The sequence below is a fragment of the Acidaminococcus nyctereutis genome, assembly GCF_052216985.1.
GTDB lineage: Bacteria > Bacillota > Negativicutes > Acidaminococcales > Acidaminococcaceae > Acidaminococcus > Acidaminococcus fermentans_A.
Map to the genome: position 1 here is coordinate 1 of NZ_JBQOUY010000018.1, position 50,620 is coordinate 50,620.

The window sequence follows — 50,620 nt, forward strand, 5'->3', positions numbered from 1 at the left end:
ATTCTCCTTTCAGTTCTTCGTGGTGGTTGAGGTGAAATGTAGCTTAGATATGTCTTTATTTTATCGTAAGACAAGGGGTCTTGTGAACAGGAGTGTCCACAAGACCCCAACATTTATTATAGAACCAAAAAAATCCCTCCGTCTCCAAAGAGACGAAAGGAACTTTCGCGGTACCACTCTTGTTCACGCAGCCTGAGCTGCATGCTCTTTTGCAGATACGGGCCAGCGGCCGATATCCTCCTGTCTGCTAACGGTCAGGCTTCCGGCGTACCCTACTTCCCTCTCACAGGCTTTCAGGCAGCTGCTCTGAGACCAGTTCGGCTTCATCCTCCCTGTGTCCTCACACCGGCCGGACACTCTCTGAAGGGATTCCGCAGCTTACTCCTTCTCTTCGTGGCATTTCTTGTATGGGATTGATGGGCTTAAGGATAGCACGATGTCCTCAGGATTGCAACCCTTCTTTTTTATTTTTTTCTTTTCCCCACTAAAATTATGATTTTTTGTTTACAATGGCACATTTTTTCTCTAGTACGAGGAAACAGTCCCTTCTTTTTGGGATTGCACACAGGATGATCCAAGGGAGTCCTGTTTTTCTATTTTCCAGACATCATTCCATTCACAAAAGACAAAATCCGAGGACTTTTTGGTTAAAGTATCCCTGAAATGGACTTATTCTCTGTTAATTCGGGAACCTTTCTTTAGCAGGCTAACACTTTGAAAAAATAATGTATGAAGTATACAAAAAATCGTTGACAAGAACGTGAACAAGTGGTAAATTACGTAACTATCAACAAGCATCCGATTTGATGACGGCACTTGCAAACAAAAGTGTCGATTTTTTTCGAAGGAGTGATGATGATGAACGGATTAACGCTTGTGTGTCTTGCCATTGTAATCTTCGTCTGTGCGTACATGTTTTATGGGCGCTGGCTGGTCAAGACCTGGGGAATTGAACCGGATGCGAAGACTCCTGCCTACCGCTTCCGGGATGACAAGGACTTTGCTCCCGCTTCCCGTTTCACGGTATTTGCCCATCAGTTTTCTTCTATTACCGGTGCCGGCCCTGTAACCGGTCCGATTATCGCCGCCATGTTCGGGTGGGTTCCTGCATTCTTATGGATTATTGTAGGCGGCGTATTCTTCGGGGCTGTACAGGATTTCACTGCCCTCTATGCTTCCGTGAAGAACGACGGCAAAGGCATGGGTGCCCTGATTGAAAAATATGTGGGCCATACCGGCTGCAAGATGTTCCTGATGTTCGGCTGGCTCTTCTCTCTGCTGGTCATCGCTGCTTTCTCCGACATTATGGCCAGTACCTTCAACGGTTTCTCCAAGACCGGCGAAATGATGGGGCCCAACGCCTCTGCCGCTTCCATTTCTATGATCTACATCGCGGTAGCTGTAGTCTTCGGGATCGTGACCCGGCGGTTCAACATCACCGGCGCCAAAGAACTGATCCTGGGCATCATCTGCATGATCGCCATGGTCAGCCTGGGGATTGCCCATCCCATCTACGCTTCCCGTACCACCTGGCTGTATGTGACCTATGCGTACTGCTTCGCTGCTTCCATCATGCCCATGTGGCTGCTGATCCAGCCTCGTGACTATCTGTCCGTATTCCTGCTGCTGGGGATGATCCTGGCCGGGGTCGTAGGGATCATCGTGGGGAATCCTTCCATCAACATGCCCGCCTTCACCTCCTTTGATGTGGCCGGCAAGCCTCTGTTCCCCATCCTGTTCGTAACCATCGCCTGCGGGGCTGTATCCGGGTTCCATTCCCTGGTTTCTTCCGGTACTTCCTCCAAGACCATTTCTAACGAAAAAGACATGCTGCCCGTGGGCTACGGCTCCATGCTGATCGAATCCACCCTGGGTGTGGTTTCCCTGGTCATCGCCTGCTCCGTGGCCGTCAACGGCCAGCTGCCCAAAGCCACTCCGTTTGCTATTTTCGGCAGCGCTATCGGCGGATACTTCACCATGTTCGGTATCCCCAAGTATTACAGCACCTGCATCGTGACCATGTGCGTATCCGCTCTGGCCATGACCACCATCGATGCCGTGACCCGTATCGGCCGGATGATGCTCCAGGAAATCCTGGCTCCGGAAGAAGGAAAAGAACAAGGTGCTGCTGCTAAATTCCTGAGCAACACTTATGTGGCCACCATCGTGACCCTGATCCCCAGCTACCTGCTGTGCCTGGGCGGTTACATGAACATCTGGCCGCTGTTCGGCGCTGCCAACCAGCTGCTGAGCGCCCTGTGCCTGGTTGCCCTGGCTGTGTTCCTGAAGATGACCGGCCGGAAGAGCTGGATGCTCTACGTGCCCATGACCTTCATGTTCTTCGTGACCATGAGTGCCCTGTGCCTGTCCATCTATGGCATCTACAAGAAAGCCATGGCTGGTGTCTTCTTCCCCATGGTAGAAGGACTCCAGCTGGTTGTGGCCCTGTGCCTGATGTACCTGGCCATCAACGTGGTCCGTCACTGCACCAAAGAACTATTCAGCGGCAAAGTAGAAGTCGCTGACAAATAACACAAAGACTGCCCCCGCGGGCAGTCTTTTTTCATCACTCCAAAAGGGGGTGTTGCACATGCAAGCAACAGCCTTTTTATCTCCCCATCATCCGCAGGAACTCGGCTTCGTCCAGGATGGTCACGCCCAGGCTCTGGGCCTTGGTGTACTTGCTCCCGGGGTCGGCGCCGGCCACTACGTAGTCGGTCTTTTTACTGACGCTGCTGGTGACTTTAGCCCCTACATCCTGGGCCATGGTCTGGGCCGTAGCCCGGTCCAAAGTAGGCAGGGTGCCGGTGAACACCATGGTCTTCCCATAGAAAGGATGATTCTCATCCTGGGCCTGTCCAGCCGTCATCTCCATATTGAGCCCTAGTTCCTTCAGCCGTTCCACATAGGCCTGGTTCATAGGCTCTCCGAACCAGGTCACCACGCTTTCCGCAATCACCGGCCCGATATCCGGGATCTGGGCCAATTCTTCCTGATCGGCCGCCATGAGCTTGTCCATGGTACCGTATTTCAGCGCCAAAGTCCGGGCCACTTTGGCCCCTACATGGCGGATCCCCAAGGCAAAGAGCAGCTTATCCAGGCTCTGGCTCTTGCTGCCCTCAATGGCATTGATCAGGTTGTCCGCACTTTTTGGGCCCATCCTGTCCAGCTGCTGGACCTGCTCCCGGGTCAAAAGGTACAGATCTCCCGGATCCTTCACCAGCCCTGCCGCCGTCAGCTGGGCCAGCACGCTGGGTCCGCAGCCGTCGATGTTCATGGCATCCCGGCTGGTGAAATGGATCAGCCCTTCCCGTCCCAGGGCCGGGCAGTGGGGATTGGTGCAGCGCCAGGCCGCCTCCCCTTCCTTCCGTTCCACCTTCCAGCCGCACTCCGGACATGTTTCCGGCATGTGGAACACCTTTTCTTCTCCGGTCCGTTTTTCCGGCACCACCCGGAGCACTTCCGGGATGATTTCCGCAGCTTTGTTGATGATCACATGATCCCCGATCCGGATATCCTTCTCCCGGATGAAGTCCTCATTGTGGAGAGTGGCCCGGCTGATAGTGCTTCCGGAAAGACGTACCGGCTGGAGCACCGCCGTGGGGGTCAGCACCCCGGTCCGCCCCACCTGGATTACGATGTCTTCCAGGAGTGTCTCCGCCTGTTCTGGAGGGAATTTATAAGCCATGGCCCAGCGAGGATCCTTGCCGGTGGCCCCTAAGATATCCTGCTGCCACACGTCGTTCACCTTCACCACCACGCCGTCCGTATCGTAGCCCAAAAGAGCCCGGCGTTCCCCGTGCTTCTTGATCAGTTCATTGGCCTCCTGGATGGTATCCACCAGGGCCCGGCCTTCCGTCGTGGTGAAGCCGTACTGCTGGAGCATATCCATGGAAGCATTGTGGGTGGGCAGGTTCCCGGCCCCCACCCCGATGCCGTAGGCAAAGAAAGCCAGGGACCGTTTGGCCGTCACCCGAGGATCCAGCTGCCGCAGAGAGCCCGCCGCTGCATTCCGGCAGTTGGCGAATTCCTGTTCTCCAGCTTCCTGCCGTTCCTCATTGAGCTTCACAAAGGCCTGCCGAGGCATATATACTTCCCCCCGCACATCCAAAAGCTCCGGGATCTCCATGCCGGGAATGGGCTTCAGCACTTTGGGGATATTGGCGATGGTCCGGACGTTTTCCGTGACATTTTCTCCCACCACCCCATCACCTCGGGTAGCCGCCCGGACGAACCGGCCGTTCTCATAGATGATGCTGCAGGCCAGTCCATCGATCTTGGGCTCCACCACATACTGGACTTTGGTGCCCGCCGGCAGCCCTTCATGGACCCGCCGGTCGAATTCTTCCATCTCTTCCGGAGAAAAGGCGTTGGCCAGGCTCAAAAGAGGCGTCATATGCTTCACTTCCGTAAAGCCCGGCTTAGCATAGCCCCCCACATGCTGGCTGGGAGAATCCGGTGTCACCAGTTCCGGATACTGGGCTTCCAGCTCCTTCAGCTCCCGCATCATGGCATCGTATTCCGCATCGGTGATCAGGGGATTGTCCTGGACATAATACAGATAGGAATTTTTCTTCATGACGGCCCGCAGCTCATCGATCCGGGCTGCCGCCGCCTCTTTCGTCATTTCACTCATGGCCTTACCCCCTCAGATTTTCTGCAGGATCTTATACTTGGTGGCCAGCTGCTTGATGCCGCTGCCCGGGAAAGCCACCGTCACCAACTGCCCCTCACTGCCGTCAGGACGGGCCTCGATGATGGTCCCTACTCCGAATTTCTTGTGCCGGCATTTGTCACCGGGATGGAATTCCGGCACACTGTCCCCTGCCGGCACAAACCGGCTTTGGGGAGATGGAGTATCCAAGATGCTGCCCCCCCGCTTCCGGGCAATGTTCCGCAGGCTGGCATGGGGTGCAGCCGCCGGGTTCTGGCCTCGGTATCCCCCATAGCCCCCATAGGTGCTTCGGCGCACCGCCACATTTTCGATCAAGTTCCGGGGAATCTCTTCCAAGAACCGGGAAGGCGGATACATGACCACATGGCCGTAGACCATCCGATTCCGGCAGCTGGTCAGGTACAGCCGTTTCTTGGCCCGGGTGATCCCCACGTAGCACAGCCGCCGCTCCTCTTCCAGCTTGTCCTCGTCCTCCAGGCTCCGCTGGCTGGGGAACAGCCCGTCCTCCATGCCTCCGATGAACACCACCGGGAATTCCAGTCCCTTGGCAGAATGGAGAGTCATGAGGGTGACGGAATCCTGGGTCAGCTTGGCGTCATCGATGTCCGCTACCAGGGCAACATGGTTCAGGAAATCTTCCAGGGTCTTGTTGTTCTCCTCTCCCGGGTCCTTGGCAAATTCATCGGCGATCCGGAGGAATTCGTTCAGGTTGTCCAGACGGCTCTTGGATTGGTCCGAACCTTCCAGCCGCAGGGCTTCCAGATAGCCGGTCTTTTCCAGCACCTGTTCCATCAGGTCCTTCACCGGCAGGGTGTCCTTCACCCGAGCCAGTTCTTCCATCATCTGGCTGAAGGCCTGGATCTTCCCCAGGGAACGGCCCAGCACTTCCTGGGCCTGGACGGTCCGGAGCACTTCCGGCAAGGGCATGCCGCTTTCTTCCAGGAGCCCCCTCACCTTGGCCACAGTAGCTGCCCCGATGCCCCGCTTGGGTTCGTTGATGATCCGTTCCAGCCCCTGGATATCCCGTTCATTGGCCAGGAACCGGAGGTAGCTCAGGGTATCCTTCACTTCTTTCCGATCATAGAATTTCAAGCTCCCCACCATCACATAAGGGATGCCGTTGTTGATCAGGTTCTCTTCGAACATCCGGCTCTGGGCATTGGTCCGGTACAGGATGGCCATATCCCCCAGCTTCGTGCCTTCCTGCTGGAGCTTCCGGATCTGTCCCACCACGAATTCTGCTTCTTCCCGGTCATCCCGGGCCTGATAATAAGCAATGGGCTGGCCGTTGCCGTTCTCCGTCCACAGGTTCTTGGGCCGGCGGGCCGCATTGTGCTTGATCACCTCATTGGCCGCATCCAAGATTACCTGGGTGGACCGGTAGTTTTGTTCCAGTTTGTAGATCCGGGCTTGGGGATAGTCCTTTTCGAAATCCAGGATATTGCTGATATCCGCACCCCGCCAGCCGTAGATGCTCTGGTCGATATCCCCCACGGCACACAGGTTGTTTTCCGGCGCAGAAAGGAGCTTGGCCAGGAGATACTGGACATGGTTGGTGTCCTGGTATTCGTCGATGAGTACGTAATGGAATTTGTTCTGGTACTTCGCCCGCACTTCCGGCACCGTCTGGAGCAGCTTCACCGTCAGCAGCAGCAGATCGTCGAAATCCACCGCATTGCTCTGGACCAAGTGTTTCTGGTATTCCCCATAGATCTCCGCCACCTTCCGGGCATGGAAATCATCCGCCTGCCGGGCAAATTCCGCCGCATCCACCTGGGCATTCTTGGCATTGGAGATGGTGGTCATGAGACCGGGCAGAGGATAGAATTTCTCATCCAGGTTCAGTTTCTTCAGGGCTTCCTTCAGCACATTTTTGCAGTCGGACGGGTCGTAGATGGAAAAAGCCGTGGTATACCCGGGCAGATGGCCGATTTCCCGGCGCAGCAACTGGTTGCAGAACCCATGGAAAGTGTACAGCCACACATCTTTGGCAGAGGGTCCCACCAGGGCATCTACCCGCTGGCGCATTTCCTTGGCCGCTTTGTTGGTGAAGGTGATGGCCAGGATGTTCCAGGGTTTCACCCCTTTTTCCAGAAGATAGGCGATCTTGGTGGTCAGTGCCTTGGTCTTGCCACTGCCGGCCCCAGCCAAAATTAAAATAGGCCCGGCAATCTGACGGACTGCCTCAGCCTGCTGTTCGTTCAATGAAGCTAAAAGGTCTCTCATTTTTTCCTCGATTCTTTCGTTTTCTTCCCTAATATTCTAACAGATTCAGCCTTTTTTTGCTATAATAGAAGAATCCTTTAAAAGACTGAAAGGAAGGAAGTTATCATGGAACAATTCTGCGAACGGGTTTTCCACCTAAAGGAAAACCACACCACCATGCGGACGGAAATCATCGCCGGGATCACCACCTTCATGACCATGGCCTACATCCTGATCGTGAATCCCTCCATCCTTAGCGCCACCGGGATGGATAAAGGGGCCCTGCTCACCGTCACCGCCATTGCTTCTGCCCTGGGCACCTTCTTCATGGCCGCTTTTGCCAACTATCCCTTCGCTCTGGCGCCGGGCATGGGACTCAACGCCTACTTTGCCTACACCGTGTGCCTCCAGATGGGGAATTCCTGGGAAATGGCCCTGTCCGCCGTCTTCCTCGAAGGGATCGTCTTCATCATCCTGTCCCTGACCTCCATCCGGGAAGCCATCTTCAACGCCATTCCCATGACCCTGAAGCAGGCGATCTCTGTAGGGATCGGACTCTTCATCGCGTTCATCGGCCTGCTGAACGCCCGGATCATCGTTGCCAACCCGGCTACGAAGGTGTCCCTGTATTCCTTCACCAAGGCCATGGCCGACGGTACCTTCCACAGCGTGGGGATCACCGTGCTCATCGCCATGCTGGGGATCCTGTTCACGTCCTTCCTGATCATCAAAAATGTCCGGGGAAATATCCTTTTCGGCATCCTGGGTACCTGGATCCTGGGCATGATCTGTGAAGCCACTGGCCTGTACGTGCCCAATCCGGAACTGGGGACCTTCAGCGTATTCCCCAACCTGTCCGGCGGCCTGGCTTCCTTTGCCCCCATCAGCCCGGTTCCCCTATTCCTGAAGCTGGACTTCTCCCATGTGCTGAGCCTGAACTTCTTCGCCGTCATCTTCGCCTTCCTGTTCGTGGATACCTTTGATACCCTGGGCACCCTCATCGGGGTCGCCGCCAAAAGCGACATGCTGGATGAAGAAGGCCACCTGCCCCATATCAAAGGAGCTCTGATGGCCGATGCCTGCGCCACCTGCACCGGGGCCCTCCTGGGGACCAGCACCGTCACCACCTTCGTAGAAAGCGCCGCCGGTGTCTCAGAAGGAGGCCGCACCGGGCTCACTGCCATCACTGTAGCCGTGCTGTTCCTGCTCTCGCTGTTCTTCTCCCCCTTCTTCATGGCCATCCCCGCTTTTGCCACGGCTCCGGCCCTGGTCATCGTAGGATTCCTGATGTTCTCCGCCGTGACCAAGATCAACATGAGCGACCTGAGTGAAGCCATCCCGGCTTACATCGCCATCATCGCCATGCCCTTCGCCTACAGCATCTCTGAAGGGATCTCTTTCGGTGTCATCACCTACGTGATCCTCAACGTCCTCACCGGACACAAAAACAAGATCAGCGGCCTGATGTACGTCCTGGCCGTGCTGTTCGTACTGAAATATGTGCTATTGTAAAAAAAAGACCGCTCCGGCGGTCTTTTTTTTTGCCCTGGTCACTGGCTAGTGGAAAACGTCAGGCCAGACCTTGATAAGGAGTCAGACCAGCCCTTCGGGCCTGTACCGTATCTATTTCCCCTTATGATCCAAGCAAAACGCAGTAACAAGAACCCCCCTCTAACGGGTTACATCTTTCCAGCCCCTCAAAAAATATATGATTGCCCAAATTTTTCCCAGCTATCTGGTTATGGATCTTCATCAGCAATTCTTCATTTGTAAAGTATTTTCCATTATCAGCAGAAAGAAGCGCGGCAATATCGGTCTGGAACAATCCATCTATTCTGCATTCCTCATCTAACGTCGAAGCATCCGTAACATACTCATTGGCAAGCAGCACTTCTTTTCCAGGAATGAAAGCTTCAAAAATAATATATATTTTCTCCGCCTCGACAGCCATTTCCCCAGGATGCCAATTCTTTTGATTATCCTCTATGTATTCCACCACGTCATGAGAAAAAGTATTTGCCGAAACATATAGTATTTCATTGAACATCCAATACACATTCTTCAATAATTCCTTTGGTATCTTCTCAGGCGATACAACCAAATACTGGATCTTATCATCCTGTAAAAGCTCTATTCCCTGTTTCACATCCGCAAAGGTAATCCCCCGTGTCATTTTCAAATCTGTTTCCATGCGCCATTGATGAGACAGCTTCCCCGCGGCCCTTCTGACCAAGTGCTTTCTGCATCCGGCAAAAACTGCGATCATAGGAATCGACACCGCTGCGATTAGAGGAAGAAGAGCAGGCAGGCTGACTATGATAGCTCCTATGCGCTTAGCCCGTATTCCGCTATGTTCAAAGTTGCTGTTCACCAGATCAGTTATGCGGTTGAAACCGGGTATAATTTCCGGATACTGGGATGCCGCCCATATGAGGAAGCCTACAACGACTATCTCTATAGCGCCCCATAAAATTACCATCTGCACCGCTGCCTGATGACAGACTGTTTTCTTCTCGTCCATGGACAGCTCATCCATTTCAGAAATTCCTTGACTCCATTTTTTCACTCGTTCTTCTTCTGTCATAGCAACCTCCGATAATGTAGACCTCTATATCTCCTTCTGATGATTCTGCCCAGAAGAACATTCACTAGAGAATTCCATGATTGCTTCACTCAATAATATTTTTCTCTATATTTTTACCACTAAGAGTTGTTTTCTGTATCCATCCTAAGCCATTCTCATTCAGTCGTTTAAATCAGAAACAGTGGGAGAATATGGATATGCCCATCCATAAAGTCCCACTATTTTTATTACATAAGCAATGGTATATCTACAAATTTTTTATTTAGAAATAAATTTATACACTTTAAGTAGAGTCCATTAGAGATACAATTGAATAGCGAATTGGGGCAACGAAATCAAGCATTGCCCCAATTTCATAACTTATCCTACATGCCTTTATGATTTCTGGATATGGGATCCATACACATCCCGGAAATCACCTCTGTTTTTATCGTCCTTATCATTGATACGGACACGTTCTACCTTATGACGGTCATTATCCTTACCAGAAATACGATCCACACGGAACCGATCAATATTTTGAACTTTGACCAGTTCAGGGCCAAATTCATCCACCGACCGGGCCATATTTCCATCAGAAGGTGCCCCATTCTGTAAAGCTCGGTAGATAATCGCAGCATACTCATAGCGAGTCATAGAACGGTCTCCCTTAAATTCTCCATCCGGATATCCCTCCAAGTAGCCTTTTTCGGCCAATGTTTTCACATATTGGTAAGCCCAATGGTTCTCTGGTACGTCAGGGAAGTTCATGCTGTGAGCAGACGCAGGGATTGCCTTAGCAGGTTGGCCTGATTCATAAGCAGCTAATTTTTTCGTGAGTGTTTCGATTTGGTTTTTCATGGCCAACATGTCCTTGGCCATGGACACTCTGGAGCGAGAGATATGGTTTTTTTGTCCAAATTTCCAACTGACTCCTACATTCACCATATTTTCGCCTCCGCTAAAGGAACCACCCACACTGAACATCGTATCTTCATTAGGACGATAATATGCTCCGATAGCGACTGCATGAGCATCTTTATAATTTCCATACCCTGCAGCAAAATCCCATTTGTCATCTGGATCGAAATCCAGTGGGTGCAACCCTGCCAGAGCTGCCGCACCTGCCCCAACACGATTCACCCGATCTCCCAACCGACTGATCCGGTTTTCCGCACGGTACAGCTGGCTTCCATTTACAGCATCCGTACTGGTCGATGAAATATCTCCAGGAGCTACATTGGTGATCTTATTCCCACCATTATTCAGCCCATCTTTATTGAGCGTAACATCCTGACCTGAGGAACCATTTTGGATGGTCATGCCTCCCGTGGTTATGGTGGTGTCTCCAACGTTGACAGTGCTGGCATTTACCGTCGTGATATTCCCAGTGTCTGCTGTAACAGTCTTCGTAGTAACCGAATCCAGTCCTTTCAAATCTTTTGAAAGCCGCACTTTCAGGTTATCACTGCCATCAGATACCACTCCGATATTGTCTTCCGTTGACAGTTTAGAAGAATCCGTAATGCCCCCAACTACATTCACTTGCCCATTGAGTTTTTTACTGATTACATTCCCTACGTCGCCGCCATATTTCATTCCGTCGTTCATAGTGGCGACCGTCTGGGTATTCCCATTGTGATCTTCATAGACGATCCGATCAATACCATCTGAGCCATTATAGCCATCCGTGCCGTCTACTCCATTCACACCTTTTACAACATGGATGTCCGCAGAAGCACCATCCTTGCCATTGATGCCAATATGACCATCGGTACCATTGGTTCCGTCTTTGCCTATAGAAGAAATGGTAACCCCATCTTTGCCATCGGCACCTTTCACACCGATAGCCCCATTGATGCCATCAGCGCCATCTTTGCCCTGGCCGCCCACGGTAACCGTATCTGCTTTCAGATTCTTGTCCAATCCAATGACCAAATCTCCATTTGCATCCACTACAGTCTTGATGTTGGAGGCATCATATTCTGCGTCCGCTTTCGTACCATTCCCTTTGATGGTCATGGTGCTGTTCAGTTTTTTGGCCACAGATCCTGTATTCCCCGCAAACTTCAGTCCATCATCTAATGTGGCAACTTCATGGGTGACATGCCCATCATCTTCGTAAACAATACGGGTCATACCATTGGCACCATTGGAACCATCCACGCCGTCCTGACCCTTCGCAGATTTCATGGTAAGCCCATCTTTCCCGTCTTTTCCATTCATTCCGATAGAGCCATCTTTCCCATTGATGGTAACAGCTGAGCCATCTTTGCCTGCCACACCGATGGACCCGTCTATTCCATTTTCGCCTTTTTCACCCAGATTCAGATTGTCATTGACATTGACCTTGTAGGGATCTTCCGTTGTGCCGGTGCCGGTAACTGTCGTATTTTTTCCGTCTACCAGTTTGGTGGCATTCTTGGCAATTTCATCTTTCAGCTGGCTGACATTCACTGCATCCGTCCCAGCAGTGCCAGCAGCCACATTGTGAATCTGGTTGCCGCCATTATCCAGCCCTTTTTCTGTCAAAGAAACTGGAGAAGTCCCTGGTGCCGGATTTTTCGGGGTAATCGTAATACCGCCAGCACCAATCGTTGTCTCATTCCCATCTTTATCCGTGATGGTCATGCCACTTCCCTGGGTCACGGTCTTATTTCCGTTCGTATCGGCGGTAGTTACACTGGTTACATTCAAATCATCGTTCAGGACCACTTTCATCGTTCCGTTTTCCACTTTCGTAGAAATATTTTTGCCGTCCCCGGTAACTTCAATATCCTCGCCCAGAGATTTGTGGACGATATTTCCATCCTGATCCTTTAATCCGAACCCTTTTTCCGTTAAATCAGCAGACTGTTTCGTCAACTGACTGACGTTGACAGCATCTGTATCCGCTGTACCAGCAGCTACGTTGGTAATTTTCGTGCCGTTCGCATTGATTCCTTCCTTAGTCACAGAAGGTCCGCCAGTTATGGTCACTCCCTGATTATTGACAGTGGTATCGCCGGCTTTTACCGTCTCAGCGTTTACAGTTTTCGATGTAATACTGTTCAGCCCAGTCACATCTTTTGCCAATTTTACAGTCATCGTATTATTGGCTGAATTGGCAACCACCCCGATATTATTATCACTTAAATTGTTGCTGTCAGCACCGCCCAAAAGGGACATGGCCTGATCAGAACCGCGATGGAGTACATTGACATCTGCTTCCGAAGTATTGCCAATGGTTGAATTATCTCCAGCAAACCGCAGAGGCCGCGTCATGGTGTAAAGCTGGCTTCCATTCACAGCATCCGTACTCTTTGCGCTGACCAGACCGGCCGCAACGTTCTGGATGCGCCGTTCTTTCCCCACGGAGCCCACCGTTACAATCCCAGCAGGGGTCCCCCCAGCGTATTGATAGGTTCCGTTGCTGCTGTAAGCATCCTTCCCTTTCGTAGTGGCTCCTGATGCAACATAAGCAGAGTTGCTGCCCAGATAGACGGAATTCCCCAAAGTGGCTGTTACATGGCTGCCCAAGATCTGGGTATTGGACAAATCCGTATTCTGAGCCGTGGCATCAAGGGTATTCTGGTTGCCAATGATTTGGATATCCGTCAAATCCTTGTTTTTCTGATTTTTGGCTCGGATGGTGTTTTTCGAACCGGTAATAGTAATATCAGACACACTGCCCGCATCGCCTGCTGTACTTGTATCCGGATCTCCGGTCACCATATTCTGATTGCCCGTTACAAAAATATTACCAAAGGTTTTCGGGTTGGCAGGATTATTGGAAAGGGATTCCATTTTCAGTACGTTTTGATTCCCGACAATGCGATTGCTGTCCCCTTCCATTCGGTTTTCATTCCCAAAGATCCCCGAATTCGAAGCACTTACATCAGCAGCTGTACCTGTGGGAGCCGTACTGTTCTGGCTGCCCAAAACATAGGTATTTGCTCCCGTGACCCGGTTTTTGGTGCCGATTGCCCCAGAAGAAACACCTTCTGCCTGTGCCATTGTCCCCACTGCGAGAGCATTTTCTGCCAGTGCCTGAGCCGTATCCCCAATAGCGGAAGCACTTTTGCTGTTGCTCTTGGCATCGCTGCCGATGGCGATGGCTTTGTCATCAGAAACCCCAGCAGAATAGCCAATGGCCACAGCTTTATCTACGCTGCTCCCGCCATTTTTTATAGAGGAGGTTGCCAAAGTCCCTATCGCCAGAGAATGATTTCCGGCTGCTTGAGCGCCAGCCCCGATTGCCGTGTTATATTGATACCCGCTGATGGCTAACGTCTGTTTCAGGCTGCCTGGGTTATCCGGATCTTCATAGCCGGCTCCCACTGTGATACTGCCAAGGCTCTGCGCTTCCGTATTATTCCCCAGTGCAACACTCCTGTCCCCTAACGCTTTGGCGCTCACGCCAGCTGCCATAGAGTCTTCCCCGGTGGCCAAATCGTTATCATAATTATTCAGATTGGTAGATTTTACAGAGTAATAATGTGTTTTTGCCACATCGACGATCTCATTGACCTGAGCGACATTCGCTGCATCAGTCCCCAGTGTCCCTGCAGCGACATTGTGGATTTTCGTTCCCTTATTCGCAGGATTGCGAAGGGTAATACTGTCTCCCTCTCCAGAAGTGACCGTATCATAATATACTCCACTTGCCGTTGCCGAAGAAACATTCGCATTGACCTGAGCTACCGTGGCGTCGATTGATTTTTTGAGCTGTGCCACGGTAACGGCATCCTGATCCAGTGCCCCATCAGCAACATTGGTGATGCGGCGCAAAGCCGAGGCATTGCCGACTGAAACAGCCGTCTTAGGGGCCGCCTGTCCCGTCAGATATCCGGTTCCACTGATCATAGTGGCATTCGCTACGGAATCATTGCCGATGGCAACATTGCCTTCTGAAGCTTTTGCCCCCTGCCCCAAAGCCACACTGGCTGCATCTGCTGCCTGGGCGTTAAACCCAACTGCCGTAGATCCATTTCCATTCGCTTGGGCCTGATAGCCTACGGCTACAGCGTCATCGGCAGCCTTTGTCTCGCTGCCCAATGCTGTAGATTGGATCCGAGAAACGGCCGCATCATTTTTGTTCGCATGATAGCCGATAGAAACATTTTTCCCTTCCGATGTATTTCCACCAGCCCCGATGTTAGTTCCAGCTTCAGAACCAATGGCTACATTATGATCGCTTTTGACATCATTTCCCGTTTTATAGCCAATTGCAATATTCTGCTGTCCGTCAATATTGTTGCCGGCACCATCGCCAATGACCACATGGGAGCCTTTGGCCCCTAATACATCCCCTACCATACCTACCCCTGCATTCGGGCCAAGTACCACAGACCGGACGGCATTGGCACTGGCATCTTTACCCAAAACCACAGAAGCACTGCTCCCAGCAGCGGCTCCATTCCCAATAGCTACGGCATCTGCCCCACTGGCCTGCGCACTCTTCCCCATAGCCAGGGCATCTGCTCCACTGGCTGCTGCCTCCGTTCCAACCGCAATGCTGGCAGCTCCAGAAGCAGCCGCACTTTTACCTAGTGCCATTGCTTCTTCTGCCTCAGCCTTTGCGCTGTCTCCCATTGCTACAGCACTATGACTGTTTTTCGTCACAGCAGCACTGTTGCCCATCGCAATTGCATGATTCGAAGCGACCGTGCTGGCCTTCGTTCCAATTGCCATACTATTATTGTTGAGCTGAGCGTTGGTCCCGTCATTATAGACCGTCGCTCCATCCCCCAGGGCAATCGAAGAGTTTCCCCGAGCATTGGCTGTATCACCGATGGATATGCTTGCTTTGCCTCCGCCTATAACCACAGTAGAACTGTCGCCATCAGCCGTCATACCGTTAAAAGATCCGCTGACAGCTTTTCGGCCAATGGCAATACTGTTTTCAGCAGATGAAGCAGAACGAGCAGCATCGCCCAGAGCCATAGAATCTTTGCCATTCGCTTTTGCACTGACACCGATGGCAACAGCATCTTTACCCGCAGCTGCCGCGTCCTCTCCTGTGGAATTGGCACGGAAATACTTCATTCCCGGTTTTGTTTTATCCAAGCCCAACGCCGAATTCACATTCTTTAGCTCTGTAATATCGGCCGTATTATTGTTGATTTTTCCTGTATTGATTGTAATTGCATTTTTATTCGCTGCAATATCCGTCTTGTTTTGCTGGATTTCATTGGAATTTTGGCTGATTCCAGCCTTATTATTAGCAATCTCTGTGCTGTTATCCGCAATTTTGTCCGTATTAGCAGTAATGGCGGTTTGGTTATTTTGTACATCAGCTTTTACTGCATCCACTTCTGCACTGGTTGCGACCCCATCCGTGGATATTGTGATTGTCTTCGTTGTGTCGTCTTTCGTTACAGAGATGTTCGTTCCGGCATTCAAAAGATCGCCGTCATGGACAACTTCAGCGTTAACATAATGCACACTTCCAAATACGAACATAGCTGTTAACACAGTTCTGGTCAGTATCCTCCCGGATTTAATAATAGTTCTTAATAAAGAATTACCTGACGCTTTCCCACCATTTTTTGCTAATTCTGAAACAACCTGGTACTGCCCTTTTGCGCGATTGAATATAACCTTGTAAATCCTATTCAATCTAATCGCCTCCTTTTGAAAAAATATTCATTTATGCGGCAAAATCTTTGAATTAATTTTGTCATTTCATAAATTTGTTTTGCCTTATTCTATCATTCTTATTTCTACTTAACAATACATTTTCCTATATTTTTATATTGTTTTTTATCTAGTTATACGTCTATATATTTATACATTTTGGTCTATTTTTGTATATTCCCCACTATATATAGTAGTTCTTGGTTATTTTTTACAAGATAAAAATACACCAAAATACATAATTATATTTTATTTATATAATTATGGACTTTGGTGTATTTTTGAATCTATGTTTTTGCTGCTTTATTTTATTCGTGTATGTTTATTCATTTTAAATCGTAATCTGAAACTACAATCATGCGATCACCGTTGCACTCATCGGTATTAGCCCAAATCATCTAGCTATGGAAAGAACCCGCGGCTGGCGGGTTCTTTTTTATGGAAAACAGCTCATGCTATAAGATTTCAGACTGGCTCTTAATAAAGAAGTCAGACCGGCCCTGACGGGCCTTTCAGAAGTCAGACGTCAACTTGTTGGCGATGAGCAGATCGGACCTGCTGCTTCGCCGGACAAAGCTGACTTCTGGCGTCTCAAGGCCCGTCAGGGCCGTGTCTGATTTCTTTTATTTTTCTCTCTTATGCAACCGTCTCCAGTGGATCTTTCACAACAGGTGCCTCATAGACATCATAAGGATCAATGTCTATGCATTTCCGCGGATCCCGTTTCCCTTCCAAGTCCCATGCGGCCGTTCCATTCATGACCGTAAGACAATCGTGAAAGACCTCTTGATCCTTCAATTTTTGAAAAACACCAGGTTTCTGTACCAAAGACGATGCATCATAATAATGCACCGTTCCATCATTGAAATACGCATAAAAGCTGTATCCTTTTCCCGGAACAACCTGCAAAACTTCTGGAATCAGCTGTCTATCCATGATATCACCCTTTCCGCATGGGAGGTACTGGATTGGGTTCTTTTCCTGCCTTCACCAGTTCCCAATTCTGCATCAATTCATCCTGATACAAAACACACCAAGCCAGAACAATTTTTAATTGTCTCCCTGGAAGAAAACCCTTTAGTACCGATGCATTCTGGATATCAATCAAAGCTTTTTGGCCAGCATATTCAGCATGGATATGTGGAGGATTGTGATCGTTATAGTATATAGTGATACGAATTCCAAAAAACAAGCTAATTTCAGGCATTGTCATCCCCCCTTTGATTTAATTATAGCAAAATCGCCAAGCAAAACCAATTATACGGCTCGTACAAATTAGTCCCTGTTATAGAAAAGAAGTCAGACGTCAGCTTGTTGGTGATAAGCAGATCGGCCCTACTGCTAAGCCGAACAAAGCTGACGTCTGATGTCTCTAGGCCCCTTGGGCCATGTCTGATTTCTTATCAAGCTGTCTCTAGGCCCAGGAGGACCGTTTCTTATTTCTTGTCATGCTCTCCGGGAGGCCCCTACGGCACCGCAACATGAAATAGAGATAGTAAGTATGAAGCTTGTAGGTTAATCGTTAATGAGTAAAAGCAAAGGTTTCCTTTCATGCCTCTTTGAAAATCATCAAATTCAGTCTATAATACTTTGTTTTCCCTAATTTGGAAACTATTAAACGAGCCTGGGGAATCATATCAAGTCTTTTCTGGATTGTCGCTCTATTTTTATCTGTTTCTTTCATTAAATCGGCCATAGAAATGCCTTCTCCATAAAAGAGTGCCGCCTGCAAAAGAAGAATATATACTTCTTTGAGCAATTTGTCAGCAAGATTAAATTTATTGATTTTCTCTTCGTATTTATGCAACTGGGTATTTTTCCTTTGTAAGAGTCCAATTGTGTCCTCTGTAGACCCAATCAATATTTCCAGAAAGCCCATAACAAAAGGTGTCAAGTCGCCTCGATTTTTTCGTTATCCGTTTCCTCTAAAATCTTATAATATTTGGAACGATGTCTTTTAATATAAATAGAGAGTCTTACCCCCAATAGAGGATTAAATTCATGGCTCAGAAAGTAAGATGTAATAAATCTGTCAGTTCTGCCATTGCCATCATAGAAAGGGTGGATATAAACAAAGAAATAGTGAAACAGTGCCAATCTGATCAACAGAGGGTATTCATCTGAATGCAAGATTGCCAGTGCCTGATTCATTGTTTCTATAATTATATTTTCCGGTAATAATCCCTGATGGATGGCCTTCCCTGTAGGTGTTTCTATCAGCACTTCTCCCTTTCTGAAAATTTCTCCGTCCAGTCTATTTTTCGGATCTTCTTCCGAAATTTCCTGATGTGCAAATTCATCATAAAATTCTCTGATATCCTGACAGGTATTAAATTTAATTTCTTTTTCCCCCATCAAATCTCTATATTTATGAACTATACTTTTTAACTTGCTAAGCTGCGGCCCTTTTTCTTCTAAAATATCTCTAATTTCTTTTCTTGTACTATGGACCCCCTCTATATCGTTAGTCGATTTGATTTCCTCTACAATACTGAGTAGTGTGAACTGATACAAGACTACTTTGGGAACTCTAGATGATATAATAGTAAATTTTTCATAAGTTTTATAAAATTTTTCCAGGAGATTCAGTAAATTATTGGGATAATAAAGAAATGCAGGATAAGATGCCTTTCGATTGTATTGATGAATCTGAATTTGGAAATGATTGGCAAATGGAGCCTTAAATCTTTTTTGATATTCTTTTTCGTATTCTTCCGGTGTGTTTTTATAATAAAATTTTAACAAAGAGACAAATTTCATCATGCACTTCCTTTCTCTTTAATTGATTTCCATAACAAAATCCAAAATCGGTTTTTTATCATCGGATATATTTTTCATTTATAAAAAGTGCTATTTTTATAAATGAAAAGAGCTTTATTTATAAAAATAGCACTTTTTACAAACGAACACAAGGAGTAAGGATGTCGGACCGGCCCTTCAGACCTTTCAGATATCAGATTCAAGAAGTCAGACGTCAGATTGTTAGCGTTAAGCAGTACGGCCCTACTGCTAAGCTGAACAAAGCTGACGTCTGGCGCCTCAAGGCCCGTCAGGGCCGTGTCTGGCTTTTTTTCTCTTACAACACTTTTTTGCACTTAATGACGGTCTTTTTCCAACCAGGAAGGAAGTTCTCGTTTCTTGTCGAATGGATTCTCTATACCCATTCTATAAGGAGGCAGAACCATGGAAAAAATCAAGACCTTTGACGAACTCACCATCCAAGACAACTTTCTCTTCCAACATGTCATGCGCAACGAGCAGCTTTGCACCCATCTCATCGAAAAAATCGTAAACATCAAAGTCCGTTCCCTCCACTACCAGGATTTCGAAAAGACCATCGACCTCCGCCTGGACGGCAAAAGCGTCCGGCTGGATGTCTATGTAGAGGACGATGAAGGCCGGGTCTACGACATCGAGATGCAGTGCTCCAATTCTCCCAAGAACGACCTGGCCAAACGCAGCCGCTTTTACCAGAGCATGATCGATGGAGAGCTGCTGGACAAAGGCAAACCGTATGAAGAACTGAACCCATCCTACGTCATCTTCATTTGTACCTTTGACCCTTTCCACAAAGGGCTGCCCCATTTACACTTTCACCCATTGCTGTAAAGAGGATAACAAGGTACAATTAAAGGACGAGGAAACCCGGATGTTCTTGAACAGCAAAGGCAGTGAAAAGGCAGCAGATCCCGATATCGCTGCTTTTCTCCGTACGTGGACGGAAAAGCAGCGGAAGGACATTTTGCAGAAAGATTGGATCAGGAAGTCCATTTTGTAAAAAGTATGGATAAAGTGAGGCGAGAGTATATGATTCTAAGCGATGAAATCAGAAGACGCCAGAAAGAAGCAGCTGAAGAAGGCATGCAGCAAGAACGGGAAGCCAACGTCCTTGGCATGCTGAAGGAAAAAATCCCCATGGAGACCATTTCCCGGATCACCCACTACTCTCTGGACCAGATCCAGAAACTGGGGAAACTGCATGGATTGCTGTAGGTTGGAAAACGCCCTGGGCGTTTTCCTTCCCCATGAAAAGGCCGCCGGAAAATCCGGTGGCCTTTTGGTTCATCGTTGGTCGTCCATCGTGAGTCGTTCTGGATGGCAAATGCCGGGCATTTGCCGTTGAGCTGATGGAAGGAACCCGTAGCCGGGTTCCTTTGAATGAGGACGCAGCTGACACTGCCGCTTTTCCCCTCCCTCGCAGTCCTTTTACCCTGATAGGAGCTGGAACCCTCTGGGCGAACCTGTGGGTTTATCGTTTGTCGTTCATCGTTTCGGATGCCAAATGCTGCTGCATCTACTTTTGAACAGGAAGAAAGACGTCAGACTGGCCCCCAGGGTTCACATATTCATAGCAATGGCTTTTTTAATCCGACTGATATGGTGTCAAGGCCGGGTTCAATTTGACCCATTGGGTCAATTATAGTCCGGCCTTGACACGGCCAGGCCGTCGATGGATTTCCGCATATCCGTATATCCACAGGCCAGGTAGATATGGTCGGCAGTGATGTTGCGGATTAACACAAGAATACCTCTTTGAGGACCTGCAGCGTACGCTGCAAATCTGGCGCAGCGGTTCCCGCAGGGATTTCAAGAGAAGCAGAACCCACGTGGACGACCATCTTCCCGCAGGAATGCTGTTGCTCCTGAGCCAGAGAGACGGGCGCAAATTGAGTAGTACAGGCAGGTGCCTGAGGATTGACCAACAGCGCTTCCTCTCTCAGTTCCTTGATCCAGTAATACATGGCATGATGGCTCATCTGACGTGACCGACAGAACGCCTTGATGCAAAGGCCGCTTTCCTGCTGCTCCTTTAGAATCTGGCTCCAGTATTCCAGAGCCTTCTGATGTTTTATGCGTTGAATTTCACCCAAAACAAAACCACCTCCAGAGATGAGTGACACGAATGGCTCGAAAAAAAACGACACGTTGCGCACCGTAGAGAAATTCGTTTTTTCGTGCGATATTTTTAACATCCGTATTATCTCAAACTGAAGGTGATAATTCCATACACCGGATTTTTTAGCGCTTACACTATAATACACAGTTAGGTTTTTCATCACAGTTAAATTCTAACATGAAAAAGGACTTTCGATCCGCAAGAATCGAAAGTCCTTTTTCGTTTTCATGGAGCTATTATTTCACAGCCCTTTTTTCATCCCCGGCGCAGCAGCGTCTTATCTTTTACAAAAGGCTGGATCAGAAAGAATATCTGACGCCCATGCTCCATTGCCACGGGGTAGCAACATCACCGCCATAAGTCTTTTCAACGTCCATATACAGATGCGTTGCTTTGCTCAAGTTCAAGTTGGCACCCAGACCAACTTCCCACCAGCCGCCGCCGATGTCATCCTTGTAATTTTCCCGGATTCCATCATAACTCATGGCCACGTTTGTATCGCCGTCAAAATCATACAGGTAAGAAGCTCTCACATAAAGGTGTCCTGCTTTGATATCTTTGCCTGCTGTAAAGCCCAGACGGCCCACCAGGCTGTCCATGCTGTCGTGATGGATATGGATTCCTCTGGCAGATGTATAGTCCGCGGAATCAACCCGGCCATAAGTCAGTTCAGCCTGTGGTTCGATCCACAATCCCTGTTGTCCATGGAACCGTTTGCCATATTCGGCACTGAAGCTGTAGGCATTGGTGTCATAATCTCCATCACCGACGCCGCCAATGACATGGTAATCGGTATCCAAACGGGCATATTTTCCAATCAAATCCACAAAGCTGCCGTTGTCGCTCAGATAAGAGCCATAAAAGGCAACGCTGTCGTGATCATTGTCGCTCTTGCCCCGGCTGAAGGTGGTATTGCCGTCAGTCTTGCTGTAAGCAGCCCCTACTGTCCATCCTTTGCCGACTTTGGTATCATACCCGACCTGATAATAATTGTACTGGTTCTTCATATTCCGAGCGCCATACTTGGCTTCACCCCGGGCCATACGGGCCCAGACACCTTCCTGCCCTTCGCTGTCCCGCAGTTCACCCAGCCGTTTATTCATGTCGTTGTTTTCCTGACGCCAGGTCATCAGGTTCATAGTTGCCATGGAAGCAATGCCCACGTTGGTCACATTCGGGGTATAAGTGCTGTTGGCCAGATCCACTTTGCCGTCAGTGACCTTCAAATCATAGGACCCTGCCAGGACCCCTTCATCCGTAGCAATCCGGCTGGCCACGGATTTTTCAGAATCGGCCATAACAGCCACATCGGCCAGTTTCTGCGCATTGCTGCTGTCCTTTGCAATGGAATCGGCAATAGCACCAGTTCCATGGATGGTCAGATTCTTTGCATCACTTTGTTTGCTGACCCGCAGCTGGTTGTCCAAGCTGGACGTATTGATGGTGGAATCATTCCCGCCTAGAGATTCCACATCGATAAGCTGGCCGCTTCCTTCAAATTTCAGCGTAGAGCTGTTCAGATTCATCATCTTGCTGTTCATCCTGGTCATTGCAGGCTTGGCATTGACCGTGCTGCCGTCTGCCTGCAAATTGTCCATGATGGAATCGCCTGTCACGTTCCAGGTTGCTCCATCTTTCATGGTCAAATTGAGATGAGTATCAGTCCCCACATATTCATTCCCTGATAAGTGTTCGCTTTCCTCTGCAGCACCCTCATCTTGATATTTCTCGTAAGCACGTCCATTCCAGACAGATCCGGCTCCGGTCAAATTCAGATTTACATTGGCATCGATGACATTACCGCTGTTATGCGGATTGGATTTTGTAGCCGGTGTCTCAAATTCGATATTCCCATTGATCACCGTGCTGTGTTTCCCATCCGTATTGATGTTCGTCGTAGAATAGCCACGGGCAGAAATAGCCGTCGGCGCTGTCAATGTCAAATCCCCATTAACATTGATCTGACCATTGGAATAGTTCACGATTCCCAGGCTGGGAGCCGTAATGGAAATGGTATCACCGGTTAAGGAAATGGAAGCCGCATCTTTGGGAGCATTTTGGTTTCCTGTATTGTTTTGTGCCCAGACGGCACCGGCGTATGGATCATCAGATTTCGTGCTGACAGCAATATTTTTTGCCTGTACCGTAGCCTTGGCGCCTGCACCATAGGCCATGGTTCCATACTCGCCCCACGCAGATTTGCTGTCAGAGGGAACCTGGTTGCCGGTAATGGTCACTGTATCCGTATTGGTATTTCCCACCTGCAAATCGGACCCGAGTGCCACCATCATGCCAGAAGTATCCACCTTTTTCCCAGATACACTGACTTTCTGTTCCCCTACCAGGAAAAAGCTGTAAGGATCTGTTCCTTCCATTTGTCCGATGGAAACATTGCTGCCCGGCTTGCCTGCAGTGATTGCCGTTCCGTCTCCGGATACTTCAGTGGCAGCCCCATCCACCGTTACAGGCCCGATGTTGGCTGTAGCTCCGGCTACACCCGAAATTGCCATGGCCATGATACTTCCTAAAATCATTCCTTCCAATGTTGCTTTTTTCCTCTTCATAGAAAATCAGCTCCTTGAAAATTTTTATATCTGAGATACGGCATTCTATTTCGAAAAAGTCATCATAAACAGTTTCCTTAGGCCGATCAAAGATTTCTTGAAAACAGTTACCATACTCTTTTTTAGATTTGGTGGATTATACAGAATATTACTACCGGACAATGCTTCTATTCTGTCATAAAGAAAGAGAGGTATAGACAAACGCCTGTACCTCCCCGATATATGACAGTAAGTATTCGATTCAGCTGATATCCAGTCTTTTGACCAGAATCTCACAGGCATCTGTTTTACATGAATGTATACTTTCGTATATAAGATATTTATTGGTATACCAATACATTCTATCTTTTACAATAACAAAATGAAGAAAATGCAAAATTTCAGTAATATCACGTCTTATTTGTGAACATTTCATCATTTCACCTTGAAAAAGTATTTTCCCGGGGAGGGAGCCATTTTTCTTCTGCAATATCATTATAGCAGAATACATGGGTAAAAAACTCCTCAGAAAAGAATTAGCCGAAAAAAAGGAAACAAAAGCTCCGTTTTTTTCGGCTCAAAATTGAAACAAATATTGCACAGCAACCCATCAATGTTTCGTCCAGGTCCTGGGATAGAACAGGATCAGCATGGGCAGGAGTTCCAGGCGGCCGGCCAGCATGTCGAAGATCAGGATCAGTTTGGACGGACTGCTGTAGGCGCTGAAGTTCCTTGTAGGGCCCACTCCGGCCAGGCCGGGGCCGATGTTGTTCAGGGTGGCGGCCACCGCAGTGAAGTTTGTCTCCAGGCTGAATCCGTCCAGGCTCACCGCCAGGATGGACAGGAAGAAGATCAGGAAATACGAAATGAGGAAAATGTAGACGGAATTCAGTACTTTGCTATCCACGGTCTTCCCGTCCATGCGCATCCGCTGGACACCATGGGGATGGAGCACCTGCCGCAGTTCCAGGGCGATGGATTTGCCGGTCAGCACCACCCGGCTCACTTTCACTCCGCCGCCGGTACTGCCGGCACAGGCCCCCACCACCATCAGGAGCACCAGGATGAACTTGCAAAAGCTGGGCCACAGGTCGAAATCCACCGTACTGAATCCGGTAGTGGTCATGATGCTCCCCACCTGGAAGAAAGACGCACGCAGGGTCTCTTCCAAAGTGTCGAACCGGCCCCGGATCTGCCAGGCGATGGCCAGACCGGAAGCCAGGATGATCCCCAGATAGGCCCGGACTTCTTCCATGGCGATGGCTTCCCGGAAACGGCTGATGAGGAACAGATAATAGAAGCCGAAATTCACCCCGAACGCAATCATGAACAAGGTGATGATCCACTGCTGGATGGGCGTATAGCTGGCGCAGCTGTCATTGAGGACGCCGAATCCCCCGGTGCCCGCGGTCCCGAAGGTGATGCACAGGTTGTGGAACCAGTCCATGCCGGTCAGGGCCAGGAGAGCGATCATCAGGAGGGTCATGCCCAGGTAGATCTTGTACAGCACGATGGCTGTATTCCGCACCCGGGGTACGAACTTGGATACATCCGGGCCGGGGCTTTCCGCCTTCATCAGGTTCATCTGGGTACCGCCGCGGTTCGTGGGCACCAGCATCAGGATGAATACCAGCACTCCCATGCCCCCGATCCAGTGGGAGAAGCTCCGCCAGAACAGGGAGGTATGGGACAGGGCCTCCACATCTCCCAGGATGGAAGACCCTGTGGTGGTGAAACCGGAAACGATTTCAAACACCGCATCCACGTAAGAAGGGATCTCCCCCGTGACTACAAAGGGAATGGCTCCGTAAAGGCTCAGGAGGATCCAGGAAAGACCCACGGCCACAAAGCCTTCCCGCTGATAGATGGCCTTGTTGGCGATTTTCCGCCGGCCTGTGAGGAAACCCAGGGCAATGGCCAGAAAAGCCAGGGCGAAATACACCATGCCCTGGTCTTCCCGATAGATGAGAGAAATGAGGCCGGGCAGCAGCATCAGCGTCCCCTCGGTACAGAGGATCCAGGAGAGTACCTGCCCGATCACAGGATAATTCATAGAAGTCATGCTCCTTTATGCCAGGATGTTTTCGATATCATGGAAGCCCAGATTGGTCGTGACCACGATCACCGTATCCCCTACCTGGAAGGCGTCCTGGCCTCCCGGGATGATCAGCTTCCCTTCCCGGACGATGCCTGCGATCAGCACGTTCTTCTTGATCTGCATCTCCGCCAGTTTGGGCCCGATGATGGGAGATTCCTTATCCAGCAGGAATTCCAGGGCTTCGACCCGCCCGTTCATGAGCCGGTACATGGTTTCCACATTGGATTCCATGCTGTTGCCGGCAGCCCGGACGTACTGGACGATCTGCTGGGCCGTGAGTTCCTTGGGGTTCACGATACTGTCCAGCTGGAGCCCTTCGATTACGTCTCCGAAATCCACATGGTTCACTTTGGTGACCACTTTCTTCCCCATATGCTTCAGGGCGTAGAGGGAAAGGATGGCGTTCACTTCGTCCATGCCGGTGCAGGCCACGAAACCGTCCATGCTCTCCAGATGTTCTTCTTTCAGCAGTTCCTCTTCGGTACCGTCTCCACAGTCGATGGCAGCTCCAGGGAGGGCTTCCACCAGTTCCTCGCACCGGGCCATGTCCCGTTCGATGATAGTCACATCCGTATGGCTCTTCAGGAGCATCTTTGTCAGATAATAGCTGAGCTGGCCGCCTCCGACGATCATCACATTCTTGCATTTGTTGGTGCGGACACCGATTTTCTTGAAGAAGGCCTGGGCATCCCGGGGCATAGCGATGATGGTGAGGATATCCCCTTCCTGGATCACCGTATTGCCGTCAGGGACCAGGATGTTGTTGTTCCGTTCGACGACGCACACCAGCAAGTTCACGGTCAGGTCGGCGATGTCCTTCAGGGAGCGGCCGATGAGCACGGAACTGGCAGGCACCCGGAAACGGAGCATGTCGATCCGGTCTTTGGCAAAGCTGACGATTTCGATGGCCGAGGGGAAATTCAGCAGCCGGGCGATTTCTTTGGCCGCTTCCATTTCCGGGTTGATGGTCATGGAAAGGTTCAGCCCTTTCTGGAGATAATGGCGTTCATCGGAATAATGGGGACTGCGGACCCGGGCGATGGTATGGCACTGGCTGTTGTTCAATTTGGCGATGACGCAGGTGAGAAGGTTCACCTCGTCGCTTTCTGTGACGGCGATGAGCATATCGGCATGTTCCAGGTCGGCTTTGGCCAGGATGTTGAAGCTGGAACCGTTGCCCACGATCCCCATCACATCATAATTGGTGGAGATATTCCGGATCAGGGCAGCGTCCGTATCGATCACCGTCACATTATTATCTTCTTGGGCCAGCTGGGAAATGATGCTGCGCCCCACTTTCCCACAGCCTACAACTATGATCTGCATGGCAGTACTCCTTTTGTGAGGGGCTGATGCCCCTGGTCTCCGGTCGCGAGTCTCGGGTTTCGGGCCGCTGGATAGGACTTTTCCTTCGTCCAAGTCCTTATGAATCTATAAAATCGCAGGAACCTCACGCCGGGTGACCGGGATGGACATACCCTTCCCTGGCCGCCCAGAGGGCCTTTTGTCAATCTCTTCTACTATACACCAGCCGTCCTAAAAAATCTACAAGTTTGTTACATTTCATACAAAACTGTTGTTATTTCCTTTTATTCTTCCTGGGGGTGGATTTTTTGGGGCCTTTCGGTGTCCGGGTGCCCAGGATCCTCTTTTCCACTCCTTTGGCCAGCAGCAGCCCCAGGATACCGGTGGACAGCTGGAGGGGCAGGAAGAGGGACAGGGTCTTATTGATGGCGTTCCAGGGCAGCTGGAGGAGATGCAACGCCCCCACCATGCCGATGCCCAACACCAAGGTCTTCCCCAAGGGAGCCCCCAGGAAAAGAGCCGGGCCTCGGGGAAGACTGCGGGCCAGTTCCACGTACATGCCATTCCCCAGGGCGATCACCGGCACTACGGGACCCAGGATATGGCCCTGGAAAAAGGCGATGACCGCCAGGGCCACACAGATGGCCCAGGCAAGGAGCCGGGTGGTGAACCGCCCTGCCAGCACCAGGAGGGCGTTCACCAGGGTGCCGATGAGCAGGGTCATGACAGGGACGGGCAGGGGCAGTACCAGCCGCAGCTGCTGGCTGAGCGCCCCGATGGCCAGGAGCAAGGCTCCCCGGACCAGCAGACGGATGTTGTTTTCCACGATGATCCCTCCCTTTCCCTCTGTCATGTTTGTGTCTTTTTCTATTGTAATCAGCTGAGCAGAAAAAGGCAAGCAAAAGGGGGTTGAGAAAGATTTCACCGGAAATTATAATGAAAAGATAGATATATTACCCTTACTGAAAAAGGAGTTTTCTGTGAAACAGCGCAATCTTGTATTCGACAATCTCCGGGGCATCTGCATGCTGGGGGTCATTGCCATCCATGTGGGCAGCATGGCCGTCACCGATGCCGAAGCCTCTCCTTTCCTGGTGCTCATCACCAATATCCTGAGCCGTTACAGCGTCCCGGCCTTCTTCTTCATTTCTGGCTATGGACTCTTCTACAGCAAACCGCTGGAAGAGCGTCTGGATTACGGAGCTTTCCTGAAGAAGAGGCTGAAAAGCATCGGCCGCCCCTACCTGCTGGCCTCCCTGTTCTATCTCTGCTACTACGCCTTTTTGAACCGGGATATGAGCGTGCTGGATCCGTCCAATATCCTGTTTTCCCTGTTTTTCGGCACGGCCCAGTACCATATCTATTTCCTGGTGATCCTGATCTGGTTCTATCTACTCTTCCCTCTCTGGCGCAGCCTGATGCGGGCCATGGAAAAAATCGGGCTGAAGGTGGCTCTGCCCATGCTGTTCATTGCCCAGCTGCTGCTGTTTGAAGGGAATTTCCACTTCTGGACCTATCCCCAATGGATTGCTTCCAGCCCAATTCTGCTGAACCTGTGCAATTATCGCTTGAATTATTTCCCCTTCTTCTACCTGTTCATCTTCATGCTGGGCGGGGTCATCGCCCGGCACTATAAAGGTTTCAAAGCACTGATCACCCGGCACAAAGCCCTGCTGACAGCCTTCTTTGCCGCCAGTGCCGGCTGCAATACCTGGCTGTTCTATCGGTGGACCTTCAAATGGCAGATGCCCTACGAGAACACGGTGAACTATCTGCAGCAGCTGAGCCTGCCCGGGCTGGTGTACACCATAGCCTCGGTCCTCTTCTTCAGCATGGTGCTCCAGAGCGGCCGCTATCCTCTGAAAAGAGCCCTGAAAAGCATGAGCGACCGTTCCTTCGTGATCTATCTGATCCACCCCGTATTCATCGATCAGCTGGAAAATGTGCTGAACCGGACCATAGGGATCAGACAGGTTCCGATGGAAGCGTTTTACATGGCCGTACTCCTGTTGTCATGGGGAGGGGCAGAAATCTGGCATCGATTCAGAGCAGCAAAAACCTGAAGGCTTTTGCTGCTGTCACTGGTCACTGGTCACCGCTTCTAGTCGGAAGTCCGGATTCCAAAGCTGCAGAGCAGGTCTCGGGTCTCGAGTCTCGAGTCTCGAGCCTCTGGAGGGAAACTGCCTGCACAGTTTCCTTTGAAGATGCAGAACCCTGTTTGTAAAATGTCATGGTGTTCCATTGCTTGTCGATTGTATGATATGAATAAAAAAATCCCGCCTCTATGAGGCAGGATTTTTTTTGATCAAAAGCGATGATTTTGTTCAAGACTTTTAATTAACTTTGTCAGACAACCACCGACTTCGTCACATAAAAGGCAAACCTGAATTGCCTGTTCTCTGGTGATATATTCCCTTGCTTCACTGAGCAGCAACTGTGTATCCAGTTCAGCACAAGAACCCCTGGCAATTAATAAAAACCGTATAAAATCTTTATCGCTTCCCCGCGTTCTTCCTTCTGCAATATTGCTGGGAATGGAAACCGCTGCCCTTCTCATTTGATTAGCCAGTCCGTAAATTTCCTTAGATGGATAGTTTTCCGTTAAATCATAAATACGATTTGCCAGCTGCATTCCTTTTTGCCAAACGATCAGTTTCTTATGTGAGTATTCCATGAATACAACTCCTGCTGTATAAAATAGTTCAAATTTGAATCAGATCAACAAAAATCCGATTCATTACGGTTCTGGTTCTACACCTTCAAAAGGACCTGGCCGCAGGACAGGTCCTGTCCGACGGCTCGAGACTCGAGACTCGAGACCATTTACTTCACATTGATTTTCCCCGCATATACGCTCCCTGTCGTCACGTCCAGGGTGACCAGGTCGCCGGTTTCCAGGGCTTCCATGGCTCCTTTGGCTCCTACGATCACGGGGATGCCGTAGTTGATGCCGATGATGGCAGCGGGAGAGGTGAATCCCCCTTCTTCCGCGATGATCCCGCCAGCCTGGGCAGCAGCCGTACCCATTTCGTTTTCCAGAGCCACTACAGCCAGGATCATGCCCGGTTTGAATTGTTCCAGATCAGCTTTCTTCTCGACCCGCAGGACCACACCGCTGGTGGCTTTTTTGCCGATGCCCTGGCCGGAAACGATTTTCTGGCCCACATTGACCACTTGGATCAGGTTGGTGCTGCCCACTTTGCCCACATTCATGCCGGCAGTGACCACCAGGGAATCGCCTTTCTTGATAAGGCCGGTATCCAGGGCTTTCTTCAGGGACGCATCGATCAGGGCATCGGTGCTGGCCTTGTTCTCTCCCTGGAGGGGCGTAACACCCCAGTACAGGTTCATCCGGCGCAGGCTCTCTTCTTTGGGAGAAACCCCCAGCACATGGGCCTTGGGCCGGTATTTGGCTACCATCCGTGCGGTATAGCCACTTTCGGTGATGGACATGATGGCGTTGGCTTCCAGTTCCTGGGCGATCTGCACGGTGGCATGGCTGATGGCATCGGTCATCTGGACCTGGGCCCCGATGCCCTTGTGCTGGAACACCTGGACATAGTCGATGGCTTCTTCCGTCCGTTTGGCGATCCGGGCCATGGTCTGGACGGCTTCCAGAGGATAGGCCCCGGAAGCGGTTTCTCCGCTGAGCATGATGGCATCGGTTCCGTCAAAGATGGAATTGGCGATATCGTTGGCTTCGGCCCGGGTAGCCCGGTAATTGGTGATCATGCTTTCCAGCATCTGGGTGGCGGTGACCACCGGCTTGCCCAGGGCGTTGCATTTGGCGATGATTTCCTTCTGGACGATGGGCACGTCTTCCATAGGGATCTCTACCCCCAAGTCCCCACGGGCCACCATGACTCCATCCACCACCTGGAGGATCTCATCGATGTTGTCCACCCCTTCCTGGTTCTCGATCTTGGCGATGATCCCCATGGGAGACCCCAGCCGTTCCAGGAGACGGCGGATCTCCATGGCATCATGGGCATTCCGCACGAAGGAAGCCGCCACATAGGTCATACCGTGCTGGGCGGCAAATGTGATATCGGATACATCCGCCTCGGAGAGGAAAGGTAGTTTCAGGAAAGCTCCAGGGACTGCTACCCGTTTCCGGGAAGAGATCTCCCCGCCGTTCACCACGATGGTGTGGATTTCCGTGGGGGTCGTGGATTGGACTTCCAGGGACAGTTTCCCATCGTTCAGGAGGATGATATCCCCCCGTTTCACTTCTTCCGGGAGGCCGGCATAATTCACATGGGCCTTTTCTGCCGTCCCTTCCACATTCTCCGTGGTGAGGATGAACTCATGGCCGGGCACCAGGGTGGTCTTATCTCCCTGGAAGAGTCCCAGCCGCATTTCCGGGCCTTTGGTATCAGCCACATAGCCCACCAGCCGGCCGGCTTCCTTTTCCGCTTCTTTCAGCAGATTCAGCCGGGCTTCACATTCGCTGTGGGAACCATGGGAGAAGTTGAACCGGGCCAGGTCCATCCCTGCCTTGATCATATCCACCAGCAGCTCTTTCTTATCCGTTGCCGGACCAAGGGTACAGATGATTTTCGTCTTTTTCATAAAAGTTTCCCCCTCTGAAAAAAAGTCCGGACTTATAAAAGCCCGGACTTTTCAGTTCCGTTTATGAAATTAGGATTCCTTGAAGGCCTTGATCTTTGCGGTCAGCAGAGGCAAGATCTTCAGGGCATCGCCCACGATACCATATTTGGAGATCTGGAACATAGGAGCATCCGGATCCTTGTTGATGCAGACGATGGTATCGGATTTGCTCATGCCGGCTTTATGCTGCACAGAACCGGAAATCCCGCAGGCGAAGTAAATCTTCGGGGTAACGGTTTTACCGGACTGGCCGACTTGCCGAGGATGTTCGATGAACCCTTCATCCACTGCAGCACGGCTGCCGCCCACAGCGCCGCCCAGTACATGGGCCAGGTCATACAGCAGGGAGAAGTTATCTTTGGCTTTCATGCCACGGCCGCCGGAGCAGACGAACGGAGCATCGTCGATGGCCATTTCGCCTTCGCTGACCACTTCTTCTCTACGGATGCAGGTGACACGGTCATCCACATGGTTCTTCAGGGTGTAGTTGATCACTTCACCGGTACGGGAAGCATCCGGTTCCATAGCCTTGAAGGTCTTAGGACGGACAGTACCCATCTGAGGACGATGTTCTTTGCACAGGATGGTAGCCATGATGTTACCGCCGGCAGCAGGACGGGTCCATTCGATCAGGCCGTCTTCTTCTGCATCCAGGATGGTGCAGTCTGCGCACAGACCGGTGTTCACCCGGGCAGCGATACGGGGCCCCAGGTCACGGCCGTCGTTGGTAGCGCCGATGAATACGGAAGAAGGCTGGTATTCAGCGATCATTTCGCAGAAAGCGTTGGTGTATTCATCGGTGGAATAATATTTAAAAGCAGGATCCTGGCAGACATAAACCAGATCAGCGCCCCGGGCAATCAGTTTGGACGGAACGTCTTTGGCATCGTCAGTGATCAGGACAGCGGCCAGTTTCTGGTTGCATTTGTCAGCCAGTTTCCGGCATTCGCCTAACAGTTCATATACTACATGGACAGGTTCGCCTTTGTAATGTTCAACATAGACCCATAAATCTTTTTCGTTACCGGTCTTTAAACCTTTCGTGTTAGCCATTTATACCCAACCTCACTTCGTAATAATCTTGTCTTCGATCAGCTTGTTCACTAACTTATCGACTGCCACAGCAGGATCTTCGTCATTGAAGATTTCGCCGTGTACCTGAGTCACTTTCGGAGTGAAGCTCTTCATGACCTGAGTCGGAGAACCTGCTTTGCCGATGATATCCAGAGGGATTTCCAGGGCAGCTGCCGTGTAGACAGGGATTTCAGCCTTTCTGGCTTTCATCTTACCTCTGATGCTGGCAAAACGCAGATCCTTGCTGCGCATTACGGTGACTACGCAGGGCATCTTCATGGTGAAGGTCATGGACATTTGTTCATTATCTCTGTCCACAACGACTTCGTCGTCTTTGACCTGGACTTTCAGAGCCGCAGTGACTTGGGGCAGGCCCAGATGTTCTGCGATTTCAGGACCTACTTGGGCGGTATCGCCATCGATAGCCTGACGGCCGCACAGAATCAGATCAGGAATGCCGAAATGTTTGATGGTGTTGGCCATAGCTGCAGAAGTAGCCAGGGTATCAGCGCCGCCGAAGGCTCTGTCGCTGACCAGTTTGGCTTCATCAGCACCCACTGCCAGGCAGTCTCTCAGGACGGATTCAGCATGAGGCGGTCCCATGGTGATGACGGTAACATGAGCACCCAGTTCGTCTTTCAGCTGCAGAGCCGTTTCCAGAGCATACTGGTCATACGGGTTCATAATATTGGTTACACCATCTCTGACGAGGTTGTTGGTAACCGGATCGATCTTCATTTCAGCGGTATCCGGTACCTGTTTAACACATACAACGATGTTCATTACAAAGCGACCTCCTAAAAATCATATAGTTCAAAACCACACAGCCCAATTGTAACACGTGTGTTCCCGGTATGCAAGAGATTGGGTCAACTTGCCAGGCCGGCACAGCAGCTCGCCCGTTTCAGTTCATTCCCCCTAGCCTGCATTTTTCTTTTGTATACTCGTTCTTTCTAAATTAACGGATAATTCTCAACAACTTCTGTAACGGAAATTTCAACAGAATTGCACGACAAATAACAGAGGATTTCGGGGAGATATAAGGGATCACTTATAAAAAAAGGGGGTGTGAAAAAATTCACAACCCCCGTCGCGGGTCGCGACTCACGACTCGCGACCAAAGGTTTGCTGCACAGAACGTGCAACAAGCCTTACAATTCCACGCTTCCTTTCCCCAGCACCCGCTCTATGGCGTCGTTGAAGCCGGGGGCTTCCAGGTCCACCCAGAAGCGGGGATTGGTCCGGATGACTTTCCGGGTGTCGGCGATGTGGAGATACACCGGGTTCTTGCCATGGAAGGCGGCAAAGATCCCTCCCAGCTGCTGCTGGACAGTTTGGGTATTCTTTCCCGGTCCGATGTGGAGATGGACTTCTTTGGCCGCCTCCTGAAGAGGTTCCACATTGTTGGCAAAGATCCGTGCCTGTTCTTCGTCCAATTTCAAGATCCCTTGGACCATGACGATCCGGTCTTTTTCGATCTGGAGCCGGCAGTGGGCATAAGCCCGGGGAAAAGCAATCACATCCAGGCTGCCGCTGAGGTCTTCCAAACTAAAGGATGCCATCCGATCGCCATTCTTGGTGGACCGGACCCGCAGTTCGGAAATGATGCCTCCTACGGTGACCCGCTCCCCATCCCGGAAATTCTCCTCGCTGCACTTGGCCAGGGGCGTGAGCCGATAGAGCGCATTGCGGTAGGCATCCAGGGGATGGCCGGTGACGTAGAAGCCGATCAGTTCCCGCTCCAGCCGGAGGATCTCTTCTTTGGGGATTTCCGGCAGATCGGGGATGGGAATGGTACTGGCACTGGCGATTTCCTCTTCCCCGAACAATCCCAGCTGCCCGGTAATCCGGTCCCGCTGTTCGCTGGCCGCTGCTTCCAGGGCCGGGTCCATGATGGCCAGCATCTGGCTCCGCCGCAGGCCGAAGGCATTCAGAGCGCCGCTCTTGATCAGGGCTTCCACCACCCGCTTATTCACTTTGGAAAGATCCACCCGACGGGTGAAATCGAAGAAATCCTTGAAGGGGCCCCGTTTCTCCCGTTCTTCCAGGATCACGGAAACTGCTGCATCCCCCACGCTCTTGATGGCCCCCATGCCGAAGCGGATGGTATGCCCATCCACGGAAAAACCCGCCTCGCTGGTGTTTATATCCGGAGGCAGCACTTTGATGCCCATATCCCGGCACACTCCGATATACCAGCTCACCTTGTCCGCTACGGTGATGATGCTGTTCAGGAAGGCGGCCATGTATTCCACCGGATAGTTGGCCTTCAGCCAGGCGGTCTCATAGGCCACCAGGGCATAGGCCGCGGAATGGGATTTGTTGAAGCCGTAGCCGGCAAAATGCTGCAGAAGGGCAAAGATCTTTTCGCCCAGTTCCCGGCTGATGCTGTGGAGCTTCTGGGCTCCGTCCAGGAATTTCTCCTTCATGGAATCCAGCAGCTTAGCCTTCTTCTTTCCCATGGCCCGGCGCAGGATATCGGCTTCCCCCAGGGTAAAGCCTCCCAGGGCGGACACGATCTGCATCACCTGTTCCTGGTAGAGGATCACTCCGTAGGTATCGGCCACGATGGGTTCCATCAGGGGGTGGAGCACTTGAGCGGTCCGTTTGCCATGACGGCCGGCGATGAAGTCTTCCGCCATGCCGCTGCCCAAGGGCCCGGGCCGGTACAGGGCTACCAGAGGGATCAGGTCTTCAAAGCCTTCCGGGGCCAGCTGCTTCATGAGCCGGGTCATGCCGTCGCTTTCCATCTGGAACACCGCCGCCGTATCTCCCTGGCAGAGCATCTTGCAGGTCTTGGGATCGTGGAGGTCGATATGGCGGATATCCACTTCTGTGCCCCGGTTCTTTTGGATCATCTTCAAAGCGTCGTCGATGACGGTGAGGGTCCGGAGACCCAAGAGATCCATCTTCAGAAGGCCCAGGCTTTCCGACCGGTCCTTGTCGTACTGGGTGCAGATATATTCATGTTCATCATCGCTGCTGGAGGTGATCTGGAGGGGGACGTAGTTGGTCAGTTCCCCCGGAGTGATCACCACGCCGGCCGCATGGGTAGACGTGTGCCGGGGCATCCCCTCCACTTTCTGGGCGAAATCCAGGAGCTGGGCGATGTTGGGATCCTGGTCCCGGAGTTCCCGAAGTTCCCGGCTGCCTTCCAAAGCCCCTTTCAAAGTCGTACCCGGGGTGTTGGGGATCAGCTTGTTCACCTGGTTCACCACGTTCAGCGGGATCTCCATGGCCCGGCCCACATCCTTGATGGCTGCCTTGGCCGCCAGGGTCCCGAAGGTGATGATCTGGGCCACATGGCTTTCCCCGTATTTCCGGGCCAGGTAGTCCACCACCAGGTGGCGCTTCACGTAGCAGATATCCGTATCGATATCGGGCATGCTCACCCGTTCCGGGTTCAGGAACCGTTCGAAGATCAGGTTGTATTTCAAGGGATCGATGTTGGTGATCCCCGTCAGGTAGGCCACGATACTTCCTGCGGCACTGCCTCTCCCCGGTCCCACCGGGATATCATGGGTGCGGCTGTAGTTGATGAAATCCCAAACGATGAGGAAATACCCGGAATACCCCATCTGTTTGATGATCCCCAGTTCGTATTCCATCCGTTTCCGGGCCGTGCCGTCGTCGTCCGGATACCGGGCCGGGAACCCTTCCTCGCAAAGTTTCCGCAGATAGCCATCCATAGTCTCTCCCAGGGGCAGGGGGAATTCCGGCAGCAGCAGGTGCCCGAATTCCAGCTCCAAATCGCATCGCTGGGCGATTTCCAGGGTGTTGTCCAGGGCTTCCTGGTCTTCTGGGAAGATCTCTTCCATCTCGGCCCGGCTCTTCAGATAGTAGGAATCGTTGTTGAACCGCATCCGCTGGGGATCCAGATACCGGGCATTGGTCTGGATGCACAGGAGGATGTCCTGGCCGGAAGCGTCGTCCTTATGGATATAGTGGAGGTCGTTGGTGGCCACCAGTTTGATATTGTGTTTCTGGGCCAGCCGATGGAGTTCCCGGCGGACGGTGGTTTCTTCCGGCAGTCCGTGGTTCTGGATCTCCAGGTAGTAGTGGTCCCGGTCGAAGATATCCAGGTATTCCAGCATGGTCTTCTCGGCGGTTTCCAGTTCGCCCCGGATCAGGTGGCGGGGCACTTCCCCGGCGATGCAGGCGGAAAGGCAGATCAGCCCTTCACTATACTGGCGGAGGACTTCTTTATCGATCCGGGGTTTATAATAGAAGCCTTCCACTTCCCCGATGGAAACCAGCTTCATCAGGTTCTGGTAGCCGGTCTTATTTTCAGCCAGGAGGATCAGATGGTAGAGACGGTTCCGTGTCTCCAGGCTCTTATCCAGATGGGACCCGGAGGTGATGTACACTTCGCAGCCGATGATGGGTTTGATTCCTGCCTTACGGCATTCCTGGTAGAACTCGATGACCCCGTACATGACTCCGTGGTCTGTGATGGCCAAAGCCGGCATCCCCAGTTCCTTAGCATACTGGACCAGATCCGGGATGCGGCAGGATCCATCCAGGAGGCTGTATTGGGTATGAGTATGTAAATGGACGAATTGGTTCATGGGGACTCCTTTAAAAAGGGGTGTTGCACGTTCTGTGCAACACCCTAGTCTCGGGTCTCGAGTCTCGAGCCGAATGAGAAATTTGCAAAGCAAATTTTTTGAAGATATGAAGCCTGAATCGCTAATGACAAAATAACAATTTCCCTATCCAGCCCGGTTCTGGTTCTACACCTTCAAAAGGCCCCGACCGAAGGGTGGGTTCTTTCCAGAGGCCCGAGACTCACGACTCGAGACTCGCGACTGGCATTGCTGCTGGCAGCAATGCCCTATCCTCTAATCGTATCCACTTCTCCCGGCAGGTACATGGTGACTTCCGGAGAAATCTCGGTTTCTGTGGCGCCGATGGTGTAGGCAATGCCAGCCAGATAATCCTGGGCCCGGATCTTGTCCGGTTCAGGCAGGTCGTTGAGGCACAGGAGCAGCCCCTTCCCATCCATGATCAGGCTGCCGTAGGAGACGATATCTTCCAGGCTGGCCGGCGTCCGGAGACACAAATCCAGATTGGGCGTATCCAAAAGCGTCAGTCCAGGATTCTCCCGTTCTTCCTGGTGGACTTTTCCCGATTTGAAACTGGCAAACATGGGTGACATCCCTCCCTTCTTCGTATCTTTTTATTTTACACCAATTTGGGGGAGAAAGCAAAAGGGGCTGTTGCTCACGCAACAGCCCCTTTTCATTACGCCCGTGCGTTCCGTGCTCTGGTGCGGACACGTTCCAGACGGGACAGGACTCTCTTTCTCATACGGATGCTCTTGGGGGTGACTTCTACGGTTTCGTCTTCGTTGATATGTTCCAGTGCCCCTTCCAGAGAGAAGGTCTGGGGCGGAACCAGACGGACGGCGTCATCGCTCCCGGCAGCACGCATATTGGAGACGTGTTTCTTCTTGCAGGGGTTCACGTCCATATCGTCTTCCCGGCTGTTTTCGCCGACGATTTCCCCTTCGTACACTTCTTCACCAGGGTTCACATACATGGTGCCTCTGGCCTGGCATTTGTCGATGCCATAGGCGGTGGTGGTCCCTGCTTCGAAAGCCACCAGGCTGCCCCGGGTACGGCCCGGGATTTCACCCTTGTAAGCGCCCCAGCCGGCGAACACGTGGTTCATGATGCCATTGCCCTTGGTATCGGTGAGGAACTGGTTCCGGAAACCGATCAGGCCCCGGGCCGGGATGATGAAGTCCATCCGCAGGTAGCCGGCCATTTCGGTCATGTTCTGGAGTTCCGCTTTCCGGATCCCCAGGCCTTCCATGACAGCTCCCATAAAGTCCTGAGGCACTTCGATGGTCAGGGCTTCCATGGGTTCCAGCAGCTTGCCGTTTTCGTCCCGGCGCATAATGACGGTGGGTTTCCCGACCTGGAGTTCGAACCCTTCCCGACGCATGGCTTCGATGAGTACGGACAGATGCAGTTCCCCACGGCCGGATACCTTGAAGGTATCGGCGCTGTCGGTGTCTTCCACTTTCATGGAAACGTTGGTCTCCACTTCTTTGTACAGACGGTCCCGGAGATGACGGCTGGTGATGAAGTCCCCTTCCTGGCCAGCAAAGGGGCTGTCGTTGACGGAGAAAGTCATGGACAGGGTGGGTTCATCCACCTTGATCCCCTGGAGCTGTTCCGGATTGTCCACATCGGCGATGGTATCGCCGATTTCAGCGGTATTCAGGCCGATCAGGGCGATGATGTCCCCGGCCTTGGCTTCCGGCACTTCCACCCGTTTCAGTCCTTCATAGGTGTACAGACGCCCGATTTTCTGGTTGGAACGCTGGTCATCGTGCATCAGGCACACATTCTGGCCGTTCTTGATGGAACCGCGGACTACACGGCCCACTACGATCCGTCCTACATAGTCATCGTGGTCCAAGGTGTTCACCAGCATCTGCAGCGGGGCATCCACATCCACATCGGGAGCGGGGATGCTGTCGATGATGGTGCGGAACAGGGGTTCCAGATTGTCGCTGTCGTCATCCATGGACAGTTTGGCGATACCCTTCTTAGCGGAAGCATAGACCACCGGGAAATCCAGCTGGTCATCGTTGGCGTTCAGTTCGATGAACAGGTCCAGCACTTCGTCCACCACTTCTTCCACCCGCTGATCGGGACGGTCGATCTTATTGATGACCACCACCGGTTTCAGATGATGTTCCAGGGCTTTGCGCAGCACATATTTGGTCTGGGGCATGGGGCCTTCATAAGCGTCTACCAGCAGCAGCACACCATCCACCATGTTCAGCACCCGTTCTACTTCGCCGCCGAAATCAGCGTGGCCCGGAGTATCCAGGATGTTGATCTTGCAGCCATCATGCATGACGGAAGTATTCTTGGCCAGGATGGTGATGCCACGTTCTCTTTCCTGATCGTTGGAGTCCATGACCCGTTCCTGTACCTGCTGGTTGGCACGGAATACACCGCTCTGCTTCAGCATAGCGTCTACCAAGGTGGTCTTGCCGTGGTCGACGTGAGCGATGATGGCAATGTTACGCAAATCATTTCTAATCATAAAAGCCCAATCCCCTCTTATTTCCAGATAAATCAAGAGGATGCCCGTCAAAGAAGCATCCTCAAAGTTAACTACATCATTTCGACTTTCCTATTATATGCTTTTCCCATCTGTATGTCAAATTGATTTACAGGGTCTTCATCACATCGTCGATATACTTGCGGATCTTGTCCATCTTGGCCCGGATGTCGGGGATCCGGCGGGGATCATGGGTGATGAGCTGTTCCATCCGCCCTTTGTAGGCCAGATAATCTTTTTCGAAGTTCCGCAGATAATCCCGCATGGCCTGGATGGCCGGTTCGCTGGTGATGACCTTGGTTTCCTCGATCCGCCAGTCAGTCCCGTCGATGATGGCCGCATCCCCGAAATTGGGGATATACGTAGCCGTCCCCAGCTCCGTATTCAGCAGATGGGCAAAGGAACTGGCTGCATCGTATTCCCCATGGACTACGAAAAAAGCTTTGGGCTTCTGTTCCATCCCTTTGTAGAAGGCCAGCATCTGATCCCGGTCCGCATGGGCGGAAAAACCAGTGAGGTTGTAGATCTTGGCGCCCACGGCGATGTCTTCGCCCATGATCTTCACTTTCTTGGCTCCGTCGATGAGCCGCCGTCCCAGGCTCCCTTCTGCTTGGTAGCCGGCGAAGATCACGGAAGAATCCTTCCGCCACAGGTTGTGTTTCAGATGGTGGAGCACCCGGCCGGCGTCGGCCATGCCGCTGGCGGAGAGGATGATCATAGGGCTGGGCATATCGTTGATGGCCCGGGATTCCGCTGCCGTCTCGGTGTACTTCACATTGGGCATGTCGATGAGCCGTCCCCCCTGTTTCTTGAAGATGGTCCGGGCTTCCTCATCGTATTCTTCAGGATTGTAGAGCATCACTTGGGTAGCCTTGATGGCCATGGGACTGTCCACCATGATGGGGACTACGGGCAGCTGCCCGCTAGACATGAGTTTCTGGAAATAATAGAGCATCACCTGGGTACGGCCTACGGCGAAGGCGGGGATGATCACGTTGCCGCCCCGGCTCAGGGCTTCCTTCATCACATCGCACAGTTCTTTTTCCCGGTCCACCTGTTCGTGGAGCCGGTTCCCATAGGTGGATTCGGTGATGATGAAATCGGCGCCGGAAATCTGGTGGGGATCATCCAGGATGGGTACATTGGGCTGGCCGATATCCCCGGTGAAGATCAATTTGGTCTTCTTGCCGTTCTCTTCAATCATCAGGTTCACCAGGGCGCTGCCCAGGATATGGCCGGCTACCCGGAAGCGGAAAGTGATCCCCGGATACAGTTCGATGTCTTCATCGTAATCGTGGGGGATGAAGTGCTTCAGGGCCAGATAGGCGTCGTCGGCGGTATAGAGAGGCTCCACGGCCTGCTTGCCGGCACGGAGGCCCTTCCGGGTAGCGATCTCTGCATCGGATTCCTGGATGTGGCCGCAGTCCGGCAGCAGGATCTCACAAAGTTCTTCCGTCACATGGGTGCAGTGGATGAACCCTTTGAACCCTTCCCGGATCAGCTTGGGCAAAAGGCCACTGTGATCGATGTGGGCATGGCTGAGGATCACCGCATCGATTTCACCCGGGTTGAAAGCAAAAGCCCGCCGGTTCAGGTCCCGGATCAATTTGGGACCCTGGAACATGCCACAGTCCAGAAGGATCTTTTTCCCGTTGACTTCCAGCAGATGGCAGGAGCCTGTGACGATTTTATCCGCTCCCAAGAAGGTGATTTTCATAGATTCTGCCTCCTTTGCAAAGATTTCATTTTAATCTGTCAGTTAATTTATCTATAGTATACCACGATGTGGTACAATAAGGCCATGGATTCCCAGAAAGGATGTCATACATGAAAAAAACTATTTTCCTTCCTATAGTGTTTGTTTCTCTTTTCCTGCTCCCTTCCCTGCTTTTTGCCCAGGAAAAGGAAAAAGCCGTTTCTCCAACGGCCGTTTCTGTAACGAATGATGCAAAAGAGATCAAAGCCCCGGACGGAACGGCTGCTCTGGCAAGTGATGCAGAGACAGCTTCTGGAACAGCCACGGCTCCTGCCCAGCCAGCAGGACAGCCCCCGGTGCCTCCCACCGAGGAAACGGCCGCCTGGACTCAGGCCGGTGCCAACAGCAATTACGAAGTGTATTACGATACCCGGAGCATCCAGTATGACGAAAAGACCGGGATCATCACCCTGTGGAACAAATGGGTGAAAAAAGGCACGGTCCTGACCGGTACCCGGACTACCCTCCTGTTGAGCCGATACGATGTACGGCTGCGGGTCTGTGCCGATCTGTACCAATACACCTACAACGGCCTCGGAAAAGAAATCAGCCATGGAAAATCAGGGGATTCCTCCTGGTATCCCCTGAGCCCAAATACCCTGGGAATGGAGCTGTGTGAAGCGCTGAAGGGGGTTTTGTTGAATAATTGAGGAGAAAGAGGGGCTGCTGTATGTGTGAAAAATACACACGTACAACAACCCTTTCGTCTAGTAACATACAAGTATATTCTGTTGGACTTCCTTCTTCTTGCATAAACGAAAAGCTGGTAGGATGTTGTAGTTCCCTGCTGGTCATTGGTTTGGTACAATCTATCACCTCTTACCATACCCCTGTGCTCCGTTGTAGTTCCCTGCTGGTCATTGGTTTGGTACAATTGAAGCTATGCAACAGTCAGCGGCCAATAAGTTGTAGTTCCCTGCTGGTCATTGGTTTGGTACAATAGCTGGATGCCTTGTTCGAAGGGTACATGCGGTTGTAGTTCCCTGCTGGTCATTGGTTTGGTACAATTAGTATTTTCCGCTCTTTACCATGAAGGTAGTTGTAGTTCCCTGCTGGTCATTGGTTTGGTACAATAACTGCTCAAAGCCTGGGCCGAAGATATGCGTTGTAGTTCCCTGCTGGTCATTGGTTTGGTACAATAGTACCTTTTTTCTAAAACAATTTAACACGGTTGTAGTTCCCTGCTGGTCATTGGTTTGGTACAATTTATCGTTAGAGGGATTCGATTAAAGGAAAGTTGTAGTTCCCTGCTGGTCATTGGTTTGGTACAATGATATCGAACAAGCAGGCCGTTAAAGGTGTGTTGTAGTTCCCTGCTGGTCATTGGTTTGGTACAATAATATTGTCTAAAGGGACTCACTCTTTCATGTTGTAGTTCCCTGCTGGTCATTGGTTTGGTACAATGTAGGCTTGGAGAGGTCAGTACGTCGCCAAGTTGTAGTTCCCTGCTGGTCATTGGTTTGGTACAATGTCCGGCAATACGCGGAGTGTACTGAGCCCGTTGTAGTTCCCTGCTGGTCATTGGTTTGGTACAATAACTTCTCAGAAAGAAGGCTGATCCATGGAGTTGTAGTTCCCTGCTGGTCATTGGTTTGGTACAATGCCTTCAGTCATCCAGGTGGCGGATGCGCTGTTGTAGTTCCCTGCTGGTCATTGGTTTGGTACAATACAGCGCCCCAAACAGTTCCCTGCAATCGCGTTGTAGTTCCCTGCTGGTCATTGGTTTGGTACAATGAAGCAAACGAGCGGGTACAGCGTGTCCGAGTTGTAGTTCCCTGCTGGTCATTGGTTTGGTACAATTGGAAGCAGGCGGGGATCCGGAGAAAATCCGTTGTAGTTCCCTGCTGGTCATTGGTTTGGTACAATCCGTAAAAACAAACCCGGCACGGCTGCCTTGTTGTAGTTCCCTGCTGGTCATTGGTTTGGTACAATTATAAGGTGGTGCGCAATTTTGTGGCGCACGTTGTAGTTCCCTGCTGGTCATTGGTTTGGTACAATAGAATGTTTTGGGAAGGGGCTATTTCTACGGTTGTAGTTCCCTGCTGGTCATTGGTTTGGTACAATCCTGTTCATCGCTTGCAATACCTCCCAATGGTTGTAGTTCCCTGCTGGTCATTGGTTTGGTACAATCCTGTTCATCGCTTGCAATACCTCCCAATGGTTGTAGTTCCCTGCTGGTCATTGGTTTGGTACAATTAGACCGGCTGGCGAGGTCATGGAACATCTGTTGTAGTTCCCTGCTGGTCATTGGTTTGGTACAATTTACAGCCGGAGGTGTATCAGAGGCTTGCAGTTGTAGTTCCCTGCTGGTCATTGGTTTGGTACAATTTTTTACCGGCTCTTTGCAAAACGGGCACGGTTGTAGTTCCCTGCTGGTCATTGGTTTGGTACAATTTCGTCCACGAACAGTGCGTGAAGAAGTAGTTGTAGTTCCCTGCTGGTCATTGGTTTGGTACAATTGACAATCTCCGGCTAGCAGACAAGCTGGAGTTGTAGTTCCCTGCTGGTCATTGGTTTGGTACAATTTTCCGGTGCAGACCTGTCCAATGTTGTACGTTGTAGTTCCCTGCTGGTCATTGGTTTGGTACAATGGAAATGAAAAACTCCCTGAGATTCCTGCAGTTGTAGTTCCCTGCTGGTCATTGGTTTGGTACAATCCATCCTGGAGCCGCCGCCGAACATCAAGGGTTGTAGTTCCCTGCTGGTCATTGGTTTGGTACAATCGGCAGGGTTCGTCCATGCTTTATCTTTGGGTTGTAGTTCCCTGCTGGTCATTGGTTTGGTACAATGGCGGAAATCCTCATCGTCAAAGAACTTGAGTTGTAGTTCCCTGCTGGTCATTGGTTTGGTACAATTTTAGCATGTCGTTGTCAATGACATAAACGTTGTAGTTCCCTGCTGGTCATTGGTTTGGTACAATTTACCGACAGTCAATACACAAATGTGTCGAGTTGTAGTTCCCTGCTGGTCATTGGTTTGGTACAATCTTGCGTGCGATACAGGCGGTTTCCGGAGGGTTGTAGTTCCCTGCTGGTCATTGGTTTGGTACAATTGACTTTTTTCTCCGTGTACTGCCGGGAGAGTTGTAGTTCCCTGCTGGTCATTGGTTTGGTACAATCAAAGTTTAGCAAAAAAGAGAATATTCTGTGTTGTAGTTCCCTGCTGGTCATTGGTTTGGTACAATCGAGACTAGCAAAAGCCCTTGTGTCATCTGGCACAAGGGCTTTCTACTTTTTTCAAAAACTCCTCCAGTAAGGTATTTTTGAAACCGTATTCGATTGTTTTTAAAAAATGGAAACATGTTCCACATCATAGGCCTTTTCTTCAGGCAGATATTTTCCCACCAACACATCAATGGCTTCATACTGCCTTTCTGTCAGGACCACCATCCTGACGGATCCATTATCCGGCAAGGCCCTCATCAAGCGCTGCCGATGTTTTTCCACGGCATCAGGACCATTGCAGATACGGGCATAGACAGAATACTGCAGCATATAATATCCGTCTTTCAAAAGGAAATGGCGGAATTTCGTAGCTACATGCCGTTGGTATTTTGTTTTTACCGGAATGTCGAAAAGTACAAGTATACGCATAAATTTATTCATATTGATGCTGTCTCAGTTGAACCAGCTCAGGAATCACTAAATTTTTCTCTTCCTGCTGGCAGATCCGCATAAAACTTTGGATCATCCGTTCCGCGCCATAATTCAAGCTGTGCATTTGTCCTCCAGACACTACATCCACCCCCAAGAGATTAACCAGGGCATGTTTCAAATCCGGCGTCAACATATCCTCTTTTGACATATTATTCAATACAAACAAATCAACGATTGGACGCAGGGGCTCCATAAAGTCATCTGCCAGGTTGAAGCTGTTGTACTTATTGCCATGATGGATTCCCCGAATGACCATGAAACCATACCCTGTAAGCAGCCTGGCAATCAGCCCCCGCATAATGGCATACCCGTAATTCAATGCACTGTTTCTTCCATCATCTCCCGTCCTGGAAAATTGATCTCCAAATGCCCGTCGAAAATAATACCGGGCTGCAGTGGCTTCCACATTATGGACATCCCCGCTGGTCACCGTTTTGGCTAATTCCGTTAAATATTGGATTCCTTCCTTATCCCCCCTTTCCTTTAGGCAACGCCCTTGGTTCTGGATTTTGGCCATGACAATCTGTTTCCAGATTTGTTTCGTTTGAGGAACAGAAAGATGTTCCTGCCTCTCAATGACCTCTGCATTGGTAGAATGCTGATAAAAAGGAAGTACCACGGCGCTGGGCAAATGTTGTTGATCACACAGGTATACCGTCACATTACTGGAAACTAGCTGTTCCAACGCTGCCAGACTGATTTTGCTCTGCCGGTTTTCCAAAACAATGGCATTGATATCCTCGATGGGGACCTTGTTGTTTTCCTCATTGAAAATAATCAGCTGATTTTCCCTGCAGGATAAAGTAGCAGCAGAAACAATCACAATATTGCGATACCCCATTGATTAAGACCTGCCTTATCCATCATCGAGCCTTCTGTTGAATGGTAAATTTTTGACGGACTTCTTTTTTCACAGGATGAACTTTTCCCAATACATCCACTTGATATTTTTCAATTGACTTTAGCGTCTTTACCCCTAAGCTTAGTTTTTGATAGCAATGATCATTAGTAATAACTTTAATCGAACCATTAGCAATTCCAGTTTTTATATAATATACAAAGCATTGGTTGCTTTTAATTGTTTTGAGAAGACCACTATCTTCATTAACCAGAGAGAAGGAAATATCTTGCTTGCTTTCAATCTTAATTAAATCATTTGGATACAACGAAAATAGAAAGTCCTTTTCATCCATCACTTTCCAATTTTCATACGTTTTACCAGGTGTTACTGCTTTTTGCGGCAAATCCTTCTTTACCGTATCTGCTACATAAATCGGCACCAGATAATACCCTTCCCCCTCAACCTTAAATACATCCACACGGACCATGCTGTCATTATCTGCAACTCCCGTTTTCTTTTCCACAGGAACCGCCAAAGTCGCTTTCGATTGGATTTTCACTTTTTTAACCAATGGCCCTCTAGTTCCGTCTGCTTTGGGCTTATAGAATGGCTCCTGAAAAGCGTCCTTGCTCTTGTCTCTAAACTGTTTTAGCCGTTCTTTCAAGGCCTCATACAACAGACGGTCACTATCTGGATTATAATAATCCGTGATTTCCCCATCATTACCCAGTTTCAAATTGTTCAGCGGTACTTTCGAAACCGTGATTCCTTCAGCAATATGTCTAGCACTGCGAATGGTGTCTTTATGGGCAGCCCCAGTCACCTTTCTCCGGGGCATCCGAGAAACAAAAATCGGTTTGATATCATTCAAATCTTTGTTCATATAGAAAGGTAAGCCAGCCAATCCCCGTTCCGGATGATCAGAACAGCGGGCATCCAATTCCTGCCGGAATCCGTCCCAAGGAAGTGGGAATTCTTTCAGGATTTCCCCGGTTGATTTATTTACCAAACGGCTTCCCTGCTCATCCACATCATACTTGTTTTCCCTTTCTTCCGAATAAAGAGTCAGGTCACGGATCATCTTATCCGTGGTGCAGGCAATGACCACCGCGTCCACAGCATGGTGTTTATCCCCATTGGCCCGGATTTTACGGATGCCCCACCGTTTCCGCAGATAGGAAGTAATCATTCCATTGACGGCCAATACCCTCTTCTTTTTCCCTGTTTCAGAAGGGGCGAATTCCAGATGGTCCCGAATGAAATTATACATAAACCGGGAAATATATTTGGTATCACTCAGGTTCCGTTCCTTAAAGCCGGATATTTCTTCTTTCGTCATTTTTTCTTTCAGGAGTCTCTGCCGTTTTTGGTAATCCCGTACATTGTTGTTAACCCAAACTTTGAACCGATCCGCCGCATCCTGCCCATATTTCTTCAGAAGATATTGATAGGGCAAACGGTTTCCCTTATCCCGGTTTTCTGAAGAAAACACCAGTACCTTGTTTTTATAGCTGTCATCAAAGTTGATGCTGTAGGGAACTATATGATCGATATCCACGTAGCCTGTTTCAAACAGTCGTTCTCTCTCAATATGTTTCTGTGAATAAGGACTGATTCCATCCTGTTCATTCCACAATTTCAATTTCATCAAATCCATACCGGACGGATTAAGTTTGTTGTTTTCTTTCCTGATTTCATCCATCAGGTTGTCATTATTTTCTTGATTTTCTTTGTTGATTTTTTCGATTTTCTTCCGTTCCTGAAAATCTTTGGCCATTTCCCGTGCCAGTTCCACATTGACATACAAGGGACTGCTTCCCTGCTTCCGGATAATAGCATTGACCACTTTGATGGTCTGTCCGATGGCGCGGCGTACTACTGGGTTTGTAATATCTTCCAGTTCCGGTACATTGGCCGGAAGCAAAAAAGACTTATTCGCCCGATGGGCCCGAAAATCGTATCCAGCTGCCTCGCAGGCTTTATCATAGGTCATGCCCTGTTCCAGGAAAGGTGTAATCTTTCGGATGGCCTTCAGTGACAAATGGGAGAACTTGCTGGTTCCATTCATTTCCAACAGAGCTTCGATGGCTTTCGGAGCAAGTTGCAGTTTCTCCAATTCCTTCCGTCTGGCATCATCTCCCTTATAAAAGGCAAGGATCTGTCCGATTTTATCTAATATATCCAAAGAATAATCCCTAATATCAAGTTGGGCTTTTACTTTTAAGATTCTCCGCATCTGATGATAGAACGGTAAATAATTGAATTTCGCTTTTTTCTCAGTTTCCTTGGGGCATTCCTTTGTGCTGTAGGAAACACCCTGGAATCGATATTCCTGAGGAATCTGCAGTGTTTCCCGGATCTTTCCTAAACGCAGATCTGCTTTGTCCTTTGCCAGCGCGATGACCTTTTTCCGTTCTGCTTCATCCAGTCCCCTGTTATCTTTAGAAGAGGTCAGACGCAAATGGTTCACTTTCTGAAGAAGATTGAAATATTCAAAGGAATAACAGACTTTGGGAGATCTCTTTTCTGCTGGCGCTCCATTGCTTCCATCTTCAAAAGTACAAGGCCTTACCTTGTTCAGGATCTGATTTCCTCCGTAATGGCTTTTTCCCCCAGGCCCTTCATCAAACTGCCTCTGGCTCAGCAAGATAGAAAGATAGGATTCTTGAAAATCCCCATTCAGTTTGCTGTTTCCCAGTTTTTCCTGGATTTCCAGGATCTTGCGGCCTTCGTCTTCCACCATGGCCCGGTCCACCGTGTTAAGGTAATTTCCACCCCGATTCCTCTTGTATTCTGTATAACGGGGATCTTTGCAGAACATTTCCCCCACCGTCCGATAGTGGTTTTCTTCCATGGTTTTCTGGTTTAGGCTGATGGCTTTTTTCAGTTCCCCTGCTTCTGCGCTTTGGGATTCCGCTTTCCGATTGCTTTTAAAGCCTCGGCGATGGGCCAGATGCAGTAGAACCCGTGCCACCTCTTCATCCGTCAGCCGTTCATCCAGGGCTCTGACACGGAGAGCATACACATCTTCCAGATTCCCGTCATACAGATGATCCAGCTGTTCTGCTGTCAGCAGTCCACATTTGATAAAAAGGTTCCGTATCCGTTCCAGACGGTGTCTGCGCCGGCGCAGACGGCGTCGCATACTTCTAGCTTCCCTCCTGGGCAGTGCTAATGAAGCTCCTGTTTTAGGCTGTTCTGCTGCATCAAAGATCCGGCTGCCCAAATCAATGATTCCCCAAGGATTTTCTTCATGATCCAGTGCCAGGATAGCCCAGCCCACTGATCCGATTCCTACATCCAACCCAATCCCGTATTCCATAACCTTGCCCGCCCTTCTTTGTATTTTATTCCCATAAAAGAGATAACGCCTTGCCAAATGGCAAGGCGTTAGAGCTCCTCGGTGTGTTACCTTATCATAGTAACCCACTGATCATTGGTTTGGTACAACCAAATTTATTATAGCGCACTTACCATGGAAAGTAAAGAAATATAAGAATATTGTATCATATTTTTATTTTACAAATTGCTTTGATTTCTTCCTACTCCCATCATACACTCTTTCCTATCCAAATTTCAGTACAATTCCTATCTTTCCCAATATTTTTTATACCACAGGGCCGCCTGCTGCCAGGATTGGGGGACGCCTCGGCCTGCTTCGTACAGGCTGGCGATGGCGAGGCAGGCACTGGAGCTGCCTCTTTGGTAGGCTCTGCGGTACCAGGCCAGGGCTTGGGCAGGTTCTGCCTGGCCCAGGTATCCTTTTTCCCAAAAATCTCCCATGATCTCACAAGCTGCAGGGTGGCCCTGGCGGGCGGCTCTTTCGTACCAGATCTTGGCCTGGTCCAGGGCATGGAAGTGCAGCCGGTATTCCTGGGCCAGGCGCAGCTGGGCTTCTGCATGGCCTTGTTCGGTGGCTTTTCGATACCATTCCAGCCGTTTCTCCCGCCAACCGCTATTTTCCCCCTTGCTCCCCAGCCGGAGGAAGGAACCCATGGCCAGCTGGGCGGCTGCGAAGCCCTGGGTGGCAGATTTCTCGAACCAGGCCAGGGCTCCTTCGTAAGAAGGGTCCACCCCTTCCCCGTAAGCGTACATGATCCCCAGATAGTACTGGGCCAGGAAGTCCCCTTCTGCCGCCAGGGCTCGGATTTTTCCTCTCTGCCGGACGAACACCCGGACGGATTCTCCCACATTGGGCAGGTCTTTCAGTGCCCCAAAGGCAGGAGCCACCGGATCACCGGCCTGAAAAGCGGCGGAAGCATACGCCCGGGCCTGGCCTTTATCCAGGAAGAAAGTTTCGTATCCCCCATCCAGATACAGAGCCAGGAGGAGCGAGGCCCGGCCGCTGCCTTCCCAGGCTTTCGCCAGGATGAGAGGATACGCCTCCCGGGGCGGAAGTGTCAGGAACATCTGATCCAGTTCCCGTGACCCTTTTTCCCATATTCCCTTTTCCCCTGCCTGCATCTCTCTTTGTTCTATTTTTCTCTCCATGGCCTGTACCTCCTGTAATGGGATTCCTTTTTTTCCAGTATAGCAAAAGAAATGGGGAAATTTGGGGACAGAAAAAGGGTTCTATAATAAATGTTGGGGTCTTGTGGACACTCCTGTTCACAAGACCCCTTGTCTTACGATAAAATAAAGACATATCTAAGCTACATTTCACCTCAACCACCACGAAGAACTGAAAGGAGAATA

At 50.5% G+C, this 50,620-nt stretch carries 31 protein-coding genes, 1 CRISPR repeat array and 1 other annotated feature; of the genes, 6 read left to right on the forward strand and 25 right to left on the reverse strand.

Annotated features, from left to right (window positions below; all coding sequences use genetic code 11):
• Positions 1-145 precede the first annotated feature (145 nt).
• Positions 146-404: a binding site (T-box leader), on the reverse strand.
• A gap of 454 nt (positions 405-858) precedes the next feature.
• Positions 859-2,532: a carbon starvation CstA family protein gene (locus ACTUHY_RS08995; protein WP_442827463.1), complete on the forward strand. Its 1,674-nt coding sequence runs from the start codon at positions 859-861 to the stop codon at positions 2,530-2,532.
• 76 nt (positions 2,533-2,608) lie between these two features.
• Here ACTUHY_RS08995 and ligA read toward each other — a convergent pair whose 3' ends face one another.
• Together ligA and pcrA are read right to left on the reverse strand one after the other, a co-directional pair.
• Positions 2,609-4,636 (reverse strand): NAD-dependent DNA ligase LigA, encoded by a 2,028-nt coding sequence (ligA, locus tag ACTUHY_RS09000; RefSeq protein WP_442827464.1) that lies wholly within the window; start codon positions 4,634-4,636, stop codon positions 2,609-2,611.
• Positions 4,637-4,648: 12 nt separating this feature from the next.
• The gene (pcrA, locus tag ACTUHY_RS09005) at positions 4,649-6,901 is read right to left on the reverse strand and encodes a DNA helicase PcrA (RefSeq protein WP_442827465.1); all 2,253 of its coding nucleotides are present in this window, start codon (positions 6,899-6,901) and stop codon (positions 4,649-4,651) included.
• 105 nt (positions 6,902-7,006) lie between these two features.
• Between pcrA and ACTUHY_RS09010 the strand changes: the two genes are divergently transcribed.
• The gene (locus ACTUHY_RS09010; RefSeq protein ID WP_442827466.1) at positions 7,007-8,392 is read left to right on the forward strand and encodes an NCS2 family permease; all 1,386 of its coding nucleotides are present in this window, start codon (positions 7,007-7,009) and stop codon (positions 8,390-8,392) included.
• Positions 8,393-8,513: 121 nt separating this feature from the next.
• Here ACTUHY_RS09010 and ACTUHY_RS09015 read toward each other — a convergent pair whose 3' ends face one another.
• From ACTUHY_RS09015 to ACTUHY_RS09040, 6 genes are all read right to left on the reverse strand, one after another.
• Positions 8,514-9,464, reverse strand: coding sequence for a hypothetical protein (locus tag ACTUHY_RS09015; RefSeq protein WP_442827467.1), 951 nt, complete (start codon positions 9,462-9,464; stop codon positions 8,514-8,516).
• Positions 9,465-9,839: 375 nt separating this feature from the next.
• Positions 9,840-16,043 (reverse strand): ESPR-type extended signal peptide-containing protein, encoded by a 6,204-nt coding sequence (locus tag ACTUHY_RS09020; RefSeq protein WP_442827468.1) that lies wholly within the window; start codon positions 16,041-16,043, stop codon positions 9,840-9,842.
• Between the two features lie 654 nt (positions 16,044-16,697).
• A complete protein-coding gene (locus ACTUHY_RS09025) occupies positions 16,698-16,997 on the reverse strand; it encodes a DUF2442 domain-containing protein (RefSeq protein WP_442827469.1) in 300 nt (99 codons plus the stop codon).
• Positions 16,998-17,001: 4 nt separating this feature from the next.
• Positions 17,002-17,268 (reverse strand): DUF4160 domain-containing protein, encoded by a 267-nt coding sequence (locus ACTUHY_RS09030; RefSeq protein WP_442827470.1) that lies wholly within the window; start codon positions 17,266-17,268, stop codon positions 17,002-17,004.
• Between the two features lie 342 nt (positions 17,269-17,610).
• The gene (locus ACTUHY_RS09035; protein ID WP_442827471.1) at positions 17,611-17,940 is read right to left on the reverse strand and encodes a hypothetical protein; all 330 of its coding nucleotides are present in this window, start codon (positions 17,938-17,940) and stop codon (positions 17,611-17,613) included.
• Positions 17,941-17,951: 11 nt separating this feature from the next.
• On the reverse strand, positions 17,952-18,824 hold the full coding sequence (locus ACTUHY_RS09040; protein WP_442827472.1) for a Fic family protein: 873 nt from the start codon (positions 18,822-18,824) through the stop codon (positions 17,952-17,954).
• Between the two features lie 420 nt (positions 18,825-19,244).
• Between ACTUHY_RS09040 and ACTUHY_RS09045 the strand changes: the two genes are divergently transcribed.
• Positions 19,245-19,670 (forward strand): Rpn family recombination-promoting nuclease/putative transposase, encoded by a 426-nt coding sequence (locus ACTUHY_RS09045; protein WP_442827473.1) that lies wholly within the window; start codon positions 19,245-19,247, stop codon positions 19,668-19,670.
• Positions 19,671-19,775: 105 nt separating this feature from the next.
• Positions 19,776-20,054 carry a hypothetical protein gene (locus tag ACTUHY_RS09050; RefSeq protein WP_442827474.1) on the forward strand — a complete coding sequence of 93 codons (279 nt, stop codon included), beginning with the start codon at positions 19,776-19,778 and terminating at the stop codon, positions 20,052-20,054.
• 521 nt (positions 20,055-20,575) lie between these two features.
• On the opposite strand, the gene tnpA is transcribed toward ACTUHY_RS09050, so the two are convergent.
• From tnpA to ACTUHY_RS09075, 5 genes are all read right to left on the reverse strand, one after another.
• A complete protein-coding gene (tnpA, locus tag ACTUHY_RS09055) occupies positions 20,576-21,118 on the reverse strand; it encodes an IS66 family insertion sequence element accessory protein TnpA (protein ID WP_442827475.1) in 543 nt (180 codons plus the stop codon).
• Positions 21,119-21,257: 139 nt separating this feature from the next.
• A complete protein-coding gene (locus tag ACTUHY_RS09060; protein WP_442827476.1) occupies positions 21,258-23,468 on the reverse strand; it encodes an autotransporter outer membrane beta-barrel domain-containing protein in 2,211 nt (736 codons plus the stop codon).
• Positions 23,469-24,111: 643 nt separating this feature from the next.
• Complete coding sequence (locus tag ACTUHY_RS09065) at positions 24,112-25,554, reverse strand: TrkH family potassium uptake protein (protein ID WP_442827477.1); 1,443 nt, start codon at positions 25,552-25,554, stop codon at positions 24,112-24,114.
• A gap of 15 nt (positions 25,555-25,569) precedes the next feature.
• Positions 25,570-26,925, reverse strand: coding sequence for a Trk system potassium transporter TrkA (gene trkA / locus ACTUHY_RS09070; RefSeq protein ID WP_442827478.1), 1,356 nt, complete (start codon positions 26,923-26,925; stop codon positions 25,570-25,572).
• 253 nt (positions 26,926-27,178) lie between these two features.
• Positions 27,179-27,757, reverse strand: coding sequence for a hypothetical protein (locus ACTUHY_RS09075; RefSeq protein WP_442827479.1), 579 nt, complete (start codon positions 27,755-27,757; stop codon positions 27,179-27,181).
• A gap of 127 nt (positions 27,758-27,884) precedes the next feature.
• Here ACTUHY_RS09075 and ACTUHY_RS09080 point away from each other — a divergent pair, with 127 nt between their 5' ends.
• Entirely contained in the window at positions 27,885-28,967 is a 1,083-nt protein-coding gene (locus ACTUHY_RS09080; protein ID WP_442827480.1) for an acyltransferase, read from the forward strand.
• A 242-nt stretch (positions 28,968-29,209) separates the two neighbouring features.
• Here ACTUHY_RS09080 and ACTUHY_RS09085 read toward each other — a convergent pair whose 3' ends face one another.
• The 8 genes from ACTUHY_RS09085 to ACTUHY_RS09120 form a co-directional block, all read right to left on the reverse strand.
• Positions 29,210-29,578, reverse strand: a complete 369-nt coding sequence (locus ACTUHY_RS09085) for a four helix bundle protein (RefSeq protein ID WP_442827481.1) — start codon at positions 29,576-29,578, stop codon at positions 29,210-29,212.
• A 149-nt stretch (positions 29,579-29,727) separates the two neighbouring features.
• Complete coding sequence (gene pyk / locus ACTUHY_RS09090) at positions 29,728-31,476, reverse strand: pyruvate kinase (protein ID WP_442827482.1); 1,749 nt, start codon at positions 31,474-31,476, stop codon at positions 29,728-29,730.
• Between the two features lie 69 nt (positions 31,477-31,545).
• Positions 31,546-32,568, reverse strand: coding sequence for an electron transfer flavoprotein subunit alpha/FixB family protein (locus ACTUHY_RS09095; protein ID WP_278675756.1), 1,023 nt, complete (start codon positions 32,566-32,568; stop codon positions 31,546-31,548).
• A 12-nt stretch (positions 32,569-32,580) separates the two neighbouring features.
• A complete protein-coding gene (locus ACTUHY_RS09100; protein WP_278675757.1) occupies positions 32,581-33,372 on the reverse strand; it encodes an electron transfer flavoprotein subunit beta/FixA family protein in 792 nt (263 codons plus the stop codon).
• 368 nt (positions 33,373-33,740) lie between these two features.
• Positions 33,741-37,157: a DNA polymerase III subunit alpha gene (locus ACTUHY_RS09105; RefSeq protein ID WP_442827483.1), complete on the reverse strand. Its 3,417-nt coding sequence runs from the start codon at positions 37,155-37,157 to the stop codon at positions 33,741-33,743.
• Between the two features lie 266 nt (positions 37,158-37,423).
• Positions 37,424-37,738 (reverse strand): cell division protein SepF, encoded by a 315-nt coding sequence (gene sepF / locus ACTUHY_RS09110; protein ID WP_442827484.1) that lies wholly within the window; start codon positions 37,736-37,738, stop codon positions 37,424-37,426.
• Between the two features lie 95 nt (positions 37,739-37,833).
• Positions 37,834-39,654: a translational GTPase TypA gene (typA, locus tag ACTUHY_RS09115; RefSeq protein ID WP_442827485.1), complete on the reverse strand. Its 1,821-nt coding sequence runs from the start codon at positions 39,652-39,654 to the stop codon at positions 37,834-37,836.
• A 127-nt stretch (positions 39,655-39,781) separates the two neighbouring features.
• Positions 39,782-41,389: an MBL fold metallo-hydrolase RNA specificity domain-containing protein gene (locus tag ACTUHY_RS09120; RefSeq protein ID WP_442827486.1), complete on the reverse strand. Its 1,608-nt coding sequence runs from the start codon at positions 41,387-41,389 to the stop codon at positions 39,782-39,784.
• 110 nt (positions 41,390-41,499) lie between these two features.
• Between ACTUHY_RS09120 and ACTUHY_RS09125 the strand changes: the two genes are divergently transcribed.
• Positions 41,500-42,078: a hypothetical protein gene (locus ACTUHY_RS09125; RefSeq protein ID WP_442827487.1), complete on the forward strand. Its 579-nt coding sequence runs from the start codon at positions 41,500-41,502 to the stop codon at positions 42,076-42,078.
• A 123-nt stretch (positions 42,079-42,201) separates the two neighbouring features.
• A CRISPR array of direct repeats spans positions 42,202-44,612; the repeat unit is 36 nt; unit sequence GTTGTAGTTCCCTGCTGGTCATTGGTTTGGTACAAT.
• Positions 44,613-44,712: 100 nt separating this feature from the next.
• On the opposite strand, the gene cas2 is transcribed toward ACTUHY_RS09125, so the two are convergent.
• From cas2 to ACTUHY_RS09145, 4 genes are all read right to left on the reverse strand, one after another.
• The gene (gene cas2 / locus ACTUHY_RS09130) at positions 44,713-45,033 is read right to left on the reverse strand and encodes a CRISPR-associated endonuclease Cas2 (RefSeq protein WP_442827488.1); all 321 of its coding nucleotides are present in this window, start codon (positions 45,031-45,033) and stop codon (positions 44,713-44,715) included.
• Positions 45,026-45,925 (reverse strand): type II CRISPR-associated endonuclease Cas1, encoded by a 900-nt coding sequence (gene cas1 / locus ACTUHY_RS09135; protein ID WP_442827489.1) that lies wholly within the window; start codon positions 45,923-45,925, stop codon positions 45,026-45,028. Before cas1 ends, cas2 begins: the two co-directional genes overlap by 8 nt.
• Positions 45,926-45,947: 22 nt before the next feature.
• The gene (gene cas9, locus ACTUHY_RS09140; protein WP_442827490.1) at positions 45,948-49,247 is read right to left on the reverse strand and encodes a type II CRISPR RNA-guided endonuclease Cas9; all 3,300 of its coding nucleotides are present in this window, start codon (positions 49,245-49,247) and stop codon (positions 45,948-45,950) included.
• A gap of 266 nt (positions 49,248-49,513) precedes the next feature.
• Entirely contained in the window at positions 49,514-50,416 is a 903-nt protein-coding gene (locus ACTUHY_RS09145) for a tetratricopeptide repeat protein (protein WP_442827491.1), read from the reverse strand.
• Between the last annotated feature and the right edge of the window lie 204 nt (positions 50,417-50,620).

Coding starts and splice junctions, on each gene's coding strand:
- ACTUHY_RS08995 (WP_442827463.1), top strand. CDS start 859: ATGAACGGATTAACGCTTGTGTGTCTTGCCATTGTAATCTTCGTCTGT.
- ligA (WP_442827464.1), bottom strand. CDS start 4,636: ATGAGTGAAATGACGAAAGAGGCGGCGGCAGCCCGGATCGATGAGCTG.
- pcrA (WP_442827465.1), bottom strand. CDS start 6,901: ATGAGAGACCTTTTAGCTTCATTGAACGAACAGCAGGCTGAGGCAGTC.
- ACTUHY_RS09010 (WP_442827466.1), top strand. CDS start 7,007: ATGGAACAATTCTGCGAACGGGTTTTCCACCTAAAGGAAAACCACACC.
- ACTUHY_RS09015 (WP_442827467.1), bottom strand. CDS start 9,464: ATGACAGAAGAAGAACGAGTGAAAAAATGGAGTCAAGGAATTTCTGAA.
- ACTUHY_RS09025 (WP_442827469.1), bottom strand. CDS start 16,997: ATGGATAGACAGCTGATTCCAGAAGTTTTGCAGGTTGTTCCGGGAAAA.
- ACTUHY_RS09030 (WP_442827470.1), bottom strand. CDS start 17,268: ATGCCTGAAATTAGCTTGTTTTTTGGAATTCGTATCACTATATACTAT.
- ACTUHY_RS09035 (WP_442827471.1), bottom strand. CDS start 17,940: ATGGGCTTTCTGGAAATATTGATTGGGTCTACAGAGGACACAATTGGA.
- ACTUHY_RS09040 (WP_442827472.1), bottom strand. CDS start 18,824: ATGATGAAATTTGTCTCTTTGTTAAAATTTTATTATAAAAACACACCG.
- ACTUHY_RS09045 (WP_442827473.1), top strand. CDS start 19,245: ATGGAAAAAATCAAGACCTTTGACGAACTCACCATCCAAGACAACTTT.
- tnpA (WP_442827475.1), bottom strand. CDS start 21,118: ATGAAAAACCTAACTGTGTATTATAGTGTAAGCGCTAAAAAATCCGGT.
- ACTUHY_RS09060 (WP_442827476.1), bottom strand. CDS start 23,468: ATGGCAATTTCGGGTGTAGCCGGAGCTACAGCCAACATCGGGCCTGTA.
- ACTUHY_RS09065 (WP_442827477.1), bottom strand. CDS start 25,554: ATGAATTATCCTGTGATCGGGCAGGTACTCTCCTGGATCCTCTGTACC.
- trkA (WP_442827478.1), bottom strand. CDS start 26,925: ATGCAGATCATAGTTGTAGGCTGTGGGAAAGTGGGGCGCAGCATCATT.
- ACTUHY_RS09075 (WP_442827479.1), bottom strand. CDS start 27,757: ATGACAGAGGGAAAGGGAGGGATCATCGTGGAAAACAACATCCGTCTG.
- ACTUHY_RS09085 (WP_442827481.1), bottom strand. CDS start 29,578: ATGGAATACTCACATAAGAAACTGATCGTTTGGCAAAAAGGAATGCAG.
- pyk (WP_442827482.1), bottom strand. CDS start 31,476: ATGAAAAAGACGAAAATCATCTGTACCCTTGGTCCGGCAACGGATAAG.
- ACTUHY_RS09095 (WP_278675756.1), bottom strand. CDS start 32,568: ATGGCTAACACGAAAGGTTTAAAGACCGGTAACGAAAAAGATTTATGG.
- ACTUHY_RS09100 (WP_278675757.1), bottom strand. CDS start 33,372: ATGAACATCGTTGTATGTGTTAAACAGGTACCGGATACCGCTGAAATG.
- ACTUHY_RS09105 (WP_442827483.1), bottom strand. CDS start 37,157: ATGAACCAATTCGTCCATTTACATACTCATACCCAATACAGCCTCCTG.
- sepF (WP_442827484.1), bottom strand. CDS start 37,738: ATGTTTGCCAGTTTCAAATCGGGAAAAGTCCACCAGGAAGAACGGGAG.
- typA (WP_442827485.1), bottom strand. CDS start 39,654: ATGATTAGAAATGATTTGCGTAACATTGCCATCATCGCTCACGTCGAC.
- ACTUHY_RS09120 (WP_442827486.1), bottom strand. CDS start 41,389: ATGAAAATCACCTTCTTGGGAGCGGATAAAATCGTCACAGGCTCCTGC.
- ACTUHY_RS09125 (WP_442827487.1), top strand. CDS start 41,500: ATGAAAAAAACTATTTTCCTTCCTATAGTGTTTGTTTCTCTTTTCCTG.
- cas2 (WP_442827488.1), bottom strand. CDS start 45,033: ATGAATAAATTTATGCGTATACTTGTACTTTTCGACATTCCGGTAAAA.
- cas1 (WP_442827489.1), bottom strand. CDS start 45,925: ATGGGGTATCGCAATATTGTGATTGTTTCTGCTGCTACTTTATCCTGC.
- cas9 (WP_442827490.1), bottom strand. CDS start 49,247: ATGGAATACGGGATTGGGTTGGATGTAGGAATCGGATCAGTGGGCTGG.
- ACTUHY_RS09145 (WP_442827491.1), bottom strand. CDS start 50,416: ATGGAGAGAAAAATAGAACAAAGAGAGATGCAGGCAGGGGAAAAGGGA.